54 protein-coding genes (1 of these 54 running past the window's edge) are annotated in these 56546 nt (G+C 69.4%); 41 read left to right on the top strand and 13 right to left on the bottom strand.

Annotation, left to right across the window (positions count from 1 at the left end; translation table 11 throughout):
* On the top strand, positions 1-59 hold the 3' portion of the coding sequence (gene rplQ, locus E3O49_RS13040) for a 50S ribosomal protein L17 (protein ID WP_134365631.1). It extends 478 nt beyond the left edge of the window; 59 of the gene's 537 nt are visible here — the last part of the coding sequence; its start codon lies beyond the left edge, outside the window; its stop codon occupies positions 57-59.
* 105 nt (positions 60-164) lie between these two features.
* Here rplQ and E3O49_RS13035 read toward each other — a convergent pair whose 3' ends face one another.
* A complete protein-coding gene (locus E3O49_RS13035; RefSeq protein WP_244285306.1) occupies positions 165-2078 on the bottom strand; it encodes an acyltransferase family protein in 1914 nt (637 codons plus the stop codon).
* Between the two features lie 194 nt (positions 2079-2272).
* On the opposite strand from E3O49_RS13035, the gene E3O49_RS13030 reads away from it, so the two are divergent.
* The 4 genes from E3O49_RS13030 to glmM all read left to right on the top strand — a co-directional run bounded on the left by E3O49_RS13030 (position 2273) and on the right by glmM (position 5683).
* Positions 2273-3106, top strand: coding sequence for a tRNA pseudouridine synthase A (locus E3O49_RS13030; RefSeq protein WP_134365641.1), 834 nt, complete (start codon positions 2273-2275; stop codon positions 3104-3106).
* Between the two features lie 196 nt (positions 3107-3302).
* A complete protein-coding gene (rplM, locus tag E3O49_RS13025; protein ID WP_104100940.1) occupies positions 3303-3749 on the top strand; it encodes a 50S ribosomal protein L13 in 447 nt (148 codons plus the stop codon).
* A 49-nt stretch (positions 3750-3798) separates the two neighbouring features.
* Positions 3799-4284, top strand: a complete 486-nt coding sequence (gene rpsI, locus E3O49_RS13020) for a 30S ribosomal protein S9 (RefSeq protein ID WP_134365633.1) — start codon at positions 3799-3801, stop codon at positions 4282-4284.
* Positions 4285-4306: 22 nt separating this feature from the next.
* On the top strand, positions 4307-5683 hold the full coding sequence (gene glmM / locus E3O49_RS13015; protein WP_134451742.1) for a phosphoglucosamine mutase: 1377 nt from the start codon (positions 4307-4309) through the stop codon (positions 5681-5683).
* A 154-nt stretch (positions 5684-5837) separates the two neighbouring features.
* On the opposite strand, the gene coaA is transcribed toward glmM, so the two are convergent.
* A complete protein-coding gene (gene coaA / locus E3O49_RS13010) occupies positions 5838-6794 on the bottom strand; it encodes a type I pantothenate kinase (protein ID WP_134365635.1) in 957 nt (318 codons plus the stop codon).
* A gap of 33 nt (positions 6795-6827) precedes the next feature.
* On the opposite strand from coaA, the gene glmS reads away from it, so the two are divergent.
* From glmS to E3O49_RS12955, 10 genes are all read left to right on the top strand, one after another.
* On the top strand, positions 6828-8678 hold the full coding sequence (gene glmS, locus E3O49_RS13005; RefSeq protein ID WP_134365636.1) for a glutamine--fructose-6-phosphate transaminase (isomerizing): 1851 nt from the start codon (positions 6828-6830) through the stop codon (positions 8676-8678).
* A gap of 97 nt (positions 8679-8775) precedes the next feature.
* Positions 8776-9132 carry a holo-ACP synthase gene (locus E3O49_RS13000; RefSeq protein WP_134365637.1) on the top strand — a complete coding sequence of 119 codons (357 nt, stop codon included), beginning with the start codon at positions 8776-8778 and terminating at the stop codon, positions 9130-9132.
* Positions 9129-10328 carry an alanine racemase gene (alr, locus tag E3O49_RS12995; RefSeq protein WP_134451741.1) on the top strand — a complete coding sequence of 400 codons (1200 nt, stop codon included), beginning with the start codon at positions 9129-9131 and terminating at the stop codon, positions 10326-10328. Before E3O49_RS13000 ends, alr begins: the two co-directional genes overlap by 4 nt.
* Before the next feature lie 10 nt (positions 10329-10338).
* A complete protein-coding gene (tsaE, locus tag E3O49_RS12990; RefSeq protein ID WP_134366352.1) occupies positions 10339-10863 on the top strand; it encodes a tRNA (adenosine(37)-N6)-threonylcarbamoyltransferase complex ATPase subunit type 1 TsaE in 525 nt (174 codons plus the stop codon).
* 144 nt (positions 10864-11007) lie between these two features.
* Positions 11008-11640: a tRNA (adenosine(37)-N6)-threonylcarbamoyltransferase complex dimerization subunit type 1 TsaB gene (gene tsaB, locus E3O49_RS12985; protein WP_134366351.1), complete on the top strand. Its 633-nt coding sequence runs from the start codon at positions 11008-11010 to the stop codon at positions 11638-11640.
* 1 nt (position 11641) lies between these two features.
* Entirely contained in the window at positions 11642-12199 is a 558-nt protein-coding gene (gene rimI / locus E3O49_RS12980) for a ribosomal protein S18-alanine N-acetyltransferase (protein ID WP_134451739.1), read from the top strand.
* Positions 12196-13263: a tRNA (adenosine(37)-N6)-threonylcarbamoyltransferase complex transferase subunit TsaD gene (tsaD, locus tag E3O49_RS12975; RefSeq protein ID WP_134451737.1), complete on the top strand. Its 1068-nt coding sequence runs from the start codon at positions 12196-12198 to the stop codon at positions 13261-13263. The genes rimI and tsaD overlap by 4 nt, the downstream gene beginning before the upstream one ends.
* Positions 13264-13454: 191 nt before the next feature.
* Positions 13455-13850, top strand: coding sequence for a DUF4190 domain-containing protein (locus E3O49_RS12970; RefSeq protein WP_198417495.1), 396 nt, complete (start codon positions 13455-13457; stop codon positions 13848-13850).
* 93 nt (positions 13851-13943) lie between these two features.
* Positions 13944-14582: a DUF4190 domain-containing protein gene (locus tag E3O49_RS16620; protein WP_160141114.1), complete on the top strand. Its 639-nt coding sequence runs from the start codon at positions 13944-13946 to the stop codon at positions 14580-14582.
* Positions 14583-14667: 85 nt separating this feature from the next.
* Positions 14668-15081, top strand: a complete 414-nt coding sequence (locus E3O49_RS12955) for a hypothetical protein (RefSeq protein WP_134366347.1) — start codon at positions 14668-14670, stop codon at positions 15079-15081.
* Here E3O49_RS12955 and E3O49_RS12950 read toward each other — a convergent pair.
* Entirely contained in the window at positions 15074-16273 is a 1200-nt protein-coding gene (locus tag E3O49_RS12950) for a class I SAM-dependent methyltransferase (protein ID WP_134366346.1), read from the bottom strand. The genes E3O49_RS12955 and E3O49_RS12950 overlap by 8 nt on opposite strands.
* Positions 16274-16401: 128 nt before the next feature.
* On the opposite strand from E3O49_RS12950, the gene groES reads away from it, so the two are divergent.
* The 3 genes from groES (at position 16402) to E3O49_RS12935 (ending at position 19222) form a co-directional block, all read left to right on the top strand.
* The gene (groES, locus tag E3O49_RS12945; protein ID WP_066597535.1) at positions 16402-16698 is read left to right on the top strand and encodes a co-chaperone GroES; all 297 of its coding nucleotides are present in this window, start codon (positions 16402-16404) and stop codon (positions 16696-16698) included.
* A gap of 74 nt (positions 16699-16772) precedes the next feature.
* Positions 16773-17729 (top strand): EamA family transporter RarD, encoded by a 957-nt coding sequence (rarD, locus tag E3O49_RS12940; protein ID WP_241975876.1) that lies wholly within the window; start codon positions 16773-16775, stop codon positions 17727-17729.
* Positions 17730-17926: 197 nt separating this feature from the next.
* Positions 17927-19222 carry an ABC transporter substrate-binding protein gene (locus E3O49_RS12935; protein ID WP_134366345.1) on the top strand — a complete coding sequence of 432 codons (1296 nt, stop codon included), beginning with the start codon at positions 17927-17929 and terminating at the stop codon, positions 19220-19222.
* A gap of 809 nt (positions 19223-20031) precedes the next feature.
* Here the strand turns inward: E3O49_RS12935 and E3O49_RS12930 are convergent.
* Genes E3O49_RS12930 through E3O49_RS12915 form a run of 4 tightly spaced genes read right to left on the bottom strand, consistent with a single transcriptional unit; the run spans position 20032 to position 23975 of the window.
* A complete protein-coding gene (locus tag E3O49_RS12930) occupies positions 20032-20802 on the bottom strand; it encodes an ABC transporter ATP-binding protein (RefSeq protein ID WP_134366344.1) in 771 nt (256 codons plus the stop codon).
* A complete protein-coding gene (locus tag E3O49_RS12925; protein ID WP_134366343.1) occupies positions 20799-21713 on the bottom strand; it encodes an ABC transporter ATP-binding protein in 915 nt (304 codons plus the stop codon). Before E3O49_RS12925 ends, E3O49_RS12930 begins: the two co-directional genes overlap by 4 nt.
* The gene (locus E3O49_RS12920) at positions 21703-22683 is read right to left on the bottom strand and encodes a branched-chain amino acid ABC transporter permease (protein WP_134366354.1); all 981 of its coding nucleotides are present in this window, start codon (positions 22681-22683) and stop codon (positions 21703-21705) included. The genes E3O49_RS12925 and E3O49_RS12920 overlap by 11 nt, the downstream gene beginning before the upstream one ends.
* A 14-nt stretch (positions 22684-22697) precedes the next feature.
* Positions 22698-23975 (bottom strand): branched-chain amino acid ABC transporter permease, encoded by a 1278-nt coding sequence (locus E3O49_RS12915; protein WP_134366342.1) that lies wholly within the window; start codon positions 23973-23975, stop codon positions 22698-22700.
* A gap of 279 nt (positions 23976-24254) precedes the next feature.
* On the opposite strand from E3O49_RS12915, the gene guaB reads away from it, so the two are divergent.
* Positions 24255-25757 (top strand): IMP dehydrogenase, encoded by a 1503-nt coding sequence (gene guaB, locus E3O49_RS12910; protein ID WP_134366341.1) that lies wholly within the window; start codon positions 24255-24257, stop codon positions 25755-25757.
* Between the two features lie 116 nt (positions 25758-25873).
* On the opposite strand, the gene E3O49_RS12905 is transcribed toward guaB, so the two are convergent.
* Positions 25874-27016 carry a MalY/PatB family protein gene (locus E3O49_RS12905; RefSeq protein WP_134366340.1) on the bottom strand — a complete coding sequence of 381 codons (1143 nt, stop codon included), beginning with the start codon at positions 27014-27016 and terminating at the stop codon, positions 25874-25876.
* 98 nt (positions 27017-27114) lie between these two features.
* Between E3O49_RS12905 and E3O49_RS12900 the strand changes: the two genes are divergently transcribed.
* The 8 genes from E3O49_RS12900 to E3O49_RS12865 all read left to right on the top strand — a co-directional run bounded on the left by E3O49_RS12900 (position 27115) and on the right by E3O49_RS12865 (position 35782).
* Entirely contained in the window at positions 27115-28233 is a 1119-nt protein-coding gene (locus E3O49_RS12900; RefSeq protein WP_134366339.1) for a GuaB3 family IMP dehydrogenase-related protein, read from the top strand.
* 76 nt (positions 28234-28309) lie between these two features.
* Positions 28310-30040, top strand: a complete 1731-nt coding sequence (locus tag E3O49_RS12895) for a glycerol-3-phosphate dehydrogenase/oxidase (RefSeq protein WP_166787183.1) — start codon at positions 28310-28312, stop codon at positions 30038-30040.
* Positions 30041-30305: 265 nt separating this feature from the next.
* A complete protein-coding gene (locus tag E3O49_RS12890; protein ID WP_134366338.1) occupies positions 30306-30833 on the top strand; it encodes a cation:proton antiporter regulatory subunit in 528 nt (175 codons plus the stop codon).
* 3 nt (positions 30834-30836) lie between these two features.
* Positions 30837-32294 carry a cation:proton antiporter gene (locus E3O49_RS12885; protein WP_134451733.1) on the top strand — a complete coding sequence of 486 codons (1458 nt, stop codon included), beginning with the start codon at positions 30837-30839 and terminating at the stop codon, positions 32292-32294.
* Positions 32291-33064 (top strand): SURF1 family protein, encoded by a 774-nt coding sequence (locus E3O49_RS12880; RefSeq protein ID WP_134366336.1) that lies wholly within the window; start codon positions 32291-32293, stop codon positions 33062-33064. The genes E3O49_RS12885 and E3O49_RS12880 overlap by 4 nt, the downstream gene beginning before the upstream one ends.
* A gap of 9 nt (positions 33065-33073) precedes the next feature.
* Positions 33074-33544, top strand: a complete 471-nt coding sequence (locus tag E3O49_RS12875; protein WP_134451732.1) for a DUF3817 domain-containing protein — start codon at positions 33074-33076, stop codon at positions 33542-33544.
* Positions 33541-35130 carry a glutamine-hydrolyzing GMP synthase gene (gene guaA, locus E3O49_RS12870; RefSeq protein WP_134410474.1) on the top strand — a complete coding sequence of 530 codons (1590 nt, stop codon included), beginning with the start codon at positions 33541-33543 and terminating at the stop codon, positions 35128-35130. Before E3O49_RS12875 ends, guaA begins: the two co-directional genes overlap by 4 nt.
* A 343-nt stretch (positions 35131-35473) precedes the next feature.
* Positions 35474-35782 (top strand): 2TM domain-containing protein, encoded by a 309-nt coding sequence (locus E3O49_RS12865; RefSeq protein WP_134451730.1) that lies wholly within the window; start codon positions 35474-35476, stop codon positions 35780-35782.
* An 83-nt stretch (positions 35783-35865) separates the two neighbouring features.
* Here the strand turns inward: E3O49_RS12865 and E3O49_RS12860 are convergent, their stop codons facing one another.
* Both E3O49_RS12860 and E3O49_RS12855 read right to left on the bottom strand, forming a co-directional pair.
* Positions 35866-36678, bottom strand: coding sequence for a Bax inhibitor-1/YccA family protein (locus tag E3O49_RS12860; protein WP_134366214.1), 813 nt, complete (start codon positions 36676-36678; stop codon positions 35866-35868).
* Between the two features lie 73 nt (positions 36679-36751).
* Complete coding sequence (locus E3O49_RS12855) at positions 36752-37336, bottom strand: hypothetical protein (protein ID WP_134366215.1); 585 nt, start codon at positions 37334-37336, stop codon at positions 36752-36754.
* A 38-nt stretch (positions 37337-37374) separates the two neighbouring features.
* Here E3O49_RS12855 and E3O49_RS12850 point away from each other — a divergent pair, with 38 nt between their 5' ends.
* From E3O49_RS12850 to E3O49_RS12820, 7 genes are all read left to right on the top strand, one after another.
* Complete coding sequence (locus E3O49_RS12850; RefSeq protein ID WP_134366216.1) at positions 37375-38394, top strand: glycerophosphodiester phosphodiesterase family protein; 1020 nt, start codon at positions 37375-37377, stop codon at positions 38392-38394.
* A gap of 66 nt (positions 38395-38460) precedes the next feature.
* A complete protein-coding gene (locus E3O49_RS12845; protein ID WP_134402670.1) occupies positions 38461-40932 on the top strand; it encodes an ATP-dependent helicase in 2472 nt (823 codons plus the stop codon).
* Positions 40932-42029, top strand: coding sequence for an FUSC family protein (locus E3O49_RS12840; RefSeq protein ID WP_244285305.1), 1098 nt, complete (start codon positions 40932-40934; stop codon positions 42027-42029). The genes E3O49_RS12845 and E3O49_RS12840 overlap by 1 nt, the downstream gene beginning before the upstream one ends.
* 87 nt (positions 42030-42116) lie before the next feature.
* Positions 42117-43532: a ferredoxin reductase family protein gene (locus tag E3O49_RS12835; RefSeq protein ID WP_134405715.1), complete on the top strand. Its 1416-nt coding sequence runs from the start codon at positions 42117-42119 to the stop codon at positions 43530-43532.
* Positions 43529-44071 carry an FMN-binding protein gene (locus E3O49_RS12830; protein WP_198416004.1) on the top strand — a complete coding sequence of 181 codons (543 nt, stop codon included), beginning with the start codon at positions 43529-43531 and terminating at the stop codon, positions 44069-44071. The genes E3O49_RS12835 and E3O49_RS12830 overlap by 4 nt, the downstream gene beginning before the upstream one ends.
* Positions 44071-44916: an FAD:protein FMN transferase gene (locus E3O49_RS12825; RefSeq protein ID WP_244285304.1), complete on the top strand. Its 846-nt coding sequence runs from the start codon at positions 44071-44073 to the stop codon at positions 44914-44916. Before E3O49_RS12830 ends, E3O49_RS12825 begins: the two co-directional genes overlap by 1 nt.
* A gap of 145 nt (positions 44917-45061) precedes the next feature.
* Complete coding sequence (locus E3O49_RS12820; protein ID WP_134451728.1) at positions 45062-45349, top strand: hypothetical protein; 288 nt, start codon at positions 45062-45064, stop codon at positions 45347-45349.
* 4 nt (positions 45350-45353) lie between these two features.
* On the opposite strand, the gene E3O49_RS12815 is transcribed toward E3O49_RS12820, so the two are convergent.
* The 3 genes from E3O49_RS12815 to E3O49_RS12805 all read right to left on the bottom strand — a co-directional run bounded on the left by E3O49_RS12815 (position 45354) and on the right by E3O49_RS12805 (position 47321).
* Positions 45354-45833: a MarR family winged helix-turn-helix transcriptional regulator gene (locus E3O49_RS12815; protein WP_134366219.1), complete on the bottom strand. Its 480-nt coding sequence runs from the start codon at positions 45831-45833 to the stop codon at positions 45354-45356.
* 260 nt (positions 45834-46093) lie between these two features.
* A complete protein-coding gene (locus E3O49_RS12810; RefSeq protein ID WP_134366220.1) occupies positions 46094-46510 on the bottom strand; it encodes a DUF3054 domain-containing protein in 417 nt (138 codons plus the stop codon).
* A gap of 100 nt (positions 46511-46610) precedes the next feature.
* On the bottom strand, positions 46611-47321 hold the full coding sequence (locus tag E3O49_RS12805; RefSeq protein ID WP_134366221.1) for a VIT1/CCC1 transporter family protein: 711 nt from the start codon (positions 47319-47321) through the stop codon (positions 46611-46613).
* A gap of 238 nt (positions 47322-47559) precedes the next feature.
* On the opposite strand from E3O49_RS12805, the gene sucC reads away from it, so the two are divergent.
* From sucC to E3O49_RS12770, 7 genes are all read left to right on the top strand, one after another.
* Entirely contained in the window at positions 47560-48729 is a 1170-nt protein-coding gene (sucC, locus tag E3O49_RS12800; protein WP_134366222.1) for an ADP-forming succinate--CoA ligase subunit beta, read from the top strand.
* 13 nt (positions 48730-48742) lie between these two features.
* Positions 48743-49630: a succinate--CoA ligase subunit alpha gene (gene sucD / locus E3O49_RS12795; protein ID WP_134366223.1), complete on the top strand. Its 888-nt coding sequence runs from the start codon at positions 48743-48745 to the stop codon at positions 49628-49630.
* A gap of 479 nt (positions 49631-50109) precedes the next feature.
* Positions 50110-51459 carry a cell division protein PerM gene (locus E3O49_RS12790; RefSeq protein WP_241975873.1) on the top strand — a complete coding sequence of 450 codons (1350 nt, stop codon included), beginning with the start codon at positions 50110-50112 and terminating at the stop codon, positions 51457-51459.
* Positions 51460-51551: 92 nt separating this feature from the next.
* Entirely contained in the window at positions 51552-52145 is a 594-nt protein-coding gene (purN, locus tag E3O49_RS12785; RefSeq protein WP_134366224.1) for a phosphoribosylglycinamide formyltransferase, read from the top strand.
* The gene (purH, locus tag E3O49_RS12780; protein WP_134409782.1) at positions 52142-53818 is read left to right on the top strand and encodes a bifunctional phosphoribosylaminoimidazolecarboxamide formyltransferase/IMP cyclohydrolase; all 1677 of its coding nucleotides are present in this window, start codon (positions 52142-52144) and stop codon (positions 53816-53818) included. The genes purN and purH overlap by 4 nt, the downstream gene beginning before the upstream one ends.
* 220 nt (positions 53819-54038) lie before the next feature.
* The gene (locus E3O49_RS12775; RefSeq protein ID WP_241975872.1) at positions 54039-55235 is read left to right on the top strand and encodes a mechanosensitive ion channel family protein; all 1197 of its coding nucleotides are present in this window, start codon (positions 54039-54041) and stop codon (positions 55233-55235) included.
* Between the two features lie 149 nt (positions 55236-55384).
* Positions 55385-56464, top strand: a complete 1080-nt coding sequence (locus E3O49_RS12770; protein ID WP_134366226.1) for a Glu/Leu/Phe/Val dehydrogenase dimerization domain-containing protein — start codon at positions 55385-55387, stop codon at positions 56462-56464.
* Positions 56465-56546 lie beyond the last annotated feature (82 nt).

Genomic DNA, 56546 nt, shown 5'->3' with positions numbered 1-56546 from the left:
CCGACGCGGCCGACGCGGCCGTCGAGGCCGACGTTGTCGACGAGGCTGACGCCAAGTAGTCACGTTTCACCGTAAAAAGGGGTTCGACTTCGGTCGGGCCCCTTTTTTGCGCACCCGGCCACCCTGTGCTGGACATTTAGGCGGCTCCCCTTCGCCTACGAGCTTCAGTGAGCGGTCGCCTCCGGCAGCAGCGGGGGTAGCGGAGGCGCGTCGGGACCCGTCGGGGTGGGCCGCAGGAAGGCATCCGTTCGCCGTGGCGGTGGCACTCGTCCGAGCCGGTCCAGCGCAGCCCGGATCGCTTCCGTGTAGATTCTGCCGCCGGTCGGTCCCGGGTGGACGTTGTCTTCCGCCAGCACGTCGAGGTGCGGTGCGATCGCGTCGTGCCAGTCGGCGAGTTCGACCTGCCGGTAACGCGTGGAGAAGTCCGCCAGGGCGGCATTGACGCCCTCGGTCCAGGCGCGTTCGGCGTAGGCGTTGACCAGGATCAGCGTGCGACCGGGCCCGATCACGGCGCGGATGTCGGCCAGGTCGTCCCGGTCGATCGGGCCGTTGGTGCCGAGTCCGACCACGACCACCCGCCGGAGAGTGCCGGCGCGGGCCTGGTCGGCGAGTAGCTCCGGCGCAGCGCGCATGCCGCGCGAGACCGCGGCGTCGATTGCGATGCCGGGGAAGCCGGCCTGCAGCTCGGGGGCGGAGGCGAGCATGACCGAGTCGCCCACCGCGGTGATCCGGCTGCCGACCGGAGCTAGTGCGGCGGTGATCGCGGCCGACCGGGAGGCGCGGGCCTCGGCTCTGGCGGCCGCTCGGGTGGCGGCGGCCAGCGCCTGCTGGCCGCGTTCGATCTCTGTCTGGGCGCTGGTCTGACTGGGCGCCGTGATCAGCGCCGACATCGTGCCCGCCACCAGCACCAGTCCGGTCACCAGGGTCAGCCCGAGCAGGGCGCGCCGCCGCGGGGGACCCGTCCGGAGCGCAGCCAGCCGACGGATGCCGCCGCGCACCCCCAGCCGGCGGGCGGGCAGTTCGAGCCAGCGGTATGACCCGACGGCGGCCAGCAGCGTCAGCGCGGCTGCCAGCAACCCGGCTGCCGGCATCCCGGCCGGTGATCTCGTGGCCGCGGGCCAGGCCGCCAGGGTCAGCACGAGGACGGGCCAGTGCCAGAGGTAGATGCCGTAGGAGCGTTCCCCGAGGAACCGCAGTACCGGGGTGTCCAGCAGCGGGCCGAAGCGTCCGCCGCGCACCGCGGCCCAGATCGTGACCGCGGACAGCAGGCTCACCAGAAGCAGCCCGCCGCGGTACGTGACGGCGTCGGTGTCCGGCAGCCAGGCCGCGGTGCCGAGGAGGCCCGCGAGCGCCGCCAGGCCGAGCCAGGGCCGGGCCCCGCCCAGTACGGCCCGCACCCGCGGGGCGAGGGGGGAAGCGCCGCTGCGGTGCAGAGCCAGGGCCAGCGCGGCGCCGATGAAGAGGCCGAAACTGTGCGTGTCCGAACCGTAGTACACGCGGGTGGGGTCGGTTCCGGGCTGGTGCAGCAGCCCCATCCACAGCGCCGACGCCAGGGCGAGGCCGCCGACCAGGCCGAGGCGCACGGCGGGGCTGCGAATCAGCAACAGGCCGAGCAGAGCGAACGGCCAGACCAGGTAGAACTGTTCCTCGACCGCCAGCGACCAGAGGTTGCGGAACAGTTCGGGCTGGTCGGTTGCGAAATAGCTGCCCGACGCCGCGATCGACACCCAGTTGTAGCCGAACGTCGCTGCGCCGAGCACCTGCCAGCCGATGCCGACCAGGACGTCCCCGCCGATGGCCCAGGCCGCCGTGGCACAGGCGAGGACCAGGGGAATCAGCGGGGGGAGCAGTCGGCGGGCCCGGCGCTGCCAGAATCGGCCGAGCGAGACCCGGCCGGTTCGCTCGTGCGCGACGACGAGCAGGCCCGTGATCAGGAAACCGCTGATCACGAAGAAGACGTCGACCCCGACGAAGCCGCCGGGCAGCACCGCGGGGAAGAAATGGAAGACCACGACCAGGGCCACGGCGATGCCGCGCAGGCCGTCGAGTCCGGCCAGGCGCCGCGCAGAATCGCTCACGGTTTGCGGGCGGCGGGCAGGTGAGGGCTGGGGTTTGCTGGGTTTCATAACGGCTTCGGAGAACTATCCGGGTTCAACGATAACCCGGGGCGGCCCGTACACTTACCTGCGTGATTCTTCCCCCGGCGCCTGACGAGACCCAACGCCGAGGCACCACCCGGATCAGGCTGGATATCGCCTACGACGGCACCGGGATGTCCGGCTGGGCCACCCAGCCTGGCCTCCGCACGGTCCAGGGGCAGATCGAGGCCGGACTGGCGGGCATCCTGCACAGCCACCCGCCGACCCCGGTACTGACCGTGGCCGGGCGAACGGATGCCGGCGTGCACGCCCTGGGACAGGTCGCCCACTTCGATCTGAACCCCGACCAGGCCGACGGCCTCGTGCGGATCACCCGCGGCAAGGGCCGCCCGCCGACGCCGCTGGCGGTCATGGTGCAGCGGCGGCTCAGCGGAATCCTGGTCACCCAGCCCGAGATCGTGCTGAAATCGAGCATCATCGCCCCGGCCGGGTTCGACGCCCGCTTCTCGGCGCTCTACCGCCGGTACGAATACCGGATCGCGGACTCGGTCGCCGGGCACGACCCGCTGCAGCGGTTCCGCACCACCTGGCACGGCTTCCGCCTCGACGGGGACGCCATGCACGCGGCCGCCGCCACGCTGATCGGCCTGCACGACTTCGCCACCTACTGCAAGCCGCGCCCCGGCGCGACGACGATCCGCACGCTGCAGGAGTTCAGCTGGCGGCGCGACCCCGATGGCGTTCTCGTCGCCTCGGTGCAGGCCGACGCGTTCTGCCACAGCATGGTTCGCGCCCTCGTCGGCGCGTGCGTGGCCGTGGGGGAGGGGCGCCTGTCCGGGGACCGCCTGGTCGACCTCCGGATCGAACGGGCCCGTACCAGCGAATTCAAGGTCATGCCCGCCCAGGGGCTCACGCTGCTGAAGGTCGGCTACCCGGCCGACGAGTTGCTGGCGCTGCGTGCGCTGGAGACCCGGGCCCGGCGCGAACTCATCGACGACACGGAGTAGCTCGCCTCCGCATCCGTCGGCTTCACGCCCGGAATTGCGCTCGGGCGCCCACGGCGGTAGCGTTGACCTCTGGTGTCTGTGCGTTGCAGCCAGGCACACGAACGTGAGCCCTCCATCGATCGTGTTCCCCCTCTGGGAACACACCCGGAGCGGGATTCACGAACACCTCCGTTCGAAACAAGAAAGCAGCACAATAGTGACGCGCACTTATACCCCCAAAGCAAGCGAAGTCCAGCACGACTGGGTCGTCATCGACGCCACAGACATCGTGCTCGGTCGTCTTGCCAGCCACGCCGCCATTCTCCTTCGCGGGAAGCACAAGGCAACGTTCTCTCCCCACATGGACATGGGAGATTTCGTCATCATCATCAACGCCGAGAAGATTGCCCTCACCGGCAAGAAGCTCGACCTGAAGATGGCGTACCGCCACTCCGGTTACCCGGGCGGCCTCACGGCCACCAACTATTCGGAGATGCTCGAAAAGCACCCGACCCGTGCGGTCGAGAAGGCCATCCGCGGCATGCTTCCGAAGAACACCCTCGGTCGCGCCCAGCTGGCCAAGCTCAAGGTCTACGCCGGCCCCGAGCACCCGCACGCCGCGCAGCAGCCGAAGCCGTACACCCTCGCCCAGGTCGCTCAGTAGCGCCGGCCTCCAGACTTTTCGATTCTAAGAAAAAAGGATTCACACCATCGTGGCGAAAATCGCAGATCAGATTGACCAGGCTCCGGAGAGCTACTCGACCGAGACCCCGGCCGAGACCGTAACCAAGGCGCCCCGCGCCATCCTCAACGTTCCCGGCGCAGCCGTCGGCCGTCGCAAGCAGGCCATCGCCCGCGTGCGCATCGTCCCCGGCTCCGGCACCATCACGGTGAACGGCCGCGAATTCGGGGACTACTTCCCGAACAAGCTGCACCAGCAGCTCATCAACGACCCGTTCAAGGTGCTCGACCTCATCGGCAGCTACGACGTCATCGCACGCATCACCGGCGGTGGCCCCTCCGGCCAGGCCGGCGCCCTGCGTCTCGGCATCGCACGTTCGCTGAACCAGATCGACGAAGAGAACAACCGCGCCATCCTGAAGAAGAACGGCTTCCTCAACCGCGACGCTCGCGTCAAGGAGCGCAAGAAGGCCGGACTCAAGAAGGCCCGTAAGGCTCCTCAGTTCTCCAAGCGCTAACAAGTCGGGAAGCACTGTAACAATGCCTCGACTATTCGGCACGGACGGCGTCCGGGGTCTGGCCAACCGTGATCTCACGGCTGGCCTGGCCCTGGGCCTCGCCCAGGCCAGCGCGGCGGTCCTCACTCAGGGCCGCCGCGCGGAGTTGCGCCTGGCAGAGGGTCGCAGACCCGTTGCGGTGCTCGCCCGGGATCCCCGGATCTCCGGTGAATTCATTTCTGCAGCGGTCGCGGCCGGGCTGGCCAGCTCGGGTGTCGATGTCCTCGACGCCGGCGTCATCCCCACCCCCGCCACCGCGTTCCTGATCGCCGACATCGGCGCCGACTTCGGCGTGATGATTTCCGCCTCGCACAACCCCGCCCCGGACAACGGCATCAAGCTGTTCGCCTTCGGCGGCACCAAACTTCCCGACGACGTCGAGAACCGCATCGAAGAGCACCTCACGATGGACGTGCTGATGCCCATCGGCGGCGACGTCGGTCGCATCCGCCGGTTCGCCGACGCCGAGGACCGCTATGTCGTGCACCTGCTCGGCACCCTGCCCAACCGCCTCGACGGCATCCACGTCGTGCTCGACTGCGCGCATGGCGCCGCCGCCGGCGTATCCCCGCAGGTCTTCACGGATGCCGGTGCCACACTGACCGTCATCGGGGCCGACCCCGACGGCATCAACATCAACGACGGGGTCGGGTCCACCCACCTCGACAACCTCGCCCGGGCCGTGCTCGAGGCCGGGGCCGACGTCGGAATCGCGCACGACGGAGATGCTGACCGCTGCCTTGCCGTCGACCGGGACGGCAACGTTATCGACGGTGACCAGATCATGGCGATCCTCGCGGTGTCCATGGCCGAGCGCGGCGTGTTGAAAGACCGAACCCTCGTCGCCACCGTGATGAGCAACCTCGGGCTGCGCAAGGCGATGGCCGCCAACGACATCCGCATGATCGAGACCAAGGTGGGCGACCGCTACGTGCTCGAGGAACTCAACGCCAACGGGCTCTCGCTCGGCGGGGAACAGTCCGGCCATGTGATCATGACGAAATATGCGACCACTGGCGACGGCATCCTGACCGGCCTGCACCTCGTCGCCGAGATGGCCCGCACCGGCAAGACCCTCGCCGAACTCGCCGCCGTGATGACCGTGTTCCCGCAGATCCTGGTCAACGTTCGGGGCGTCGACCACCACGCCCTGAAATCGGACGAGGTCATCGCCGAGGCCGTGCGCGTCGCGGAAGCAGAGCTGGGCGACACCGGCCGCGTGCTGCTGCGCCCGTCGGGCACCGAGCCCATGGTGCGGGTCATGGTCGAAGCGGCCGACCAGGCCACCGCCGACCGTCTGGCGCACCAGCTGGCAGACATCGTGCGGGAACAGCTCGCGCTGGCCCCGACGGCCATCTAGCCCCACGCGCCCGGCCTCAGCCACCCGGCCCCCGCCGGCGGGCGGTCCACCTGGCCCCGCCGCGCCCGTTCCGCTGCCCGAGTGTGCCCGTTCCGGTCGAGAGTGCCCGGCACACCGGTCACTCTCGACCGGAACGGGCACTTTGGCGCCGGTGTCACACCTTGCGCAGCAGCACCTTGGACACGGCGTGGTTGGAGTCCTTGCGCAGCACCAGGGTCGCGCGTGACCGGGTTGGTCGGATGTTGCGCACCAGGTTGGGCTCGTTGATCTCGGTCCAGATTTCCCGTGACCGGCTCCGGGCCTCGGACTCGGTCATGGACGCGTAGCGGTGGAAGTACGACTTGGGGTTGCTGAATGCGCCCCGCTGCAACTTCAGGAACCGATCTTCGTACCACCTTGCGATGTCCTGGGTGCGGGCGTCGACGTAGAGAGTGAAGTCGAACAGGTCGCTGACGGCCAGCCCGTGGCCGGGCCCGGGGGGCTGCAGCACGTTCAGACCCTCGACGATGAGGATGTCGGGCTGACGCACCACGATCTGGGCGTCCGGCACGATGTCGTAGCTCAGGTGCGAATAGAAGGGCGACCGCACTTCGGCCGCGCCGCTCTTGACCGCGGCCACGAACCGCAGCAGGGCCCGCCGGTCGTAGGACTCCGGGAAGCCCTTCCGATCCATCAGACCGCGCCGGGTGAGTTCCGCGTTGGGCAGCAGGAACCCGTCGGTGGTCACCAGTTCGACGCGGGGGGTGTCCTCCCAGCGGGCCAGGAGCTCCCGCAGCAGTCGCGCGATGGTGGACTTGCCGACCGCGACCGAACCGGCCACGCCGATGACGAACGGCGTGCGCTGGGCGCGTTCGCCCAGGAAATCGCTCGTGGCCCGGTGCAGCTGGCGGGCACCGGCCGCGTACAGGTTCAGCAGCCGGCTGAGCGGAAGGTAGACATCCGTGACCTCGCCGAGGTCCAGCGGCTCACCCAGGCCCCGCAACTGCACGATTTCCGTTTCCCGGAGGGGAAGCCGGGTGGTCGGGGCGAGAGCGGCCCAATCGGCCCGGGACAGTTCCACGAAGGGGGTGCTGTGGTCGTTGTTCCAGGGACTCGCAACCGCATCGGACATTCCACACAGCTTACTCGGACTAATATCGCAGTCATGTGTGGAATCGTGGGTTACGTCGGAGACAACAAGAGCGTCCAGGTTTTGATGGGCGGTTTGCGTCGGCTGGAGTACCGCGGATATGACTCCGCCGGGATCGCGATCATCGACGCCGGCGGCGCCCTGAACACGGCGAAGAAGGCCGGCAAGCTCGGCGCCCTGGCCGCGGAACTCGAAGCCAACCCGATCAACAACGGGAACACCGGCATCGGCCACACCCGCTGGGCCACCCACGGCGGCCCGAATGACTCCAACGCGCACCCGCACCTGGGAGACAACGGCAAGCTCGCCCTGATTCACAACGGCATCATCGAGAATTTCTCCGTGCTCAAGGACGAGCTCCTCGCCGAGGGCTTCAGCTTCGAGAGCGAGACCGACACCGAGGTCGCCGCCATTCTGCTCGGCCGCGAATACCAGCGCGTCGGTGACCTGGCCGAGGCCTTCCGCGCGGTCGTTTCCCGGCTCGACGGCGCGTTCACCCTCCTCGCCGTGCACCAGGACCAGCCCGGCATCGTCGTCGGAGCCCGCCGCAACTCCCCGCTCGTGATCGGCCTCGGCGAGGGGGAGAACTTCCTCGGCTCCGACGTCGCCGCCTTCGTCGAATACACCCGCCGGGCCGTCGCCATCGGGCAGGACCAGATCGTGACGATCACGCCCGACCTCGTCACCGTCACCGACTTCGACGGCCACCCGGTCGAAACGGAGGAATTCGACATCGCCTGGGACGCCTCCGCGTCGGACAAGGGCGGCTGGTCCAGCTTCATGGCCAAGGAAGTCTCCGAGCAGCCGGACGCCGTCGCGAACACTCTGCGCGGCCGGATCGCGGGCACAACAGTGGTTGTGCCGGAGTTGGCCGCGTTCGGCGACGATGCGCTGCGGGACATCCGCCGAATCGTCATCGTCGCCTGTGGAACGGCGTCGTACGCCGGCCAGGTCGGAAAGTACGCGATCGAGAAGTGGACCCGTATCCCCGTGGACGTCGAGCTCAGCCATGAGTTCCGTTACCGCGACCCGGTGCTCACCGCGGACACCCTGGTGATCTCGATCAGCCAGTCCGGCGAAACCATGGACACCCTGATGGCCGTCAAGTACGCCAGGGAAGCCGGTGCCAGGGCCATCTCGATCTGCAACACCCAGGGCGCGACCATCCCGCGCGAGTCCGACGCCGTGATCTACACGCACGCCGGCCCGGAGGTGGCCGTGGCGTCGACCAAGGCTTTCGTCGCCCAGATCACCGCCCTGTATCTGTTCGCGCTCCACCTGGCACGAGTGCGGGGGAGCCTGAGCGAAGCCGAGCAGGCGGAACAGGTCGCCGAGCTGCAGGGCATCCCGGAGAAGATCGCGACCACCCTGCTCCAGGAACCGACGGTTCGCGAACTGGCCAACTGGATGAGCGACACCCGGGCCGTGCTCTTCCTCGGCCGGCACGTCGGCTTCCCGATCGCCCTCGAGGGCGCGCTCAAGCTCAAGGAACTCGCCTACATCCACGCCGAGGGCTTCGCCGCCGGCGAACTCAAGCACGGGCCGATCGCGCTGATCGAACCCGGCCAGCCGGTCTTCGTCGTCGTGCCGAGCCCCCGCGGCTCCGCGCACCTGCACCCCAAGGTCGTCTCGAATATTCAGGAGATCCGTGCCCGCGGTGCCCGCATCATCGCGATCGCCGAAGAGGGCGACGTGGCCGTGCTGCCGTTCGCGGACACCGTCATCCGCATCCCGCTGGCCGCGCCGCTGTTCGAACCGCTCCTCGCCGTGGTCCCGCTGCAGATCTTCGCGATGGCGCTGGCCACCGCGAAGGGACTGGATGTCGACCAGCCGCGCAACCTGGCGAAGTCCGTCACCGTCGAATAACAGCCGCGTCGAATTAGAGCCGCCACCGCAGAAGGACAGCCGCCACCGCAGGGTGGGCACCGGCAGGGCCGCAGCCGCCGGTGGAGAGGGGAGCCGCATGATCCGGGGAATCGGGGTCGACATCGTTGACCTCGCACGCTTCGAACGGCAGGTCCTGCGCACCCCCGGGCTGATACCCCGGCTCTTCACCGAAGCCGAACGCGCCCTCCCGGTGCACTCCCTCGCCGCGCGGTTCGCGGCCAAGGAGGCCCTGATCAAGGCCCTCGGCGACAGCACCGGTGTCAGCTGGCAGGAGATGGGCGTCATCACCGACACCCACGGCAACCCCGCTTTCGCGCTGCACGGCGCCGCCCAGGCCGCGGTGACGGCGCGCGGCGTGACATCCGTGCACCTCACCATGACCCACGACGCCGGGGTGGCCTGCGCGTTCGTGGTCATCGAGGGTGACGCATGAGCGGCTTCCGGGAAGCGGTCATCGACCTCGGCGCGGTCTTCGCCAACGTCGCGCACCTCAAGAGCGTAATCGGCACCCCCCACCTGATGGCGGTCGTCAAGGCGAACGCCTACGGCCACGGGGCCGTGCCGGTGGCCCGCACCGCCCTCGCCGCCGGAGCCGACTGGCTCGGGGTCGCGGACATCGACGAGGCCCTCGAGCTGCGTGCCGCGGGCATCGACGCGCCCCTGCTGGCCTGGCTGCACGATCCGGATGCCGACTTCGGCGCCGCCCTCGCGCGGAATGTCGACCTCGGGGTGTCCTCGGCGCGGCAACTGCGACAGATCACGGATGCCGCGGCGGCCCTCAGCGTCGTCGCCGGAGTGCAGATCAAACTGGAAACCGGCCTCAACCGAAACGGCGTGCACGAGCCGGACTGGGCCGAGGTCTTCGCTCTCGCCGCCGAGTTCGAGCGGGCCGGCCTGCTCACCGTCACCGGCATCTTCAGTCACCTCTCGAACGCGTCCGCCGCCGACGACGCCGAGGCGATCGAGCGCTTCGAACGTGGACTCAGCCTGGCCGCTGCGGCCGGACTGACCCCTACCCTGATCCACCTGGCCTCCACGGCCGCGGCCCTGCGGGTGCCGGCGGCGCGGTACACGATGGTGCGCGTGGGCATCGGAATGTACGGGCTGTCCCCGTTCGACGACCAGACGCCGCGCGACCTGGGGCTCACCCCGGCGATGACGCTGCGCGGGCGGGTCGCCGCCGTGCGCCGGGTCGCCGCCGGCGCCGGAGTCTCCTACGACTACCTCTGGCGCGCGCCCGTCGACGGTTTCCTGGCCCTCGTGCCGCTCGGTTACGCGGACGGGGTGCCGCGGCAAGCCTCCGGCACTGCGCGCGTCACCGTCGGCGCCGCCACGCATCCCATCGTCGGGCGCATCGCGATGGACCAGTTCGTTGTCAGCGTCGGCGACGAGGCCGTGGAAGTCGGCGACCCGGTGGTGCTGTTCGGCGACCCCGAGGCGGGCGTTCCCGGCGCCACCGAGTGGGCCGAGGCCGCCGGCACGATCAACTACGAGATCGTCACCCGGATCGGGCATCGCGTGCCGCGCACCTACCTGAACCCGGACCCGGCTGACACGCCGCCGGCCTCCACGCAGCCCGCCACGCCGCCGGCCGCCACGCCGCGCGCCGCCGACCGTACCGCACGCTGAGGGTCCCGACATGCGCAGAACAATCCCGGACGCCGACAGCATGCACGATTTCGGTGCCGAGGTCGCCGCGCTGCTCCGCGCCGGCGACCTGGTCGTGCTGACCGGGCCGCTCGGGGCAGGCAAGACCACGTTCACCCGCGGCCTCGGCGAGGGACTGCACGTGCGCGGCTCGGTCACCAGCCCCACCTTCGTGCTGGCCCGCACCCATCCGAGCACGGTCGGCGGGCCGCCGTTGGTGCACGTCGACGCCTACCGGCTGTCCAGCGCCGTCGAACTCGACGACCTCGACATCGACTTCGCGCATTCCATCGTGGTGGTCGAGTGGGGCCGCGGCATGCTCGACGGCATCACCGAGTCCTGGCTGGACATCGAGATCGAACGGCCGGTCGGCGCCTCGCAGGCCCCGGCATCCGTCACCGGCGACCCCGCCGAGGTGCTCGACCTCGACGAGCCCCGCACGGTCACCCTCACGCCCCACGGCCCCCGCTGGGCTCCCAACGAATTCGACGGAGATTCTGCTCTAAAAAGCCTCTAAGCGGCACAACTCGGCCCAAAACCCCAAAATCTCCGTCGAATTCGCTCGGGCGGGCGTGAGCAGGCAGGGCAGGCAGAGCAGGGCAGGGCGGGCGCGGGGGCGGGCGGTGAGATGGCGGGGAGGCGCAGCGAATAGGCTGGGGAGGTGCTTCTCGCCATCGATACCTCCGCCGGCACGAGCGTCGCCCTCGTCGACCTCGACCGCGGCGTCATCGCCCACCACGAAACCGGCGACACCATGCGCCACGCCGAGGTGATCGGCCGGCTCATCGCCGCCTGCCTGTCCGAGGCCGATCTGCCGGTCGCCGCCCTCTCCGGAGTGGTCGGCGGAATGGGCCCGGGCCCGTTTACCGGGCTGCGCGTCGGCATCGCCGCCGCCCGCGTATTCGCCCTGGGGGCGGGGGTGCCGTTCGTACCCGTCGTCAGCCACGACGCCGTCGCCTTCGGTCGGTACCGCGACGGCCATATCGGCGGGCTCGTCGTCGTCACGGATGCGCGCCGCCGCGAGGTCAACTGGTCGGTGTACAGCGGGGCGGATGCCGCGGGCCTGCCGATCCGCGTCGCCGGGCCGGGTGTGGCCAAACCCGCCGTGCTGCTGGAGGACGACTGGGACCACGCCGGGGTGCCCCGCCACGACGCGGCCACCGTCTCCGCGGCGGACCTGGGCCTGGTGGCCGAACTGATGTGGGCGCACGGGCATCCGTTCGCCGGTGACGAAGCGATCTACCTGCGCTCTCCCGACGTCACCTTGTCCAACGGCCCGAAACGGGTGAGCTGAGATGACCTGGCAGCTGCGCCGGCCCGGCGCCGCCGATGTGGACGCGATCATGGCGCTCGAGAGCCGGATTTTCGCGACCGACGCCTGGTCCGCCGAGGCGATGGCGCGCGACGTCGCCGACCCGAACTGCTACTACCTGGTCGCCTTCCCACCCGACTCGCCCGACCGGATCGAGGCCTACGCCGGCCTGCTGGCCCCTCGCGGCGCCCGGGAAGGCGACGTCCAGACCATCGCGGTCACCGAGCACGCCCGCGGCCACGGGCTCGGCCGCACCCTGATGCTCAGCCTGATCGCGGAGGCACGGAAGCGGGGCGTCCGCGAGGTCTTCCTCGAGGTGCGCGCCGACAACCCCTCCGCCCAGGAGCTGTACCGGCGGCTCGGTTTCGAGGAAATCGGAGTGCGCCGCGGCTACTACCAGCCAGACAACGTCGACGCGATCGTAATGCGACTCGACGTGCCTCTGCCCGTCTCGTCCCTGACACCGGAGCCCCTGACACCGGAGCCCCTGACACCGGAGCCCCTGACGTCGGAAACCCTCGCGCCGGAGGCCGCCGAATGAACCGCTCCAATCCGCTCGTCCTCGGCATCGAGACCTCGTGCGACGAGACCGGGATCGGGATCGTGCGCGGCACCACCCTGCTCTCGAACACGATCGCGTCATCGATGGACGAGCACGCCCGCTACGGCGGAGTCGTGCCGGAGGTGGCCGCGCGCGCGCACCTCGAGGAGCTCGTGCCCGCGATCCGGGCGGCAACGCTGGAGGCCGGCATCCGCCTGGACGAGATCGACGCCGTGGCCGTCACCAGCGGCCCCGGGCTGGCCGGAGCGCTCATGGTCGGGGTCGCCGCCGCCAAGGCCCTCGCCCTGTCGCTCGGCAAGCCGATCTACGCGGTCAACCACCTTGTCGGCCACGTCGGGGCGGACGTGCTCCGGATGGGGGCCACCGACACCGCCGAACCCCTCGAATACCCGACCATCGCGCTCCTCGTCTCCGGCGGGCACACCTCTCTGCTGCTGGTGCGCGACCTGGTCTCCGACGTCGAACTCCTCGGCGAGACCATCGACGATGCCGCCGGCGAGGCGTTCGACAAGGTGGCGCGGGTGCTCGGCCTGCCCTACCCCGGCGGGCCCCAGATCGACCGGGCGGCGCTGGAGGGCGACCCTTCCGCCATCCGTTTCCCCCGTGGTCTGAGCCAGACCAAGGACATGGCCAAACACCGCTACGATTTCTCCTTCTCCGGGCTCAAGACCTCGGTCGCCCGCTGGGTCGAACAGAAGCGCGACGCGGGCGAAACCGTGCCCGTCGCAGACGTCGCGGCCAGTTTCCGGGAGGCGGTCGTGGACATCCTGCTCACCAAAGCCGTCGCGGCCTGCGTCGACCTCGAGGTGCCGCGGCTCCTGCTCGGCGGCGGGGTGATCGCGAACGCCCGGCTGCGTCTGGTGGCCGAGCAACGCACGGATGCCGCCGGCATCGCCCTGCGCATCCCGCCGTTGTCGCTCTGCACCGACAACGGCGCCATGATCGCCGCGCTCGGCGCCCAACTGATCATGGCCGGGCTCGAGCCCTCGTCAATGGAGTTCGGCGCGGATTCGACCCTTCCGGTCTCGGAGATCCAGGTCTAAGTCCCGGCCAGAGCGGTGTTTACGCTCCGACCGGGTATTCTGGCTTGCACGGGCGCCGTTCGTCTGGTCCGTTGACACCCCATCTGGCGGGGTGCCACTATGGCACCGCCAGATGTTCACTTGCCCAGATGTTCACTTGCCCAGATGTTCACTTGCCCAGATGTTCAGTTCTGTCCAGAAGGAGCTTCGCCATGACCGACCCCAACCTGACGCCGGGTACCCCGCCGATGTTCCAGCCGCCCGCGGCCCCCGCGAACCCGGCGCCCGGCACGCCCCAGGTTCAGGCTGCACCGGCCTACGGGCAGAACGCGGCGTACCCGCAGCCGTACGCTGCGCAGGGCTCGTCCGAGAAGTACAATGTGCTGGCGATCATCTCGCTGGTGACCGCGGTGCTCTCGATTTCTCTGGCCGCCATCATCACCGGCCACATCGCCCTGAGCCAGATCGGCAAGACCGGCGAGAAGGGCCGCGGCCTCGCGATTGCCGGCCTGATCATCGGTTACGCGAGCCTGGTTCTCTCGGTCATCATCGGGGGGCTGCTCGTCCTCGCGATCGCCAGCGACCCGACCATCCTCAACAACATGTGAACGAAAACCGGAATCTCGACACCAGGATTCCGGCACAGCTGACGCACTGGAACCCGATCACGGCAGACGCCGTGCGGAAAGGAAGCAACTCAGATGAGTGATTCGAATACCCCCGGCCCCGGCGTCCCGCAGGTCCCCGACGTCCCCCAGGTGCCGGACGTGCCCCAGGTCCCCGACATTCCCCAGTCCGCGGATGTGCCGCCCGCCGCCCAGCCCGTGCGGCCGGCCCAGCCCGTGCCGCCCACCGCCCAGCCCGTGCCGTCGTTCTCCGGCGGCCAGACGCCCCCACCCGGGTACGGACCCCCGACGCCGCCCCCGGCCGGGCCGACCCCGCCTCCGACCCCGCCGTCGGCCGGACCGACCCAGCCACCCGCCTACTACGGCGCTCCGACGACCCCGCCTCCCGCCTACGGCGCCCCGTCCTCGGATCCCTACGGGGGCGCGCCGGCGGCCAAGCAGTCGATTTTCAGCATCCTCTCGCTCGTGGCCGGCGTGATCGGAATCCTCGGGTTCCCGATCGTCTTCATCCCGATCGCGGGCGGCATCCTCGGGCTGTTCGTTCCGGCCGCGGCCGTCGTGCTGGGGTTCCTCGGCCGGTCGAAGGAACCGCAGGCCCGGGGCTTCTGGCTGACCGGCATCATCACCGGGTTCGTCGGCGTCGCCCTGGCGTTGGCGAGTATCCTGATCTGGGCCGTTATCTTCGCCAGCATGCCCAACAGCTACTCGTACTGAGTTTCACCGCGGGTGCCTGACCGGCGCACCGTTCGGGCGCACGGATGCGGCGGCGCCCGTTTACAGCATGTCGGAGGCAGCAGGAATGGTTGGGGAGTACCGGGACCCGTCGGACGACGTCGACGACTTCCGGCTCGACCTCACCCGACCGCCGGCTTCGGTCGAGGGCGAACTGGACTATGAGTCGACGGTGACGGCTCCCACCGAGTGGGTGCCGTATGTCTACACGGACACCGAGCTGCGTGCCCACGCCGAGCGTCACGGCCTGTCCGTCGCCGCGCTCGTCTTCGGCCTGCTGGGACTGCTGGTCGCCATCTTCGGCGTCTGGGGTGCCGCCCTGTCGCTGGCCGCGATCGTCCTGGCGATCATGGCCCGCGCCACGGAGCACCGGTCGGGCGCGCTCTGGGTCTACGGCCTGGTCACCGGTCTCGCGGGCCTGCTCATCGCCGCCGGGTGGGTGCTGGTCATCACCCTCGTGCTGATGTCCGCCGTCAGCTGAGCGCCGACACCCGCTCGACCAGCAGGGCCACCCGGTGTCCGGCGGCCCGCGTCAGGACGAGCGTTCCTGACTCCGGCCCCTTCAGCCGCAGCCGGGTGCGCAGGGTGGCCGGGTCCACGTCCACGCCGCGCTTCTTGATCTCCAGGGTGCCGATCCGGCGTTCCTGCAGCGCGAGGCGCAGCTTCTTCTCGTCGACCGGCAGGGTCTCGAGCACCCGGAACGCGGTGGCGAACGGCGTGCGCACCAGGCTGGCGGAGGTCAGGTAGGCGATGGACTCGCTCAGCATCAGCGCGTCCAGCGAGCGGGCCAGGTCGCCGATCAGGCGGGCACGGATGATCGCACCGTCCGGCTCATAGAGGTAGTCGCCCAGCACCCCCACCGGGGCGTCCTCGCTGTCGGCCGGGGCGTTCAGCTCATGGCTCCCGTCCCGACCCAGCAGCAGGGCGGACCGGCGGATCCCGGTGCGGGCCAGGCTGCCGAACCAGAGCGCCATCTCGACGAGCTTGCCGTCCACGGACACCCACTGCGCTTCAGCGTCGACCGGGATCTGCTCCCGGTCGTGCCCGGGGCCGAGCTTGACGCCGATGGGCATCCGTTCGCGGAGGCCGAAGACGAAGTCGAGGCTGGGGGAGTAGTCCTCCGGCCGGGTCAGGCGGGAGGTGTTGGTGTGCCCGGCCGTGCGGCGGGCGGGGTCCAGCCAGGCGGCGTCGAAACCGGTGAGGTCGACGCTCTCGGCGTCGGCGTTCAGCACGGTCGCGTTCTCGAACGGGGCCAGGTTGAAGCTGGCGACGGTGGCCGTCACCTCGTCGGCGTCGACCGCGGTCACCTCGAGGTCCATCGCCGCCAAGGCCATTGCGTCACCGCCGATCCCGCAGCCGAGGTCGACGACGCGGTTCAGCGAGGCGCCCGCGAAGCGGCCCGCGTGGAGGGCCGCGACGCGCAGCCGGGTGGCCTGTTCGAGGCCGGTCTCGGTGAACAGCATGCGGCCGGCGAACTCGCCGAACTTGGGCACGGCCCTGGCGCGCAGCCGGGACTGGCCCAGAACCGCGGCCACCAGCCCGGGGGCGTGGCCGGCCTTGCGCAGATCACTCACCACCCGCACCACGTTGGCGGCCGATTCGTACGGCGGCAGCGAGTCCAGCAGGCGCAAACCCTCCGGAGATAACAGCTCAACGAGCTCAGAGCGTTCCATCCCGCAAACCTATCAACTCGGCCGGGTCTGGCACTCACGTTGCGTGAGTGCCAGAAGCGCCCTAAACTCGACTTAGCACTCTCGCTGTGAGTCTGCTAACTAAGTCTTAGCTAAGAAAGAGGTCAACCGTGTCGGTCTCCATCAAGCCGCTCGAGGATCGCATCGTCATCAAGCAGGTCGACGCAGAGCAGACCACCGCTTCAGGTCTGGTCATTCCTGACACCGCCAAGGAAAAGCCCCAGGAGGGTGAAGTTGTCGCCGTCGGTCCCGGCCGGATCGACGACAACGGAAACCGCATCCCGCTCGACGTCGCCGTCGGCGACAAGGTGATCTACTCCAAGTACGGCGGAACCGAGGTCAAGTTCGGTGGTGAGGACCTCCTCGTCCTGTCGGCTCGCGACGTGCTCGCAGTCGTCGTTCGCTAGTCACACACACTGATCGATAGAATCCCGGATGGCCCTGGCCATCCGGGATTCTTCGTTTTGAGAGAGGCACGAACGTGCAGGACACGCCCCTTCCGCCTTCCCGGGGTGCCGCGCGCCCGGCGCGCTCGGAGCAGAGCACGGGCCTGATCTATGCGGTTCTGGCGTACACGCTCTGGGGCATGCTGCCCCTCTACTTCCTGTTGCTCGCACCGACCGGGGCCTTCGAGATCGTGCCCTGGCGGGTGCTGTTCTCCCTGGTCTTCTGCGCCCTGTTGATCACGGTCACCCGCAAGTGGCGGTCGTTCCTGGGCCTGCTGCGCAAACGCCGGATCGTCTTCACCATGGGGCTGGCCGGGCTCCTGATCTTCATCAACTGGCAGACCTACGTGTTCGCGGCGCTGAGCGGCCATGTGGTCGAGGCGGCGCTGGGCTACTTCATCAACCCGATCGTGACCGTGTTCCTGGGCGTGCTGCTGCTGCGGGAGAAGCTCCGTCTGCTGCAGTGGGTGGCCGTAGGCATCAGCCTCGGGGCGGTCGTCGTGCTCACCGTCGGGTACGGGGCGCTTCCGTGGGTGTCGCTCGTTCTCGCCTTCTCTTTCGGCTTCTACGGTCTGATCAAGAAGCGGGTCGGCCGGGACGTCGATGCCGTCGCCGGTCTCACGCTCGAAACCGTCTGGCTCGCGCCCCTGGCCGTGGTCCAGCTGATCGTGGTGGGCGCCGTCTCCGGCCTGACCATCGGCACGGTCTCGCCGTGGCACACCGTGCTGCTGCTCCTGGCCGGCGTCATCACGGCCGTTCCGTTGTTGTTCTTCGCCGCCGCGGCCCGTCGCCTGCCGCTGACCTACCTCGGCCTGATCCAGTATTTCGCACCGATCCTGCAGTTCCTCGTCGGCGTCTTCGTGCTGCACGAGCCCATGCCGCCCGAGCGGTGGGCCGGATTCGGCCTGGTCTGGCTGGCCCTGGTCGTGCTTACCGCCGACATGGTCCTGACCGGGCGGGCGCCCCGCCGTTCGTCGCTCGAGCCGGCCTGAGGCCGGATCCGTGCGGCGGCGACACCTCACGCGCAACAGATCGCCGGTGCGAGCGTCATCGGCCGCCGATAACGATTTGGTCCGCGTTACACGGATGTAACACGGTTGCCTTGTTTCGTGCGTTCCCTGTCAATAATGTGACAGAACGGCAGTCATTCGACCGCCGGCATTTCTCATTCCTAGTCCCAAGGAGCAACATGAGCGTATTCGCGAAGGCCTCGGCCTCCCGCTCAGTCCGGGCCGTCGTCACTGGAGTCGCCATGGTCGGCGTCAGTGCACTTCTGCTCACCGGCTGCAGCAGCAATGCTGCTGAACCCGCTGCGTCGGAGTCGCCCGCGGCGAGCGGTGACGCCCAGACCATCAAAGCCGGTGACCGCAATCTCACCCTGAAGATCGGCACCGTCCTTCCTCAGAGTGGCGCCCTCGCCTTCCTGGGCCCGCCCGAAGAGGCCGGTGTCGCGCTGGCCGTCAAGGACATCAACGACGCCGACCTAGGCATGAAGATCGAGCCCGTCTACCGGGACTCGGGTGACACCACCACGGACACCGCGACCGTGTCGGTGACCGACCTTCTTTCCCAGGACGTCTCCGCCATCATCGGTGCGGCATCCTCGGGCGTCTCCAAGACCGTGATCGACCAGATCACCGGTGCCGGCGTCGTGCAGTTCTCGCCGGCCAACACCTCGGCCGACTTCACGAAGTACGCCGACAAGGACCTCTACTGGCGCACCGCCCCCTCCGACCTGCTGCAGGGCGAAGTCCTGGGCAACCAGATCGCCGAGGACGGCAACAGCACCCTGGGCCTGATCGTGCTGAACGACTCCTACGGCACCGGCCTGGCCGACTCCACCACCGCGGCGTTCGAAGCCGCCGGCGGCAAGGTCGTCGCCAAGTCGCTGTTCAACGAGGGTGACTCCAACTTCGCCGCTCAGATCTCCGAAGTGACCGCGGCCAACCCGGATGCGATCGCCCTGGTCACGTTCGACCAGGCCAAGGTCATCACCCCCGCGCTAGTCGGATCGGGCTTCCCGGGCGACAAGCTCTACTTCGTGGACGGCAACCTGGCCGACTACAGCAAGGACTTCGCTCCGGGGCTCGTCGCCGGCTCGAAGGGAACCCTGCCCGGCCTGGACGTCGGAACGCTCGGTGACTTCACCGACCGTCTGAAGGCGGTCGACCCGACCCTGACCGACTTCAGCTACGCGGCCGAGTCCTACGACGCCGTCATGCTCGTCGCCCTCGCGGCGTACGCGGCCAACGACGTCAAGGGTACGACCATCTCCAAGTACCTGCGCCAGGTTTCCGGCGGAACCGGCGACGGCACCAAGGTCACCGACTTCAAGGCGGCGGCCAAGGCCCTCGCCGCCGGCGACCAGGTCAACTACGACGGCTTCTCCGGGCCGGTCACGTTCGACGAGTACGGCGACCCGACCGAGGCCACCATCGGTGTCTACGAGTACGCAGCGGACAACACCTACGCACGCATCAACTAGTCACGAACCAGTCACCGACTGATTAGTGATCAGGAGGGGCCCCGACTCCGGTCGGGGCCCTTCTTCGTGCCCGGTCGTCGTGCCCGGGACTCCGGGCGCCATGCTCGTGCGGGGCGGGGCGGGGCGGGGCGGGGCGGGGCGGGGCGGGGCGCCGGCGGTGCGTGGCGGCACGGTCCGGCCCCCGGTGACGCCGTCTCCGGCCACGGATGTCGCGGCGCACGCTCTGCACGCCGGCGCAGGTTAGAACCTGCGCCCCGGGCCACATCGTGCGCCACGAGCCACGAGCCACGAGCCACGAGCCACGAGCCACCGGCTCACGAGCCCGACAGCCACGGCGCGCATCCGTTGTTTGGGCACCTCCGGCGAGTTCGCCACTTCCGATCGAGTTCGACTCGCGCACGTGACGAAGTCGACCGGAAGTGTCGAGCTCGAGCGGCGATGACGCGCCCCCGGACCCGACGGCCGCGAGTCCGCTTCTGTGCACCCGGACCCCGGCCACGGTGTCGGCCGGCCCCGTCCCGGTGAGGCCGTATCCGGCCACGGATGTCGCGGCGCACGCTGTGCACGCCGGCGCAGGTTAGAACCTGCGCCCCGGGCCACATCGTGCGCCGTGCGCCGTGCGCCGTGCGCCGTGCGCCGTGCGCCGTGCGCCGCGAGCCGCGACGGCGCACCGGTACAACGACGGGTAACGCACGGGCACCCAGGAGCCGCCCACGGGCACGCAGGAGCCGCGCACCGGGCACACAGAAGCGGCGCCCGAGGATCTCTCGGGCGCCGCTTCTGTGTGCGGGTGGTGCGGGTGTGCCGGGTCAGTCGTCCTGGCCCAGGGTGCCCAGGTACAGGCCGATCACCTTGGGGTCGTTCAGCAGCTCGCGGCCGGTGCCTGTGTACGCGTCGCGGCCCTGGTCGAGCACGTAGCCGCGGTCGCAGATCTGCAGGCAGCGGCGCGCGTTCTGCTCCACCATGATCGTGGTCACGCCGGCCTTGTTGATCTCCTTGACCCGCAGGAACGCCTCGTCCTGGCGCACGGGGGACAGGCCGGCGCTGGGCTCGTCGAGCAGCAGCACGTGCGGGCCCATCATCAGGGCCCGCGACATCGCCACCATCTGGCGTTCGCCGCCCGAGAGCGAACCCGCCCGCTGCTGCAGCCGCTTCTTCAGCTCCGGGAAGATCTCGGTGACGAACTCGAGCCGCTCGTGCAGGCCCTTCGGCTTCAGGAACATCCCCATCTCCAGGTTCTCCTGGATGCTGAGGGTCGGGAAGACGTTGTTCGTCTGCGGGACGAAGCCGACGCCCTTGGCCACGAGCTTGTTCGCCTTCAGGTTGGTGATGTTCTCACCGCGCAGCAGGATCTCGCCCTCGCGCACCTTGACCTGGCCGAAGATCGACTTGAGCAGCGTCGACTTGCCGGCGCCGTTCGGGCCGATGATGCCGATCAGTTCACCGTCGTAGGCGGTCAGCGAACACGCGTTCAGGATGTTCACGCCCGGCAGGTAGCCGGCCGTGACCGTTTTGACCTCGACGACGGGTTCCCCGGTGGGGACGTAGACCGGCGGGGCGGTCGGGCTGGAGTTCGTCAATCGAGCAGCTCCTTAATGGCTTCGACATGTTCGGTTTCGGCCGCAGGATCCTCGCCGAGGTCTTCGTCGTGGTGCTGGCCCAGGTAGGCGTCGATCACGGCGGGGTTGCGCATGACCTCGTGCGGGTCGCCCTCTGCGACGACCTTGCCCTCGGCCATGACGATGACCCAGTCCGCGATGTGGCGCACCATGTGCATGTCGTGTTCGACGAACAGAACGGTCATGCCCTGCGTCTTCAGGTTCAGGATGTGGTCCAGCAGCGACTGGGTCAGCGCCGGGTTCACCCCGGCCATCGGCTCGTCGAGCATCACCAGGGTCGGTTCGCTCATCAGGGCCCGCGCCATTTCGAGTAGCTTGCGCTGCCCGCCGGACAGGCTCGCGGCGTAGTCGTCCTTCTTGGTGTCCAGTTTGAAGCGCTCGAGGATGTCGATGGCGCGCGCCCGGTTGTCTTCTTCCTGCTTGCGCCAGAAGAAGGGGAAGATCGCCCGGAACAGGTTCTCCCCGGTCTGGCCCTTCGCGCCCAGCAGCATGTTGTCCATCACGGTCAGCAGGCCCAGCGCCTTCGTGAGCTGGAACGTGCGCACCTGGCCCATCCTGGCCACCTTGAACGCCGGCATGCCGGAGAGGGACCGACCCTCGAAGGTCCAGGAACCGGTGTCGGGCTTGTCGAAGCCGGTGAGCAGGTTGAAGAGGGTGGTCTTGCCGGCGCCGTTGGGCCCGATGAGCGCCGTGATGGCACCGCGGGGGATCTCCACATGGTCGACGTCGACGGCTTTGAGGCCGCCGAAGGTGCGGCTCACGCCATCCGCCACCAGGATCGGGTCTCTCTTCTTGCAGCCGGGTGCGGCCTCGCCGATGTGCAGATCCGTGGACTTGATCGGCTTGTTGCTCGGAACGGTGTTATTTGACAAAGGCCAACTCCTTCTTGTTTCCGAAGATGCCCTGCGGTCTGAATATGACGATGAGCATGATTGCGACGCCGACGAGGATGAACCGCAGCTGGCCGGCCTGGATGCTGGTCATGAACGGCAGCCAGCCCGCCTCCACCGCTCGGGCGATGAAGCCGGAGAAGAAAGAGAGCAACACCCAGAAGATCATCGAGCCGATGACCGGGCCGAGAATCGTCGACGCGCCGCCGAGCAGGAGGATCGCGTAGATGAAGAACGTCAGCGAGGTCTGGTAGTTCGAGGGCACCACGGCTCGGGGGAGCACGAAGATCATGCCCGCGATCGTGCCGAACACGCCACCGAGAATCAGGGACTGCATCTTGTAGGAGTAGACGTTCTTGCCGAGGGCGCGCACGGCATCCTCGTCTTCACGGATGCCCTTGATCACGCGACCCCACGGGCTGCGCATGATCTGCCAGGTTAACAGGCAGGCGAGGACCACGATCGTCCAGGCCACGATGCGCAGCCACCAGTCGTAGGCGTTGTACTCGAACGGCCCGAAGCCGTACGTGCCCTCCGGGATCGGGTTGAGTGAGCTGAAGCCGCCCTTGTACCCGCTCAGCCCGTTCGCCGAGCCGGTGAGCGGCTCGAAGGTGTTCGTCGTGAACAGAAGCCGCACGATCTCGGCCGCGGCGATCGTCACGATCGCCAGGTAGTCCGCCCGCAGACGGAGGGTCGGAATGCCCAGGATCAGGGCGAAGACCACGGATGCGCCGACCCCCACCAGCACGGCACCCCAGACAGGGAAGCCAAAGCTGAGGGTGGAGATGGCGAAGCCGTAGGCGCCGAGGGCCATGAAGCCGGCCTGGCCGAAGTTCAGGAGGCCGGTGTAGCCGAAGTGGATCGCCAGCCCGAGCGCCGCGAGGGCGTAGGCGGCGGTGGTCGGGCTGATCAGCTCGACGGCTGCGTTGCTAAAGATTGCTCCCCAGTCGATCATCGGATGCCCTTCTAGCCAATTCTCTCTTTGCGACCCAGGATGCCTTGCGGCCGAAGCAGCAGCACCAGGATCAACACGACAAGTGCGCCGACGTATTTAAGGTCGGAGGGAAGCCACAGCGTCGACAGTTCGACGAACAGGCCGACGATGATCGAACCGATCAGGGCACCGAAGGCGGTGCCGAGACCGCCGAGGGTGGTCGCCGCGAAGACGAGCAGCAGGATCTGGAAGCCCATGTCCCAGCTGACGCCCGGCCGGAAGTAGGCCCACAGGATGCCGCTGAGCCCGGCGAGACCGCCGCCGACCACCCAGACGATCCGGATGACGCCGTCGACGTCGATCCCGCTGGCCGAGGCCAGGCTGGGGTTGTCGGAGACGGCGCGGGTCGCCTTGCCGATGCGGGTGCGCAGCAGGAAGAAGGAGACCGCCAGCAGCACCACGATGCTGATGCCCATGCTGGCGAGGTCGATCACGGAGAGCCGGATCGGACCGAGCTTCATGTCGGCCAGTCCGGAGCCCGGCAGCTGGCTCGTGCCGCCGCCGACGAAGAACTGGAAGACGTAGCGCAGGGCGAGGGAGAGGCCGATGCTCACGATCATGAGCGGGATCAGGCCGACGCCCTTGCGCCGCAGCGGTTTCCAGATCACCGCGTCGAGACTCCAGCCGAGCCCGGCGCTGAGCAGGATGGCGATGATGATCGCCGCCCAGACCGGCACGTGCAGGGTGACGGAGAAGAGCAGCGTCATCAGGGCGCCGAAGGTGATCATCTCGGCGTGGGCGAAGTTGCTCAGGCCCGTGGTGCCGAAGATCAACGACAGCCCGATCGCCGCCAGGGCGAGGAGAAGGCCGAAGTTGAGCCCGTTCACGAATCGGTTCACGAACTGGTCGAAGAAGCTCACCGTGGAGCGCTTGCCCTCGCCGAGGAAGAAGTTGACCGATTTGACCTTGGTCAGGCCGAACTCCGCCTTGATGACGCTGCCGCCCTTGGCGACGATGACGCCCTTGGGCAGGGTGTCCTCGTCCAGCGCCACGGAGTAGGTGGCCTTCTCGGGCACGCCCACCTTCCATTTGCCGTCGACGCCCGTCTTCACGGATGCCTCGTAGCCGGAGCCCTTGACGGTGATCAGCACGCCGTCGAGCGGTTTCTGGTTGAACTGGACGTTGCCGGCGAGCACGTAGTCGTACTTGTCCGTTCCGACCTCGTCGGCGTGAGCCGGCGCGGCGGAGAGCGTGGCGAACGTGGACATCGTCAAGGCTGCAAAGAGCAGACCGAGAAAGATCACCAGCATTCTGGGTGAGAATCTGCGAACAGCTTCAGTGGAATTCACTGCACCTCCATGGCGGCACCGTTGGGTTTGTGACCGAGCGTGCCCCGGGTCTCACCTGCCAACATCTTTGTTGACAGTAAATGAAGAATATGTCGCCGATGTTACGACGTGGGTCAACACTCCCTAGATCTTCGTACGCGGAATGCGGGGAGCGCAATGTCGCTTAACATTGATGAACCGGTTGGGTCCCTCGGATTCCCGGATTTTTTCCTATCTTTCCGCGTATGAAAAAGGGGTTACATGGATCAGCCAGATCCGTTCGGTTTCACCGGGCTCACCTACGACGACGTGCTGCTTCTGCCGGGGCACACCGACGTCATTCCCAGTGAAGCCGAGACTATGTCTCGGCTGACGCGTCGGATCAGCGTGGCCACACCGCTGCTTTCCAGCGCGATGGACACCGTCACGGAGACCCGGATGGCCATCGCCATGGCCCGCGAAGGCGGCCTCGGCGTGCTGCACCGCAACCTGTCCATTTCGGACCAGGCCGAGCAGGTGGACCTCGTCAAACGCAGCGAATCCGGCATGATTACCAATCCGGTAACAACTTCGCCCGACGCCACCGTGGCCGAGGTCGACGCCCTGTGCGGGCAGTACCGCATCAGCGGCCTCCCGGTCGTCGACTCCGACGGCGTGCTCGTCGGAATCATCACCAACCGGGACATGCGCTTCGTCTCCAGCACGAAGAAGCACACCACGCTCGTGCGCGAGGTGATGACGAAGGCGCCGCTGATCACCGGCAAGGTCGGCATGGCGCCGATGGACGCCGTCGCCATCTTCGCCACCCACAAGATCGAGAAGCTTCCCCTCGTCGACGACGCCGGCCGGCTCACGGGCCTGATCACCGTCAAGGACTTCGACAAGAGCGAGGAATACCCCTTCGCGACGAAGGACGACGCGGGTCGCCTGCGCGTCGGCGCAGCCATCGGCTTCTTCGGTGACGCCTGGCAGCGAGCCACCGCGCTGCTCGACGCGGGCGTGGACGTGCTCGTCGTCGACACCGCCAACGGCGACAGCGCCGGCGTGCTCGACATCATCCGCCGTTTGAAGACCGACCCGGCCTTCGCCGCGGTCGACGTCATCGGCGGCAACGTGGCGACCCGCTCCGGCGCCCAGGCGCTCATCGACGCCGGTGCGGACGCGATCAAGGTCGGGGTCGGCCCCGGCTCCATCTGCACCACCCGCATCGTCGCCGGCGTCGGCGTTCCGCAGATCACCGCCGTCTACCAGGCGTCGCTCGCGGCCCGGGAGACCGGCATCCCGGTCATCGCCGACGGCGGGTTGCAGTACTCCGGCGACATCGCGAAGGCCCTCGTGGCCGGAGCGGACACCGTCATGCTCGGTTCCCTCCTCGCCGGCTGTGACGAGAGCCCCGGCGAGCTCGTCTTCGTCAACGGCAAGCAGTTCAAGACGTACCGCGGCATGGGTTCGCTGGGCGCGCTGCAGAGCCGCGGCACGAAGACCTCCTACTCCAAGGACCGCTACTTCCAGTCGGATGTCCCCTCCGACGACAAGCTCATCCCGGAAGGCATCGAGGGCCAGGTGCCGTACCGCGGCCCCGTGTCCGCCGTGGCCTACCAGCTCATCGGCGGCCTGCGCCAGTCCATGTTCTACGTGGGCGCTCGCACGATCGACGAGCTCAAGCAGAAGGGCAAGTTCGTGCGGATCACCGCCGCCGGGCTGAAGGAGTCGCACCCGCACGACGTGCAGATCGTGGTCGAGGCACCCAACTACCGCCGCTGACCTTCCTCGCCGAGCCGTGAGTTTCGCCCCCGTTTCTTGAATTTTTGGGGGCGTTGCTCACTGTTCGGCGGGTCTCGGCAGGCTCGAGCACCGGCGCGCCTGGGGCTCGGGATCGGTCAGACGGATGCGGCGAGGCGGGAGACCGCTTCGCCGAGAACCTCGGGAGAACAACCGAAATTGAGGCGCGCGTAGCCCAGGCCCGGCAGGCCGAACTTCGGGCCGGGGCTCAGCGCCACCCGGCCCCGCTCGAGCGCCACCAGGGCGGGGTCGTCGCCCCAGCCCAGGCTCCGCAGGTCCAGCCAGGCCAGGTAGCCCGCTCCCGGCTGCCGGTAGCCCACGCCCGGAAGTTGCGCGTCGAGCAGACCGGCCAGCAGCAGCCGGTTGGCCTGCAGCGCGGTGATCACCCCGCCCAGCCACGGCTCACCGTGCTGCCAGGCGGCGATGCCCGCGATCAGCCCGAACTGGCTCGTGCGCCAGCCGACTTCCACCGGCAGGGCGGAGACGAGTCCGCGCATCCGTTCTGAGCCGGTCACGATCACCGCGCACTTGAGCCCGGCCAGATTCCAGGCCTTGCTCGCGCTGGTCACGCAGATGCCGTGCTCCGCCGCCTCCGCCGACACGCACAGGTAGGGGGTGAAGACGGCGTCGCCGTAGGTGAGGGGGGCGTGCACCTCGTCGCTGATCACCGTGACGCCGTAGCGCGCGGCCAGTTCGGCCAGCGCCACGAGGTCCTCCACCGTGTGCGGATGCCCGACCGGGTTGTGCGGGTTGCAGAGCAGGACGCACCGCGCCCCGTCGATGAACGCCCGTTCCAGCCCGTCCAGGTCGAGGTTCCAGCCGGCCTGCCCCGAGAGGAGCGGCACGGCGACCACCCGCCCGCCGGCCTCGGGGACCAGGTCGAAGAACGGCGGGTAGACCGGGGGAGTGATCACGACCGCGTCGCCCGGCCGGATCCGGAGCCGCAGGGTCTCGACGATCGCGACGCTGACATCCGTGGTGCTGGTCACCTGCTCCGGGTCCACCCGCCAGCCCCAGCGGCGGCCGGCGAACCCGGAGAAGGCCGCACCGAGTCCGTTGGCCGGGGCGATGTAGCCGGTGTCGCTGCGCCGCACCGCCGCCACCAGGGCGTCCTGGATCGGCTCGGCGAGAGGGAAGTCCATTTCAGCGACGAACAGCGGCAGCACGTCCGGGGGGTAACTGCGCCATTTCATGCTCGTGCGTTCGCGGAGAAAGGACAACGGATCGGCGGCGACATCCATGACGTCAGGATGCCCCAACTCCCGTTCGGCGTCGAGGTCGCGTGCCCCGCCTGCCCGGCGTTCGCCCCGAGGCAGTCGGCGGCACCTAAACTGGGAACATGGAAATCGAGATCGGCCGTTCCAAGCGCGCTCGCCGCGTGTATGCCTTCGACGACATCGCGATTGTGCCCAGTCGGCGCACCCGCGACCCGGAGGACGTGTCGGTCAGCTGGACCATCGACGCGTACCAGTTCGCGATCCCGTTCCTCGCGGCGCCGATGGACTCCGTGGTGTCGCCGAAGACGGCCATCATGATGGGCCAGCTCGGCGGCGTCGGCGTGCTCGACCTCGAGGGCCTCTGGACCCGCTACGACGACCCGGAACCCCTCCTCGCCGAGATCCGAGAACTGCCCGCCGACCTGGCCACCGCGCGCATGCAGCAGATGTACTCCGAGCCGATCAAGCCGAGCCTGGTCACCGAGCGTCTCGCCGAGATCCGCGCGGCCGGCGTGACCGTGGCCGGCGCCCTGTCGCCGCAGCGCACCCAGGAGCTGTACGAGACCGTCGTCGCAGCCGGCGTCGACCTGTTCGTGATCCGCGGCACCACGGTTTCCGCCGAGCACGTGTCGCAGAACCAGGAACCCCTCAACCTCAAGAAGTTCATCTACGAGCTCGACGTGCCCGTGATCGTGGGCGGCGCGGCCACCTACACCGCTGCCCTGCACCTCATGCGCACCGGCGCGGCCGGGGTGCTCGTCGGCTTCGGCGGCGGTGCGGCCTCGACCACCCGCGCCTCTCTCGGCATCCACGCCCCGATGGCCACGGCCGTCGCCGACGTGGCCGGCGCCCGCCGGGACTACATGGACGAGTCCGGCGGACGCTACGTGCACGTCATCGCAGACGGAGGCCTCAACACCTCCGGCGACATCGTCAAGGCCATCGCCTGCGGCGCGGACGCCGTCATGCTCGGCACCGCACTGGCCCGGGCGACGGATGCCCCCGGCGGCGGTTTCCACTGGGGCGCCGAGGTGCACCACTCGCAGCTGCCCCGCGGCAAGCGCGTCGAGGTGGGCGCCCTCGCCCCGCTCGAGACCATCCTCTACGGCCCCACCCCGATCGCCGACGGCACCGCGAACCTCGTCGGCGCGCTGCGCCGTTCGATGGCCACGACCGGCTACTCCGACCTGAAGGAATTCCAGCGGGTCGAGGTCGTCGTCGCGCCGTACCGCGGGAACTAGGCACCGGTAGTTGTCGCGCCGTACCGAGTGAACTAGCGTCAGGGTAAGCACCACACCATTCGATGGGAGTGAGCACATGGCAACAGGCAACTCGGTGTCCCGGTCCAGGAAACTGGGCCCGGACGAGCGCGCGGCGGCACTGGAGCGGCTGAAGGGGAAAGAGCTCGACATCCTCGTCGTCGGCGGTGGCATCGTCGGTTCCGGTGCGGCCCTGGACGCCGTGACCCGGGGCCTGAGCGTCGGCATCCTCGAGGCCAGGGACTGGGCGTCGGGCACGTCGAGCCGGTCGTCGAAGCTGGTGCACGGCGGCATCCGTTACCTGGAACAGCTGGACTTCAGGCTGGTGCGGGAGGCCCTGATCGAGCGCGGCCTTCTGCTGCAGCGCATCGCGCCGCACCTGGTGAAGCCGGTGCGCTTCCTCTACCCGCTCACGACCCGGTTCAAGGAACGCTTCTACGTGGGCGCCGGCATGCTGCTCTACGACCTGTTCTCCTACACCGGCGGGCGTCCGCCCGGGGTGCCGCATCACCGCCACCTGTCCAAGCGGCAGGTGCGGGGACTCGTGCCCAGCCTCCGGGACGACGCGATGCACGGCGGCATCGCGTACTACGACGCCCAGGTCGACGACGCGCTCTACGTGGCCTCGCTCGTGCGCACGGCATCGTTCTACGGCGCGCACGCGGCCAGCCGGGTGCGCGTCGAGGGGTTCATCAAGGTCGGCGAGCGGGTGGTGGGCGTGCACGCGCACGACCTGCAGACCGGCGAGCGGTTCGAGGTGCGGGCCAAGCAGGTCGTGAACGCGACCGGGGTCTGGACCGACGACACCCAGCGCATGGTCGGCGAACGCGGCACGTTCAAGGTTCGGGCCTCGAAGGGCATCCACCTGGTCGTGCCCCGGGACCGGTTCCAATCGGCGATGGGCATGCTGCTGCGCACCGAGAAGAGCGTGCTGTTCGTGATCCCCTGGGGCCGGCACTGGCTGATCGGCACGACCGACACCGACTGGCACCTGGACAAGGCGCACCCGGCGGCCACGGCCGCGGACATCGACTACCTGCTCGAAACCGTCAACACGGTGATGCGGGTGCCGCTGACCAGGGAAGACGTCGAGGGGGTCTACGCGGGACTCCGGCCCCTGCTGGCCGGGGAATCGGAGAGCACGTCGAAGCTGTCCAGGGAGCACCTCGTCGGCCATTCCGTGCCGGGACTGGTCGTGATCGCGGGCGGCAAGTGGACCACCTACCGGGTGATGGCGAAGGATGCGATCGACGCGGCCGTCGCTGCCCTCGACGGCCGGATTCCGGCATCGACCACGCACGACATCCCGCTGCTCGGGGCCGAGGGTTACCAGGCTGCGTGGAACAAGCGCAGCCGGATCGCCAGGGCCTTCGGCCTGCACACGGTGCGGATCGAGCACCTGCTGAACCGCTACGGCACCCTGACCGACGAACTGCTCGACCTCATCCGCGAGACACCGTCGCTGGCCGACCCGCTGCCGGGGGCCGACGACTACATCGAGGCGGAGGTCGTCTATGCGGCCTCGCACCTGGGCGCCCTGCACCTCGAGGACGTGCTCGCCCGGCGCACCCGCATCTCGATCGAGGCCTGGGATCGCGGCGTGTCCGCGGCTCCCGTGGCGGCCCGCCTGCTCGCCGGGGTGCTCGGCTGGGACGAGGCCCGGGAACAGCGCGAAGTGGGCCACTACCTCAAGCGGGTCGCGGCCGAACGGGCGTCGCAGAAGCAGCCGGACGACGAGTCCGCCGACCGGGTGCGCCTCGAGGCCCCCGACATCGTCGCCACGAAGTAGGCCGGGGCCAGCGGATGCGGCGCGCTCGCCGCATCCGCTGGTCGTTCCCGCGTCGTTCCCGCCAGCCCGCCCGCGCCTGAACCAATTCGACGGAGATTTTGCCGATTTCGGGCCGGAATGCGCCCCACGGCGCTTTTTAGAGTAAGAGCTCCGTCGAATTGGTTAGGGCAGAGCGGTGCGGGGCGGGGCGGCCGGCGTCCGGCGAGCGTGGGAGTGCACTCCGGTAGACTGGCCCGACTGCCCTCAAGTCTCAGGAGTCGTAACCATGGTTGACGTTAGGCGGGTCAAACTTCCCGGCGTGGGAGTGCTCCACACCTTCATCACGGATGACGGCGGCAAGGTCGGCGTGATCGCCCACCGCTCGGGGCACAGCGACCTCATCACGTTCGCGGACGACGAGGGCGGGCCCGACGCCGCCAAGGTGTCCCTGCGCCTGAACGAGGACGAGGCGCACACCCTGGCCGAGTTGCTCGGCGGCACCCAGATCACCGAGTCGCTCACCGCGCTCGACCAGATCCCCGGCCTCAGCATCGACTGGTTCACCGTCGACTACGAAGACCACATCGCCGGCCAGACGCTGGGGAACCCGGCCGACCGCGGCATCGCGGGCCTCACCGTGGTCGCCGTCGTGCGGGGGGAGTCCGCCAACCCGGCGCCCGCCCACGACTTCCGGGTGTTCCCCGGCGACACGCTCGTCGTCGCCGGCTCGCCGGAGAAGGTCGCGAAGGCTTTCGCGTTCTTCCGCACCGGCGAGGTCAGGGCCAAGACCGTCGATGCGCCGCCCGGGGGCTAACCGATGAACCTCGGCGAAGACCTCATCACTCTTGGCATCCTGCTCGTCGTCGCGTACGTTCTGGGCCGCGCCGGAAAACTGATCGGGCTGCCGTCCATCCCGATCTACATGATCGTGGGGCTCCTGGCGAGCCCGAACAGCGGCTGGTTCCCGCTCAACTTCCACTCGGCGGATATCGAACTGATCGCCATTTTCGGCCTGATCCTGCTCCTGTTCAGCCTGGGACTCGAATTCGACCAGGAGGCATTCTTCGGCGACGCCGGAAAACTCCTGATCTCCGGCGGATCCTACGTGCTGATCAACATGGGCGTCGGCTTCGGGTTCGGCCTCATGGTCGGCTGGGGCACCCGGGAGGCCCTCGTCATCGCGGGGATGACCGGCACCAGCTCGAGCGCCATCATCACCAAGCTGCTGATCGAACTGCGCCGGCTGGCGAACAAGGAAACGCCGATGATCCTCGGCGTCACCGTCGTCGGGGATATCTTCATCGCGATCTACCTGGCGATCGTCTCCGTCGTGCTCAGCGGCAAGACCGAGATCTGGCCGATCGTGCTGCAGCTGAGCATCGCGTTCCTCTTCCTCGTCGTCATGTTCTCCGTCGCCCGCTGGGGGGCGAAGGTGGTGTCCCGGCTGATGCGTACCAAGGACGACGAGCTGTTCACCATCCTTTTCTTCGGGCTCGCCGTGCTCTTCGCCGGGATCGGGGAAATCATCGGGGTGACGGATGCGATCGGCGCCTTCCTGATCGGGGTGGTGCTCGGCGCGAGCACCTACCGCGGCCGGATCGAGCGCGTGGCGGTTCCGCTGCGTGACGTGTTCGGGGCCTTCTTCTTCCTCAACTTCGGCCTCGCCCTCAACGTGGCCGAATTCGGGTCGGTCATCACCATCGTGCTGCTCGCCGTCGCGATGACCTTCGTGTTGAGCCTGGTATCCGGGATGCTGATGGCCAGGCTGCACGGCATGGGTGCCCGGGAGGGCCTGAATACCGCGGCGATCTTCGTGAATCGCGGCGAATTCACGCTGATCCTCGCGACCCTCTCGGTCAGCGCTGGCCTCGACCAGCGCCTGCAGCCGTTCGCCGGTCTGTACGTGCTCACCATGGCCATCCTCGGGCCGCTGTTCGCCGCGAACTCGGAGAAGATCGGGGCCGCCCTCCGGCGCCGCGGGAACGCGGTTCCGGTGCCCAGGCGCCCCGTCGACGCGATGCTGGCCGAGGAAATCGCGCTGGTCGAAGCCGTCACCGCCGACACCGGCGCCACGCCCGGCCCAGAGACCCAGCGGGCCGCCGAGCGGGTCGCCGCCCGCGCCCGTCCGGGCTCGGAGCCCGGCGCGCAAGACGAACCGAGCGCCTCCGACTCCATGCTCGATTTCGTCACCGACCGTTTCACCAGCGACGCCGGCCCGGCCGAGAAGCCGCCGCGCGACTCCGGTCGCGGCGCCGGAACAGGGGACTACTCATGACCAAGACCATGCTCCGCCCACGCTGGATCCTCGCCCTGCTCCTGGCTCTGCTGGTCGCGGCGGCCTTCGCTCTCCTCGGCCGGTGGCAGCTCGAGCGCGCCATCGCCTCCGGCGAGGTCGTGGAGCGCACCACCGAGACCGTGCAGCCTCTCGCCGAGGCCGTGCCGCCGGACGGCCCGCCGCGCGAGGCGGCCACGGGCCAGCTGGTCACCGTGGACGGGTCGTTCCTGCCCGGCGACGAGCAACTGATCAGCGACCGCTTCAACGGCGGCGCCAGCGGATTCTGGGTGGTCAGCCGATTCATCACGGCGGACGACGCCGCGAACATCGCCGTGGCGCGCGGCTGGGCGCCGACCGAGCGGGCGGCCGCCGCGGCCATCGACGAGTTCGCCGCCGCGCCGGCCGGTCAGGCGCAGACGTTGACCGGGCGGTTCGTGCCCTCCGAGGCCCCCGTCGTGCCTGACGAGACGCGCGACCCGCACACCCAGACCACCGTCTCGACCGCCGCCCTGATCAACGAGTGGAGGGATTTCACCGACCAGTCTGTCTACGCCGGGTACATCGTCGACACGGATGCCGCCGCCGGCCTGGCCAGGATCGACTCGCCCGCGCCGGTGAGCGATGCCTCCATCAACTGGCTCAACATCTTCTACGCCCTCGAGTGGGCCGTCTTCGCCGGTTTCGCCGTGTTCCTCTGGTACCGGCTCGCGCGCGATGCCTGGGAGCGCGAGCAGGAGCAGGCCGCCATCGCCGCGGCGGAGGCCGTCTAGAATTGGCGCATGCCTCTTGAACCAAAGCCCGCCGACATCCCGAAAATCTCCGGTGCGCTCCGGCTCTACCGGGTGTCCTCGATCATCACCGGTGTTTTCCTGCTGTTGCTCTGCGTCGAAGTCTTCCTGAAGTTCGTCCTTCAGCTGGAGCTCGAGGTGAATGGTCCGAACGGATTCCTCGCCCTCGTGGACCGGGGTACGGTGACCGCGTTCAACCTGAGCACGGGCATCCTGATCGTGCACGGCTGGCTGTACGTGCTGTACCTGTTCAGCGACTTCCAGCTGTGGAGCCTGATGCGCTGGTCGTTCCCGCGCTTCCTGCTGATCGCGCTCGGCGGCATCATCCCGACCCTGTCGTTCTTCCTCGAGGTGCGCGTCGACCGTGAGGTCACCGCCTTCCTGGCGAGCCGTGAGGCCGCCGGCACCGGCACCGGCACCGGCACCGGTGCCGCCGCCGCGACCGAGCAGGCCCGTTCATGAGCGCCGTGGCCGCCCAGACCGGAGCCCGCCCCGTCCTGGTGGTGGACTTCGGCGCCCAGTACGCGCAGCTGATCGCCCGCCGGGTGCGGGAGGCATCCGTGTATTCAGAGATCGTCGCGCACTCGATCACCGCGGCCGAGGTCGCCGAGAAGAACCCGCTCGGCATCGTGCTCAGCGGCGGACCCTCGAGCGTCTACGCCGAGGGTGCCCCCACCTTCGACCCCGCCATCTTCGACCTGGGCATCCCGATCCTGGGCATCTGCTACGGCTTCCAGGTGATGGCGACGACCCTCGGCGGCGAGGTCGCCCGCACCGGACAGAGCGAGTACGGCGCGACCCCGGTCAGAGTCACCGACAGCAGCAACGCGCTGCTGGCCGGGCAGCCGGCCGAGCAGACCGCGTGGATGAGCCACGGCGACTCCGTGTCGAAGGCCCCCGCCGGCTTCTCGGTGCTCGCCTCCACCGCGTCGACCCCGGTCGCCGCCTTCGCGAATGACGAGCGCCGGCTCTACGGCGTGCAGTGGCACCCCGAGGTCAAGCACTCCGAGTTCGGCCAGAACGTGCTCGAGAACTTCCTGCACCGCGCCGCCGGCATCCCCGGCGACTGGAACAGCGGCAACGTGATCGCCGAACAGGTGGCCCGCATCCAGGCCCAGGTCGGCACCGGCAAGGTCATCTGCGGGCTCTCCGGCGGCGTGGACTCCGCCGTGGCCGCCGCCCTCGTGCACAAGGCCATCGGTGACCAGCTCGTCTGCGTGTTCGTGGACCACGGCCTGCTGCGGCAGGACGAACGCCGCCAGGTCGAGGAAGACTACGTCAAGGCCACCGGCGTGCGCCTGGTCACCGTCGACGTGCGGGAGCAGTTCCTGACCGCGCTCGAGGGCGTCAGCGACCCGGAGACCAAGCGCAAGATCATCGGCCGCGAGTTCATCCGCACCTTCGAGCAGGCCCAGGCCGAGCTGATCCGGGAAGCGGCCGAAACGGATGGCGACCCGATCCGCTTCCTCGTTCAGGGCACCCTCTACCCGGACGTCGTCGAGTCCGGCGGCGGCAGTGGCACGGCCAACATCAAGAGCCACCACAACGTGGGCGGCCTGCCGGAGGACCTGCAGTTCGAGCTGATCGAACCGCTGCGCACGCTGTTCAAGGACGAGGTGCGAGCGATCGGCGCCGAGCTGGGACTGCCGGCCGAGATCGTGCAGCGCCAGCCGTTCCCCGGACCCGGCCTGGGCATCCGGATCGTGGGTGCGATCACCCAGGACCGGCTCGACCTGCTGCGCCACGCGGATGCGATCGTGCGCGCCGAGCTGACGGCCGCGGGCCTCGACCGTGAGATCTGGCAGTGCCCGGTGGTGCTGCTCGCCGACGTGCGCTCCGTCGGGGTGCAGGGCGACGGACGCACCTACGGTCACCCGATCGTGCTGCGCCCAGTGTCGTCGGAGGACGCGATGACGGCCGACTGGACCCGCCTGCCGTACGACCTGCTGGCGCGGATCTCCAACCGGATCACGAACGAGGTGTCGGGAGTCAACCGCGTCGTGCTCGACGTCACGTCCAAGCCGCCGGGGACCATCGAATGGGAGTAGGGGCGGCTGCCTGAACTTCCCGCCGTCAAGAAAACACCCTCGTGCTTGTGAACGAGGGTGTTTTTTTGCCTCGCGCGCGAGTGTTCCCGTTCCGGTCGAGAGTGACCGGCGCAGCGGGCACTCTCGACCGGAGCGGGAACTGTCAGAGCGGGAACTGTCAGAGCGGGAACTGTCAGAGCGGGGGAGAGCAGAGCGGGGGAGAGCAGAGCGGGGGAGAGCAGAGCGGGGGACGGCGGGCGGGGGACGGCGGGCGGGGGACGGCGTGGGAGAGCGGGGCGGGGCGGGGGCGGGTATCTTTCCGGGTGGTGGAGAACGACCAACGGAAAGCGCGGGAGGTGGCGTCATGGCAGAAAAACCTGATGAGTCCGGAGGGCAGTTCAGCCCTGACTATTACGGTCGGGCGGTGACGGATCGCGACCTCGCGCGCCGGCGGTTGGAGAGGAAGCGCAAGCTGACGGGGGACCTGGTCGCCTATGTGGTGGTCAACGCGTTCCTGGTCGGAGTCTGGTTCTTCGTGGGTGGAGGTTATTTCTGGCCCGGCTGGGTGCTGGCCGGCTGGGGTGTGGCGCTCCTGCTGGACGCGTGGAACACCCTCTACCGGCGGCCGATCACCGAGGCGGACATCGACCGGGAGATGCGCAGCGGGAGTTGAGGGAAGTTGATGACGCGGCAGGTGGCCGGAACGACGGAAGGGCCGCCCCTCGGGGCGGCCCTTCCGGGTGAAGCGGTGCGGTGCTAGTTGCGCGAGATGGCGAAGAGGCGCAGCAGTTCCACGTAGAGCCAGACGACGGTCACCATGATGCCGAAGGCGCCGGTCCAGCCGTACTTGCGGGGAGCACGGTTGTTGACGCCGCGCTGGATGTAGTCGAAGTCGAGCACCAGCGAGTAGGCGGCCATCACGACGGCGAGGAGGCCGATGATGACGCCGAACGGGATTCCGGTGCCCATGAAGTCGGCGCTGCGCAGGCCGAACGCGTTCGTGTTCGCGCCGAAGGCCATCAGGCCGAAGTTGATCAGGGAGAAGACCCCGTAGCCGATCATGGCGATCATGAAGACCTTGGTGGCCCGCTTGGAGGCGCGCACCTTGCCGCTGGCGAAGAGGGCGAGGGTGACGCCGACGACCACGAGGGTGGCGAGCACGGCCTGCGTGACGACGCCGCCGTACATCTGCTCGAAGACGACCGAGATGCCACCGACGAACAGGCCCTCGGCGGCCGCGTAGGCCAGGATCAGGGCGGGCGACGGCTCTTTCTTGAAGGCGTTGACGAAGCCGAGGACCAGGCCGACGACCGCGCCGAGGATCAGCGGGATCATCGTGACCGGGGTGATGACCCAGCCGAGGGCCGCGGCCGCGAGCAGGATCACGAAGCTGAGCACCGTCTTGCGGATGGTGTCGTCGTAGGTCATCCGGTCGGTCTCCTGCGAGCCGGCGGAGGGGGCGTTGAACATGCCCTGGAGGTCGCTGTCGGAGAGCACCTTGCCCGCTGCAACGGCGCCAGGAGCGCCGAAAGCGGCGTTTCGGGAGAATGCGGGGTTGGAGGATGCCATGGTTTCCGGGCTCACAATCGAGTGGGTTCAGGGACCAGGGCCGGACGGCACTGGAGGTTACCCCGAAGTCTATTCAGATCTGCTGAGGATCCGCCGAGATATCTGCGGCCTCAGCGGTATCCGTCTGGTCCGCGGCATCCGGCTGGCCGGCACGAGGCCTGGGCGCCCGGCGGGGGCGGCGACCGGCCGCCCAGCCGTGCAGCCACCAGGCGAGCCAGGCCGAGGCCACCGCGGTGACCGTGCCCGCGAGGTAGCCGATCCAGTTCTGGTCGTAGCTGCTCAGCGCGTCCTTGAGGATGAAGCTGACCGCGATCGGCGCGAGCAGGGCCGGGTAGCTGAGGAGGGGGCGGTGCCGCACGAACAGCCAGCAGGCCAGGAGCACGGCAAAGGCGCCGGTGAAGTCGGCGCCGCCGAGCAGAATCAGCCCGGCCAGCAGCGCGGGGATCAGCACGAGGAGCCGACGCCACAGCGCCCCCGGCAGCACGAGCCAGCCGATCACGTGCAGGGAGGGGCCGATCAGGACGAAGAGAAGGCTGTAGGTGCTGGTGAAATTCGTGGCGGCCACCCCGAGCGCGACCAGGGTCAGGCCCGCAAAATAGCGCGCGCGCGAGGAGCCCCACCGGTACAGGCGGGTCGGGGGGACGGTCCAGGGTGTCATCGCCTCGATTCTGGCAGTTCCCCGCGTAGGGTTGGAAGATGCAACCGATTGTGATCGGCCACCGCGGGGCGAGCGGTTACCGACCCGAGCACACCCGGTCCGCCTACGAACTGGCCGTTGCCCTCGGGGCGGACGCGGTCGAACCCGACATCGTGGCCACCCGCGATGGCGTTCTCGTGGTGCGCCACGAGAACGAGATCTCCGGCACGACGGATGTCGCCTCCCACCCCAAATTCCATTCTCGCCGGGTGACCAAGGAAATCGACGGCATCGAGCTCACCGGCTGGTTCACCGAGGACTTCACCTGGGCCGAGCTGCGCACCCTGCGCGCACGGGAGCGACTGCCCGAGGTGCGCAAGGCCAGTGCCACGTTCGACGACCGCTTCCCGCTGCTGCGCCTGCGGGACGCGTTCAAGCTCATCGACCGGGTCGCCGGGCGGGCGAGGCGGCCGATCGGGATCGTCGCCGAGATCAAGCACGCCACCTACTTCGACTCGATCGGGCTCCCGCTCGACGAGCTGTTCGCGGCCGAGGTGAACACCGCCGGCTGGAACGCCGGCGACGGCCGCCTCACGATCGAGAGCTTCGAACGCAGCCTCCTCGGCAAGATCTACGCGCGCGGCATCTACGGCAAGCGGATCTTCCTGCTCGAGGCGCGCGGCAAGCCGTTCGACGAGGTGGCCCGGCTCGGCCTGAAGAACGCGCCCCGGTACGCCGACTACCTCACCGACGCCGGGCTCTACGGGCTGAGCGGGCGGATCGACGGCATCAGCGTGCCCAAATCGCTGATCCTCGAGACGGATGCCGACGGGCAGGTCACCGGGGCCACCGACCTGGTCGACGCCGCACACGCCGCCCGGCTGGAGATCTACTGCTGGACCCTGCGCCCCGAGAACCGTTTTCTCGCGAAGACGTTCCGCCGCGGACGCCTGCGGGCCGACTACGGGGACTGGCAGTCCGAGTTCCGCACTATCCTGGGCACCGGCATCGACGGGGTCTTCGCCGACCATCCCGACCTGGCCGTCACCGTGCGCGACGAACTGGCGGCCGAGGACTGACCCCGCGGGCCGAACCCCCGGCTGAACGGGGCCCTGTCAGACGCACCACCTAGAATTGTGATCGATATGACGACGCTCTTCGACCCGGATCACACGCCCACCCGCGAGGTCCCTTCCGCGGCGCCCATCATTCTCGACGGGGCCGGTCACGGCCGCTCCGACGACAGCGGCTACGAGAGCCCCCTGCTGGAGGGGCTCAACCGTCAGCAGAGAGAAGCCGTCCTGTACCGCGGCCCGGCCCTGCTGATCATCGCCGGAGCCGGCTCCGGCAAGACCAGCGTGCTCACCCGCCGCATCGCCAGCCTGCTGGAGACCCGCGAGGCCTGGCCGAGCCAGATCCTCGCCATCACCTTCACGAACAAGGCCGCCGCCGAGATGCGCGAGCGGGTCAAGGTCATCCTCGGCCAGGGTGCCGACGGAATGTGGATCTCCACCTTCCACTCCTCCTGCGTGCGCATCCTGCGCCGCGAGGCCGAGAACGCGGGCCTATCGCCCACCTTCAGCATCTACGACTCGGCCGACAGCAAGGTCACCCTCAAGCGCATCATCAAGGCCCTCGACGCCGACACCCTCGGGTTCACCCCCGGCAATGCCTCCGCGAAGATCTCCAAGCTCAAGAACGAGCTCGCCGACGCCGACTCCTACGCCCGCAATGCGAACATGAGCGACCCGCAGGAGGTCATGTTCGTCGAGATCTTCCGGCAGTACACCAGCCGGCTGCGCGCCGCGAACGCCCTCGACTTCGACGACCTGATCGGGGAGACGGTCTACCTGTTCCGGGCCTTCCCGAAGATCGCGGCCCTCTACCGGCGCCGGTTTCGCCACATCCTGGTCGACGAATACCAGGACACCAACCACGCCCAGTACTCGCTCGTGCGGGAGCTGACACGCCCGGTCGAGCCCGCTCTGGCCGAGGAGATGGAGGCGCAGGGCGTGCACGTGCGCAACCTGCGCGACGCCACCGGCGGCATCCCCGGGGCCTCGCTCACCGTGGTCGGCGACTCCGACCAGTCCATTTACGCGTTCCGTGGCGCGGACACCCGCAACATCAGCGAGTTCGAGCGCGACTTCCCGGGCACGAAGGTGATCCTGCTGGAGCAGAACTACCGCTCGACCCAGAACATCCTCTCGGCCGCGAACGCCGTGATCGGCCACAACTTCGACCGCAAAGACAAGAGGCTGTGGAGCGCGGGCGGCGACGGCGAGAAGATCGTCGGCTACACGGCGTACTCCGGCCACGACGAGGCCCAGTTCGTGTCCGACGAGATCGAGGTGCTGCACCAGGCCGGCATGGCCTACCGCGACATGGCCGTGTTCTACCGCACCAACGCGCAGACCCGTGCGCTGGAAGAGATCCTGGTGCGCTCCGCGGTGCCCTACCGCGTCGTCGGCGGCACCAAGTTCTATGAGCGCGCCGAGATCAAGGATGCTCTGGCGTACCTGATCGCGGTCGCCAACCCGACCGACGAGCTGGCCCTGCGCCGCATCCTGAACACCCCCAAGCGCGGGATCGGGCCGGCCACCGAGACGGCGCTGGCCAGTTTCGCCGAGGCGAACCAGATCAGCTTCCGGCAGGCCATGCGCGACTCCTCGTCGCTGGGCCTCGGCCCCAAGGTGACCGGGGCCATCCTGAAGCTCGCCACCCTGCTCGACGAAGCGGCGGGCAAGCTCGACCCGGAGAACCCGGCCGGCACGGCCAACGTGTCCGAGCTGCTCACCTTCCTGCTCGACGGCAGCGGACTGCTCACCCTGCTCCGGAACAGCCGCGACCCACAAGACGAGGCGCGCGCCGAGAACATCGAGGAACTCGTCGCCCAGACCAAGGACTTCAACAAAGAGAACCCCGACTCGGGGCTGGTCGACTTCCTCACCCAGGTCTCCCTGGTGGCCGCCGCCGACGACCTCGACGACGCCTCCGGCACGGTGTCGCTGATGACCCTGCACACGGCCAAGGGGCTCGAATACGAGGCCGTGTTCCTCACCGGCGTCGAGGAGGGGCTGCTGCCGCACCAGATGTCGGCCAACGAGCCCGGCGGGCCCGCCGAGGAACGGCGCCTCTTCTACGTGGGCATCACCCGGGCCCGCCAGCGCCTCTACCTGTCCCTGGCGATGACCCGGGCCCAGTTCGGCGATATCAACGTGGCGATGCCCAGTCGTTACCTGCAGGAGATCCCGGTCGCCCTGATCGACTGGAAGCAGTCCCCGGGCATGGCCAATTCCCGCGGGGGCACCCAGCCCCGGGCGCTGAACGCGAGGCGGGACGGATTCGGCGGCGGCTTCGCCAAGCGCGGCGAGCCGCAGGCCCTGCCGCCAGCACCGAAACCGAAGACCGAGTGGGCCAACCGGGTGCCGAGCCAGGTGCGCGACAACGGTGACCTCACCCTGGCAGCGGGCGACCGCATCCGTCACGTCGATTTCGGCGAGGGCCGCGTCAACCAGGTCACCGGCGAGGGCACCAAACGGATCGCGCACGTGCAGTTCGACACGGCGGGCGCAAAGAAGCTCCTGATCAAGATCGCGCCGATCGAGAAGATCTAGTGGCGGGGCCGCGCGCCGCGGAGCCCGGCGCACCGGAAGGTAAGCCCGAGTCCCTGCTCGAGCGGGTGAAATCCCTCCCCGCCCTCGACCTCGAGGTGGCCTCCCGGGCCAGCATGGCCGTCGTGGCGCCCCTGATCGTGCTGGTGGCCATCGGTCGGATCGACTGGGCGGCCTATGCGTCGTTCGGGGCGATGACCTCGCTGTACGGTCGGAGCGAACCGTACCGGCTCCGGGCGCGCACGGTCAGCGTCGCGGCGGCCTGCATGCTCGTCAGCCTCGCGCTCGGGCTCTCGATGGCCGTGACCGGGGCGGCCCTGCCCGTGCTGGTGCTCGGCCTGCTGGGCGTGATCACGGCGGGGATCCTGGTGGCGTCGACGTACGGATTGTTCCCCGGAACGCCCATCTTCTTCGTTTTCGCCTACCTGGTCTGCGCCCAGATCCCGACGCCGGCGGCGGAGGTCGTTCCCCGGCTGCTCGTGGGCGTCGCAGCGGCGGCCTTCGCCTGGCTGCTGACCATGTCGGGCTGGTGGTTCCGGCGCCTGGCCGGCGACCGTTCCACCGACCTGTTCAAGCTCCTGCCCCGCGAGCCGCTCCTGCGCCCGGCCGCCGTCCGCGACCCGCAGGTGTGGTTCACCATCGCCCAGAACGCGGCCGGGGTGCTCCTGGCCGGCGCCCTCGCGATGCTGGCCGGCATCGGGCACCCCTACTGGGCCGTCGTCAGCGTGGTGGCGGTGCTTCCGCCGCCGCGGGCCGCGCACTCGATCTCCCGCGCCGTGCACCGCATCGTCGGCACCGTGCTCGGCGTCGCGGTGACCGGACTCGTGTTGCTGCCGGGGCCATCCGTCTGGGTGCTGATCGCGGTGATCGCGGTCGGCCAGTTCGGCGCGGAGATTCTGATCGGCCGCCACTACGGCGCAGCCCTGCTCTTCGTCACCCCCCTGGCGCTGACCGTCGCCCACCTGGCCGGCCCCACCGCGGTCCCGGCGCTGCTGGTCGACCGCGTGGTCGAGACCGCGCTCGGCGGCGCGGTCGCGATCCTGATCGTGCTTGCGGCGCGGGCCGTGGCCCGGCACGGCCCGCGGCACCCGGCCGCCTGAGCAGTCCGCCCCCGCGCATCGGAAGCGCACAGGTTGTTCACAGGTCGTCGATAGCGTCCCGATTGGTTGTCTCGAGAAGCTTCACTCATGAGCTTCGACACCCGCGTCACCCAACGGCCCCTCAGGGTGGCCCCGACCCCGCGCATCCGGCCCGAATACAAGCGACGGATGCGGCTGGCCGACACCTTGCAGGTGCTCTGCTTCGTCTCCGTGGCCGTCTCGATCGCACTGTTCCTCGGCGACGGCGGGGCCGCCCGGTTCTCCACTCCCGCTGACGCGATCACCTCCCTCGGCGTGCTGACCGGGCTCGTCGGCACCGACCTGCTGCTCGTGATGATGCTCCTGGCCGCCCGGCTGCCCGCGATCGACCGGGCCTTCGGCCACGACAGCGCCATGGCGCTGCACCAGTCGCTGGGCAAGCCCGCCCTGTACCTGATCCTCGCGCACGTCGTGCTCCTGATCACCGGCTACTCGCTCGCCGGCAAGGTCACCATCTTCGCCGAGGCGTGGAGCATGATCACCCAGCTGCCGGACATGCTCCTGGCCCTGGCCGGCCTCGGTCTCCTGATCCTCGTCGTCGTCACCTCCCTCGTGATCGTGCGGCACCGCCTGCCCTACGAGGTGTGGCACATCGTGCACCTGCTCTCCTACGCCGCGGTCCTGGCCGCGCTCCCGCACCAGCTGACCTCCGGCAGCCTGTTGATCGCGGGATCGGCCCAGTGGTACTACTGGCTGGCCCTGTACACCGGGGTGGCCGGGTCGATCCTGGTCTTCCGGTTCATCCTGCCGGTCGTGCGTTCACTGCGGGCCCGGCTCGTGGTGGAGGGCGTCGACGAGGTCGGCGACGGAGTCGTCTCGATCCGCCTGTCCGGGCGCCGGCTGCGCCGGCTCAAGGCCAGCTCCGGCCAGTTCTTCATCTGGCGCTTCTGGACGCCGGGACTCTGGTGGCAGGCGCACCCGTTCTCCCTCTCCGCCGCCCCCACCGGCAACTCGCTGCGGATCACCGTGCGTGCCCTCGGCGACGCCTCCGCGGCCCTGCCCGGCCTGCGCCGCGGCACCCGGGTGAGCTTCGAGGGGCCCTACGGCCTCTTCACCGACCGGGCCAGGACCTCCCCGCGGCTCGTGCTCGTGGCCGCCGGCATCGGCGTCGCCCCGATCCGCTCGCTGCTGGAAACGGCGACGTTCCTGCCGGGGCACGCCACGGTCATCCTGCGCGCCCACACGGCCGAAGACAGCTACCTGGCCGACGAACTGGCCGCCCTCTGCCAGGCCCGTGGCGCCGAACTGCGCATCATCGCCGGCAAGCGCCCCGCCGGGCTGAACACGTGGCTCCCTGCCAAAGCGGTGTCGGCCCGGGTCAGCCTGAAGACCCTGGTGCCGCAGCTCCGCGAGTCGGATGTCTACATCTGCGGCCCGCGCCGCTGGACCGACGAGGTCGTGCGGGACGCCCGCTCGGCCGGCCTGCCCACACGACAAATCCATTTTGAAAGGTTCGACTGGTGAGAATACGAGCAGCGGCCTCGGCCGCCCTGGCCTCCGTTTCGGTGTTGGCGATCGGCTGGATGGTCGGCGCGCCGGCCGCGGAATCCCTGCAGGCCACCCTGGCCAGTGCGACCACGGCAACGACCACCCCGGCCGCGTCGACGACGCCAGCCGCGACGTCCGCAACGACACCGTCAGCAACCACGCCGACCGCGGGAACGGGGGAGGCGGCCCAGGCGCCGGCGGCAGCGACCGCGCCGGTCGCGGCCACCCCCGCCGGGGTCACCGGGACCTTCGACGGGTCGGTCGTGCAGACCCGCTTCGGCAACGTGCAGGTGTCGGTGACCATCGACAACGGCACGATCACCGAGGTGAGCGCCCTGCACCTGACCGACCACGACCCGAGATCGGTGGCAATCAGCAACCAGGCCGCGCCGATCCTGCGGTCCGAGGTGCTCACCGCGCAGTCAGCCCAGGTGCAGAACGTCAGCGGCGCGACCTACACGACCGCCGGTTACCTGCAATCGATGCAGGCGGCCCTCGACGCCGCCCAGTTCTGATGCGGCATAACAGTCTTCTGACGCCGCCGTCGCCCGTGCTGCCGGGCGGCTCCGGTGTGGCGGCGCTGCTGGTCGAGACCATGGGGACCGTCGTCAGCATCCGTCTGGGTGCGACCGCCGGTGACGCCGCAGCACTCGACGGCGGCGCGCAACCCCGCATCCCCGCGCTGGAGACCCGGGCCACGGTCGAGGGCGTGTTCCGGCGCTGGGACGAGCAGTTCAGCCTGTACCGGCCGGACTCGGAACTGAGCCGGGTCAACCGCGGGCAGGTTCGCCTCACCCAGGCCAGCGACACCCTCCGGGTCTGTTACGCCCTCGCCCTGGACTGGCGCGACCGCACCGACGGGGTCTTCACCCCGCACCGGGCGGACGGCGCCATCGACCTGTCCGGAGTGGTCAAGAGCCTGGCCATCCAGGAGGCGGGCGACCTGCTCGCCGCCCGGGGTGCCGGCGACTGGTCCCTGAACGCGGGCGGGGACATCCTCGTCAGCGGTCACCAGGCGCCGGGGCAGGACTGGCTGGCCGCGATCGTCGACCCGGCGGACCGGCAGGCCCTGCTCGCCTCCGTGCCTCTGGCCAGGCCGCTGCGCGCCGTGGCCAGCTCGGGCAGTGCGGAGCGGGGGGAGCACATTTGGACGACGGTCGACGGCGGGGTGTCCCCGTACCGCCAGGTCAGCGTGTTCGGCCGAGACATCGTGACCGCGGACGTGCTGGCCACGACCATCATCGCCGGCGGCGAGGACGCACTGAACCGCAGCACCGAGAACTTCGAGATCGAGGTGCTCGCCGTGCTGAGGGACGGTTCGCTGCTCGCCACACCGGGGCTGCGGGCGGGCCCCGCCTGAGCCGGGCCGAGGTGGCCGGGCACCCCGCGGGCTGCCCCCGCCGGCAGCCTTGTCGGCAGCCTTGTCGCTTCGGTTCCGGGAGCGTACCGTTGCCCGGGCGGGGGCGCCTTCGGGGTGGCCGCCGTCGAACCAGGAGGTGGTGACCATGGCAACTGACCCGGACGGGCTCTGGCCGCGGCGAGCGGATGCCGCGAGCGAGGGAGTCGACGAGGAGCGCGAAATCGACGACATCGACCGCACCCTCGAAGAGGACCTTCTCCCCGAGGAGGAAGAGGAAGGCGAGGCGGAGTGGATGGCCGACGCCGACCAGCGCCCGGTCGGCCTCGACGATGAGGAGGACCGCGCGGAGGACCGCGCGGAGGACCGCGCGGTCGACGAGGACCGCATCGAGGACCGCACGTTCGAGGCCGGCGAGGACGAACTCGAGCGCTAGCCGCTCAGCCGAGCCCGAGCAGCCGGTGGTGCGGGTCGAGCGTGGCCAGCATGCGGCCGCAGATGTCGCTGAGTTGGGACACCTGCCGGGCGCTGAGCGCGTCGAAGACGACCGATCGCACCTCTTCGACGTGGCCGGGGGCGCTGGCGAGCACCTTGGCCCAGCCGGCATCCGTCAGCGTCGCGATCGAGGCGCGCCCGTCCCTCGGCGAGGCGGCGCGGGTCAGGAGGCCTTGTGCTTCCAGCCGGGCGATCACATGGGAGAGTCGGGACAGCGAGGAATTGGTGCGGGAGGCCAGCTCGGTCAGTGCCAGCGACCGGTCGGCGCACTCCGAGATCATCGCGAGCACGTAGTACTCGAAGTGGCTCAGGCCGGCATCCCGTTTCAACTGCTGCTCGAGGCGGTTCGGCAGCAGCATCGTCACGGCCATCAGCCGCAGCCACGCTTCTCGTTCGTCGTCGGTCAGCCAGCGCGGTTCGGTCATGGCCCGATTCTACCGCTAACTTGACGTTTCAACTAAAACCGCCCGCTCTGCCGGCCTCGCCGAACCGTGAGTTGCGCTCCCTTCCCGGGCTCGAAGAGGGTCGCTTCTCACGGTTCGGCGAGGGGTCGTCGGGCTGCTCGCCGAACGGATGCCCGACCCGTCAGTCTCCCCTTCCCCGGGCTGCTCGCCGAGCGGACGCCCGCCCCCTTTCGCCGAGCCGTGAGTTCGGCCCCTCGATCACGTCGGGAGAGGAGACTTGCTCACCGTTCGGCGCGAGCGAGAGGGTGGATGCGGGCGCCGCGCCGCGCCTGGGCCCGGCGCAGAAGGGCTGCGAGCCCGCGCCAGCCGAGCAGGAACACCCCGAGCACGATCGTCGTGACGATGACGAAACTCAGCTGCACGCCCTGGCCGCTCACCAGGCGCAGCAGCATTCCGCCGGCGACGGCGGCCAGCCAGATACCGACGCCGGTCCAGACGATCCGCTGCGGGCTGCGCCAGGCGCGCAGGGCAACCCAGCCGATGGCCAGCCCGCCGAGGAACGGCCACCACGTGCTGAGCGCGCCGAGCAGCCCCTCGCTGTGACTGGCCCGGCCGATCAGGACGAAGACCAGGACCAGCGCGGCGTCGAGGCCCGCCGAGACAAGGACGGTGGACGCGCGGACTCGCTGGTTTACCATGCCTCCAGCCTACGGCGGCCGTGGATCGGGCCGCGGGGCCGGCCAGGGCGTCGGTCAGGCCGCGGTGCCGGCCTGGGAGTCGAACAGACCGAGGTGCCGGTCAGACCGAGGTGCCGATCAGGGAGCCGATCGCCCAGGTGACGCCGAGCGCGAGCAGGCCGCCGACGAGCACCCGGGAAATGGCGCGGGACTTCGGGCTCCCGCCGAGGTACGCGCTCAGCCAGCCGGTGATGACCAGGGCGACCGCGACGGCGAGGAAGGTGGCCGGCAGACGCCATTCCGGCGGCGGCAGCAGCACCGCCAGCAGTGGCAGGACCGCACCGACCGTGAACGCGATCGCGGAGGCGTACGCGGCGTGCCAGGGGTTGGACAACTCCTCGGCCGAGATGTGCAGTTCCACCTCGAGGTGCGCCGCCAGAGCGTCGTGCGAGGTCAGCTCGAGTGCCACCAGCCGGGCCGTATCCGTGCTGAGACCCTTCGCCTGGTACAGGCCCGCCAGCTCGGCGAGCTCCTGATCCGGCATGTGCTCGAGTTCCCAGGTCTCCTTGGCGATCAGGGCCCGCTCGGTGTCGCGCTGGCTGCTCACGGAGACGTACTCGCCCAGGGCCATCGAGATCGCGCCGGCGAGCAGGGCGGCGACGCCCGCGATCAGGATCGCCGCGGCATCCGTGGTCGCCGCCGCGACGCCGACCACCAGGGCCGCCACCGACACGATGCCGTCGTTGGCGCCGAGCACCCCGGCCCGCAGCCAATTCAGGCGCGAGGCATGGTCGGCGGAGTGGGGTTCGGTGCCGTGCTCCGGTTCAGTCATGTCTGCATCCAACCAGTCGGATGCCCGGAGCGCCAGCACGAACCGGCGGGCTTTTTGAGCCTTCGCGCGGTCTGCGGCCCGCGCGGCCAGCCGGGCGGTGTTCGCGATGCCCGTGTGGGACGCTAGAGTTTGAAACGGTACGTATGTCTTGATGTCGAGCTATTTGCGGCGCGGGCATCCGTGCCCATTGCCCCTCAAGACCTTGCAGGAACGCTTCGACGCGGATTGGAAGAGCAGCGTGGATCTTTACGAATATCAGGCACGAGACCTGTTTGAACAGTATGGAGTCCCGGTTCTTCCGGGCATCATCGCGGACACTCCGGAGGAGGTGCGTGCTGCAGCCGAGAAGCTGGGCGGCGTTGTCGTCGTCAAGGCCCAGGTGAAGGTCGGCGGCCGCGGCAAAGCCGGCGGAGTGAAGGTCGCGAAGACCCCCGACGACGCAGAGGCCGCCGGTCGCGCGATCCTTGGCCTGGACATCAAGGGCCACACCGTCAACCGGGTCATGGTTGCCGGCGGAGCGCGCATCGCACAGGAGTTCTACTTCTCCGTGCTGCTGGACCGCACCAACCGTTCCTACCTCTCCCTCGCCAGCTACGAGGGTGGCGTGGAGATCGAGGTCCTCGCGGTCGAGAAGCCCGAGGCGCTCGCCTACACCGCCATCGACCCGATCGCCGGCATCGACCTGGCCACGGCCCGCGAGATCGCTATTGCGGCGAAGTTCCCGGACGAGCTGGTCGACAAGGTCGCACCGGTCTTCGTGCAGCTCTACACCGTGTTCAAGGGTGAGGACGCGACCCTGGTCGAGGTCAACCCGCTCGTGCTGACCGAAGAGGGCGAAATCATCGCGCTCGACGGCAAGGTCACGATCGATGAGAACGCCGGCTTCCGCCACCCGAAGCACGCCCTCCTCGAGGACGCGGCCGCTGCGGACCCGCTCGAAGCGAAGGCCAAAGAGAACGACCTCAACTACGTCAAGCTCGACGGCGAAGTCGGCATCATCGGCAACGGCGCCGGGCTCGTCATGAGCACCCTGGACGTCGTCGCCTATGCGGGCGAAAACCACGGCGGCGTCAAGCCGGCCAACTTCCTCGACATCGGAGGCGGAGCATCCGCTGAGGTCATGGCGGCCGGACTGGACGTCATCCTCGGCGACCCGCAGGTCAAGGCCGTCTTCGTCAACGTCTTCGGCGGCATCACCGCCTGTGACGCCGTCGCCAAGGGCATCGTGGGCGCGCTCGCCGAACTCGGCAGCGCCGCCAACAAGCCGCTCGTCGTGCGCCTCGACGGCAACAACGTCGAGGAGGGCCGCCGCATCCTCGCCGAGGCCAACCATCCGCTCGTCACACTGGCCGCAACCATGGACGAGGGCGCCGACAAGGCCGCCGAACTCGCCCACGCCGCGAAGTAAGGGATTTTCGAACATGTCAATCTTCCTCAACAAGGACTCCAAGGTCATCGTGCAGGGCATCACGGGCGGTGAGGGCACCAAGCACACCGCCCTCATGCTCAAGGCCGGCACCCAGGTCGTCGGCGGCGTCAACGCCCGCAAGGCCGGCACCACGGTCGTGCACGGCGACGTCGAACTGCCCGTGTTCGGCACGGTCGCCGAGGCCATGGAGAAGACGGGCGCGGATGTCTCCATCGCGTTCGTTCCGCCGGCCTTCACCAAGGACGCCGTGATCGAAGCCATCGACGCCGGCATCCCGCTGCTCGTCATCATCACCGAGGGCGTCCCCGTGCAGGACTCCGCCGAGTTCTGGGCGTACAACGTCGCCAAGGGCAACAAGACCCGCATCATCGGTCCGAACTGCCCCGGCATCATCACCCCGGGCGAAGCGCTCGTCGGCATCACGCCGGCGAACATCACCGGCAAGGGCCCGGTCGGCCTCGTCTCCAAGTCGGGCACCCTGACCTACCAGATGATGTACGAACTGCGCGACCTGGGCTTCTCCACCGCGATCGGCATCGGCGGGGACCCGATCATCGGGACCACCCACATCGACGCGCTCGAAGCGTTCGAGGCTGACCCGGAGACCCTCGCCATCGTCATGATCGGCGAGATCGGCGGCGACGCCGAGGAGAAGGCGGCCGAGTACATCAAGGCCCATGTCACCAAGCCGGTGATCGGCTACGTCGCCGGCTTCACCGCCCCCGAGGGCAAGACCATGGGCCACGCCGGCGCCATCGTCTCCAACGGAGCCGGAACCGCCCAGGGCAAGAAGGAGGCCCTCGAGGCCGCCGGGGTCAAGGTCGGCAAGACGCCGAGCGAGACCGCCACCCTGCTGCGCGAGGTGCTCGCAGCGCTGTAGCACCGGTGCCGGTTCCCACCGGAATCCGTTGATCGGGCCCGCCTTCCAGGCGGGCCCTTTCTCGTCTCCCCGGCTCGTGCGCTTGCTCCTGCCCGTGCTGCAGCTCCTGCCCCGGTGCCCTGACGAATTCGACGGAGATTTTGCCGAAATCGGGCCGAAACCGCGCCCAGGCGGCTGTGGGGAGCAAAATCTCCGTCGAATTGGTGAGTGCGCGGTTCCCGCCCCGGTTCCCGCCCCGGTTCCCGTGGCGGCGGGCGCGCGTGTCGGAGGCTCGCGTCGTCGTCGTCGCCGTCGTCGCCGCCGGCTCGCGTGTTGGAGCCAGATCTGCCCCGGAGGCCTGATGAATTCGACGGAGATTTTGCCCGAAACCGGGCCAAAACCGCTTCCGGGCGCCTGTGGGAGCAAAATTTCCGTCGAATTGGTGAGTGCGCGGCGGGGGCTGGAAAGCCGGTGCGGGGGAAAGGGTAGGCTCCGACCGGATGAAACGCTTAACGACAGCCCTGCTTGCCGCACTCGAGGCGCTCATTGTCGTAGCCATCGGGTTGGGCATCTCGGCCGTCCCGCTGACCGTGCTGTGGGCCACGCAGTTCGGCCTCACCGTGGACGGGCTCGTGTTCTGGCGCGCCGCCGTCGACGTCTGGCTCCTCGGCAACGGGGTGGACCTGGCCGTGCAACTCGACCCGGCCCTCGTGGCCGCCCTCGGCCTGCCCGGGGCGGACGCCCCGTTCCCGATCACCATCGCCCTGCTCGGGTTCGCGCTGCTGGCCGCGTCGTTCGGCCTCCGCACCGGCCGGCGGGCCGCGGAGACGCCCTTCCGGTGGGTCGGTGCCACGGCGGCCGTGCTCACCTACGCGCTGTTCACGATCCTGCTCGCGGCCACCGCCGGCACGGATGCCCTCCGCCCCGCCCTGCTGCAGGGGATCCTCCTGCCCACGGCGATCTACGCTGCCGGGGTGCTCCTCGGCGCAGACCCTGGGCTCCCCGGCCGCGTCCTCGGCCGCTTCGTCGACGCGCTGCCCGGACTGCTGCCGACCCGGGTGCCGGCCGCCCAGCGGGCCACCCTGCCGGACACGGTGCGCACGGTCGCCGGGGCAGCGCTGCGGGGCGGGACCGCCGCCGCCGCCGGGGTCGTCGGCGTGGCATCCGTCGTCGTGTGCGTGTTGATCCTTGGAAACTTCGCGACCATCATCGGCCTCTACGAGACGGTGCAGGCCGGCATCCTGGGCGGCATCGTGCTCACCCTGGCCCAGCTGGCCCTGATTCCGAACCTGGTGATCTGGGCGGCCTCCTGGCTGGTCGGACCCGGCATCGCCGTGGGCGCGGGCAGCAGCGTGTCCCCGATCGGCACCTCACTCGGAGCCGTACCGGGGCTGCCGATCTTCGGCGCATTGCCGCACGGCAGCCTGGCGTTCGGGTTCCTCGGTCTGCTCGCGCCGGTTGTGTTCGGTTTCCTGGCCGCGGTCATCATCCGCCAGCGCACGCCTCACCGCGGGGCCGCCGCGCCCCACCTCGCCCAGCGGCTGCTCACGGGCCTCGGCACCGGTCTCGTCGCCGGCGTCCTGCTCGGGCTGCTGGCCTGGTGGTCAGGTGGCGCCCTCGGACCCGGCCGGCTCGTGGAGGTCGGCCCTAATCCGCTCCTGGTCGCCGTTTTTGCCGCCCTGGAGGTCGGGATCGCGGCCTGCGCCGGGCTGCTGACCCCCGAGCCCCGTGCGCTGGTGCGCAGCCGGTCGACGGGTGCCGCGACGGGTGCCTCGACGAGCCGCGTGAACGAGGCGACCAGCGCCGGCCGTCTGCTCGGTCGACTCCGGGACCTCCGCCCGCCCCGCTAGCTCCACAGCCACAGGCCCAGGCCCAGCCGCCGCCGCTAACTGGCCCGCCCCGGCACGCCCCGGCCGGCCCCGTCAAACGGTAGGCTCGTCCCGTGCTGTCATTGGTCGTGTTGATCTCAGGCGGGGGATCCAACCTTCGCTCCCTGCTCGAGGCGTGCCAGGACGCCGACTTCCCCGCGCGGGTGGTGGCCATCGGCGCCGACCGCGACGCGGACGGACTGGAACTCGGTGAAGAGTTCGGCATCTCCTCCTTCACGGTCCCGTTCACCTCGCATCCGTCCCGGGACGCCTGGGGCGACGAGCTCCTCGCGCAGATCAGGCAGTGGACGCCGGACGTGGTCGTGCTCAGCGGCTTCATGCGCCTGCTGCCGCCTCGGGTGGTGGCGGCCCTGTCCCCGAACCTGCTCAACACGCATCCGGCGTACCTGCCCGAGTTCCCCGGGGCCCACGGCGTGCGCGACGCCCTCGCCGCCGGGGTCGCCGAAACCGGCGCCAGTCTCATCGTGGTCGACACCGGAGTCGACGACGGACCGATCATCGCGCAGGAACGGGTGCCGGTGCTGCCGGGCGACACCGAGGCATCCCTGCACGACCGAATCAAAATCGTCGAGCGTCGCCTGCTGGTGCAGGCGGTGCGCGATATCGCCACCGGACACGTCGACCTCAAGGAGCATTCCCACATATGAGCGGTCCCACCAACGCCCAGAGCCTGTACCGCGACCGGGATGTCGTGCCCGTGCGGCGCGCCCTCATCTCGGTGAGCGACAAGACCGGGCTGGTGGAGCTGGCGGCCGCCCTCGCGGCGACCGGCGTCGAGATCGTGTCGACCGGTTCGACCGCGGCGACGATCCGCGCGGCCGGCCACGACGTGACGGATGTCTCCAGCGTCACCGGATTCCCCGAATCCCTCGACGGCCGGGTGAAGACCCTGCACCCGGGTGTGCATGCCGGCATCCTCGCCGACCTGCGCCTGGAATCGCATGAGGCGCAGCTCGCCGACCTCGGCATCGCCGTGTTCGAACTCGTCGTGGTGAACCTTTACCCGTTCGTGGAAACGGTGGAGTCCGGGGCGTCCCCGGCCGACGTGATCGAGCAGATCGACATCGGCGGCCCGGCCCTCGTGCGCGCCGCCGCGAAGAACCACGCGAACGTCGCCATCGTGGTGGACCCCGACAACTACGACGAGATCATCGCCGCGGTCGCTGCGGGCGGCACCGCGCTGAAACTGCGCCAGAAACTGGCCTCGCTCGCGTTCGAGCACACGGCGGGCTACGACCTCAGCGTCTCCGCCTGGTTCACCGAAAACGTCTACGACCAGTGGCAGGACGACAGCGCGGCCCAGGGCGAGGAGATCCTCGAGGAGTTCGACGCCGTCATCGGCGACGCCCTCGACGCGGAGATGCCGTTCCCGGACACCCTCCTGATCGAGGCGACCCGCAGCGCCGTGCTGCGGTACGGCGAGAACTCGCACCAGGCCGCCGCCCTCTACGTCGGCGACGGCGGCCAGGGCATCGCCCAGGCCGTGCAGCGCCACGGCAAGGAGATGTCGTACAACAACTACGTCGACGCGGACGCCGCCGTGCGTGCCGCCTTCGACTTCGCCGAACCGGCCGTGGCCATCATCAAGCACGCCAACCCCTGCGGCATCGCCGTCGCCAGCCCGAAGACGCCGGACTCGATCGCCTCCGCCCACAAGCGCGCCCACGACTGCGACCCGATCTCCGCGTTCGGCGGGGTCATCGCCGCCAACCGCACGGTCACGCTCGCCATGGCCGAGACGGTCAGCCAGATCTTCACCGAGGTGCTCGTGGCCCCCGGGTTCGAGCCGGCCGCGTTCGAACTGCTCAGCGCCAAGAAGAACATCCGTCTGCTCGAACTGCCCGCCGACTACCAGCGTTCCTCGCTCGAGCTGCGCCAGATCTCCGGCGGCCTGCTCGTGCAGGAGACGGACTCCTTCGAGAACCTCGACTCCGGGACGTGGACCCTCGCCGCCGGCGACGAGGCCGACGCCGCCACCCGCGCGGACCTCGAGTTCGCCTGGAAGGCCTGCCGCTCGGTGAAGTCGAACGCCATCCTGCTGGCCCGCGGCGGGGCATCCGTCGGCGTCGGAATGGGGCAGGTCAACCGGGTCGACTCCTGCCACCTCGCCGTGCTGCGCGCCGGCGACCGGGCGGCCGGTTCGGTCGCGGCCTCCGACGCGTTCTTCCCGTTCGCCGACGGCCTGCAGGTGCTGCTCGAGGCCGGGGTCACCGCGGTCGTGCAGCCCGGCGGCTCGGTGCGCGACGAGGAAGTCATCGCCGCGGCGACGGCGGCCGGCGTCTCGATGTACTTCACCGGGGAGCGCCACTTCTTCCACTGAACGGAGAGGGCTGCCCGCCGGCTGTGGGCGCCGAGTGTCGGGTTCATCTGGTGCCGGTGCGGCTGATTCAGGAGATCCGCGGATGCCGCCGGTCGACTGCCCGGAATCCCGGGCGGTCGATCGCGCGGCATCCGTTCGTTCCTGAATTGGCCACACGGCGGACTCTGGCACCATTGAAGGGTCCGTGGCCGCAGCCGACGTCACGGCAGGAAGGACGGCCGTGTCAGATCTCGAGGGGTTCATCCAACCGGATTACCTGATCGCCCTGGCGGTCGCGATCGTCGGGGCCGTCGTGGTCACGGGGATCACGGCCCTCGCGTTCCGGGTCGCGGCCCGCCGCAAGACCTGGGCCCGCACGTTGGTCGGGCTCGTGCGGGTGCCGTTCCGCCTGACGCTGCTCGTGGGTGCGATCTGGTCGGTCAACACGCTGTTCCTGCAGACCACGACCGACATCGAGCGGCTGGTCGACTTCATCTTCCGCGCCCTGTTCATCGCCGCGTCGGCCTGGCTGGTCTGCGCGCTGCTCTACTTCTTCGAGGAGCTCTCGGCTTCCCGGTACCGCGTGGACGTGCGGGACAACCGCGTCGCCCGGCGCGTGCGCACCCAGCTGCGGATGCTGCGCCGTATCGGCGTCGTCGTGATCGTGATCTGCGCGATCGGGGCCGTGCTGCTCAGCATCCCCGGCGCCGCCACCCTGGGGGCGAGCCTGTTCGCATCCGCGGGCCTGCTCAGCGTCGTCGCCGGCCTTGCGGCGCAGTCCACCCTCGCGAACGTGTTCGCCGGCATCCAGCTGGCCTTCAACAACGCCCTGCGCGTCGACGACGTGGTCATTGTGGAGACCGAGTGGGGCAAGATCGAGGAGATCACGCTCACCTACGTGGTCGTGCACATCTGGGACGACCGCCGGATGGTGCTGCCGTCGACCTATTTCACGACGAACCCCTTCCAGAACTGGACCCGCCACAACAGCGAGCTGCTCGGCGCGGTCGAGTTCGACCTCGACTGGCGCGTGGACCCCGCCGGGATGCGCGAGGAACTCGACCGCATCGTCGCGCAGACCGAACTCTGGGACGGCCGCGTGGTCGTGCTCCAGGTGACGGATGCCGTGGGCGGCTTCGTGCGGGTCCGCGTGCTGGTCTCCGCCGCCGACGCCCCCACCCTGTTCGACCTCCGCTGCCTCGTGCGCGAGAACCTGATCGACTGGATCAACACGCACAACCCCGAGGCGCTGCCCGTGGGCCGGATGGAGCTCCGGCGGGAGCCCGCGCGTGACCAGGCCGTGGCCCGCGCGCCGAAATCGCCCCACCCCGTCACCGCTCCGATCGGCCTGTTCTCCGGCGACGAGAGCGCCAAGGCGCGGGCGGCGGAGTTCACGGCGGCCATTCCCGTGCAGAAGGGTGCGTCGGAGGAGCACTGAGGCGGCTTCGGAGGGCGGCCGCAGGCAGCCGGGCTCGCGGCGCAGGAGGCGTGCACCGGGCGGGCGGCGCGGCTATTCTGGTGCAGTCGACGCGCCACGATCGCGCCGGCGCAGCCAGCCCACAAGGCCGACCAGCAAGGAGAACCACCATGACTCTCACGCACCCCAACCCCTCGCTGGACGCGCTGATCGGCATCCCGTTCACGCACGAACGCGTGCTGATCACCACCGGCATCCGCTCGGGCCTCGTCATCACCGTGGCCGTGCACTCCACCCGCCTGGGCCAGGCCCTTGGCGGCGCCCGCATGTGGCAATACGAGAACTGGACGGATGCCGTCGCCGACGCCCTGCGCCTCTCGGCCGCGATGACGCTGAAGAACGCGGCCGCCGGGCTGCACCTCGGGGGCGGGAAGTCCGTCATCCACCTGCCGCTGGACACGGAACTCACCGACGCCGAGCGGCGTGACGCCATGCTCGACCTCGGCGACGCGATCGAGAGCCTGCACGGCGCCTACATGACGGCCGAGGATGTCGGCACGAACGCCGAGCTGATGGCCGTCGTCAAGGAGCGCACCGACCACGTCTGCGGCCTGCCGGTCGCCAGCGGCGGCGTCGGCGAGCCGGCCGAGGCGACCGCGGCCGGCGTGTACGCGAGCATTGTCGCCACCCTCGAGGCGCTGTTTGGCAGCCGGGAGGTCGCCGGCCGGCACCTCGTCATCGCCGGGCTGGGCCAGGTGGGCGGACGCCTCGCCACCCGACTCGCGGCCGCCGGCGCCCGGCTCACGGTCAGCGACGTCAACCTCGCCCGGCAGGACTTCGCCGCCGAACTCGGCGCGACCTGGGTGCCCGTGGACGGGGTACACCACGTTCCGGCCGACCTGTTCGTGCCCTGCGGCCTGGGCGGCGTGCTCAACGCCCGCGTGATCGGCGAACTCAACGTGCTCGGGGTCGTCGGCGCCGCCAACAACCAGCTCGCCCAGCCCGAGGGGGCGGCCCAGCTCGACGCCCGGGGCATCCTCTGGGCGCCCGACTTCGTCGTCAACGCCGGCGGGGTCATCTACCTCGCGCTGGCGAGCGAGCCGAACGCCGACCTCGACGCGGTCGCCGCCCGGGTCGAGGCGATCGGCGACGTGGTCACGCAGATCTTCACGGATGCCCGGGGCCTGGGCATCACGACCCTCGCCGCCGCCGAGCGTCTGGCGGCCGCGCGCCTCGACGCCGCCCGGTAGCTGGGAGCCGCCGCGGGCCCGCGTGTCGCCGGCCGTCCGCGTGTCGCCGGCCGTCCGCGTGTCGCCGGCCGTCCGCGTGCCG

Source organism: Cryobacterium shii (genome assembly GCF_004402595.1).
GTDB lineage: Bacteria > Actinomycetota > Actinomycetes > Actinomycetales > Microbacteriaceae > Cryobacterium > Cryobacterium shii.
This window is presented reverse-complemented; position numbering and strand designations above follow the sequence as displayed.

Bases quoted from the DNA above. Each gene is read 5' to 3' on its own strand.
- E3O49_RS13030 (WP_134365641.1), top strand. From the start codon at position 2,273: ATGTCCGGCTGGGCCACCCAGCCTGGCCTCCGCACGGTCCAGGGGCAG.
- glmM (WP_134451742.1), top strand. From the start codon at position 4,307: ATGCCTCGACTATTCGGCACGGACGGCGTCCGGGGTCTGGCCAACCGT.
- coaA (WP_134365635.1), bottom strand. From the start codon at position 6,794: ATGTCCGATGCGGTTGCGAGTCCCTGGAACAACGACCACAGCACCCCC.
- glmS (WP_134365636.1), top strand. From the start codon at position 6,828: ATGTGTGGAATCGTGGGTTACGTCGGAGACAACAAGAGCGTCCAGGTT.
- E3O49_RS13000 (WP_134365637.1), top strand. From the start codon at position 8,776: ATGATCCGGGGAATCGGGGTCGACATCGTTGACCTCGCACGCTTCGAA.
- alr (WP_134451741.1), top strand. From the start codon at position 9,129: ATGAGCGGCTTCCGGGAAGCGGTCATCGACCTCGGCGCGGTCTTCGCC.
- tsaE (WP_134366352.1), top strand. From the start codon at position 10,339: ATGCGCAGAACAATCCCGGACGCCGACAGCATGCACGATTTCGGTGCC.
- rimI (WP_134451739.1), top strand. From the start codon at position 11,642: ATGACCTGGCAGCTGCGCCGGCCCGGCGCCGCCGATGTGGACGCGATC.
- tsaD (WP_134451737.1), top strand. From the start codon at position 12,196: ATGAACCGCTCCAATCCGCTCGTCCTCGGCATCGAGACCTCGTGCGAC.
- E3O49_RS12970 (WP_198417495.1), top strand. From the start codon at position 13,455: ATGACCGACCCCAACCTGACGCCGGGTACCCCGCCGATGTTCCAGCCG.
- E3O49_RS16620 (WP_160141114.1), top strand. From the start codon at position 13,944: ATGAGTGATTCGAATACCCCCGGCCCCGGCGTCCCGCAGGTCCCCGAC.
- E3O49_RS12955 (WP_134366347.1), top strand. From the start codon at position 14,668: ATGGTTGGGGAGTACCGGGACCCGTCGGACGACGTCGACGACTTCCGG.
- E3O49_RS12950 (WP_134366346.1), bottom strand. From the start codon at position 16,273: ATGGAACGCTCTGAGCTCGTTGAGCTGTTATCTCCGGAGGGTTTGCGC.
- E3O49_RS12935 (WP_134366345.1), top strand. From the start codon at position 17,927: ATGAGCGTATTCGCGAAGGCCTCGGCCTCCCGCTCAGTCCGGGCCGTC.
- E3O49_RS12915 (WP_134366342.1), bottom strand. From the start codon at position 23,975: ATGCTGGTGATCTTTCTCGGTCTGCTCTTTGCAGCCTTGACGATGTCC.
- guaB (WP_134366341.1), top strand. From the start codon at position 24,255: ATGGATCAGCCAGATCCGTTCGGTTTCACCGGGCTCACCTACGACGAC.
- E3O49_RS12905 (WP_134366340.1), bottom strand. From the start codon at position 27,016: ATGGATGTCGCCGCCGATCCGTTGTCCTTTCTCCGCGAACGCACGAGC.
- E3O49_RS12900 (WP_134366339.1), top strand. From the start codon at position 27,115: ATGGAAATCGAGATCGGCCGTTCCAAGCGCGCTCGCCGCGTGTATGCC.
- E3O49_RS12895 (WP_166787183.1), top strand. From the start codon at position 28,310: ATGGCAACAGGCAACTCGGTGTCCCGGTCCAGGAAACTGGGCCCGGAC.
- E3O49_RS12890 (WP_134366338.1), top strand. From the start codon at position 30,306: ATGGTTGACGTTAGGCGGGTCAAACTTCCCGGCGTGGGAGTGCTCCAC.
- E3O49_RS12885 (WP_134451733.1), top strand. From the start codon at position 30,837: ATGAACCTCGGCGAAGACCTCATCACTCTTGGCATCCTGCTCGTCGTC.
- E3O49_RS12880 (WP_134366336.1), top strand. From the start codon at position 32,291: ATGACCAAGACCATGCTCCGCCCACGCTGGATCCTCGCCCTGCTCCTG.
- E3O49_RS12875 (WP_134451732.1), top strand. From the start codon at position 33,074: ATGCCTCTTGAACCAAAGCCCGCCGACATCCCGAAAATCTCCGGTGCG.
- guaA (WP_134410474.1), top strand. From the start codon at position 33,541: ATGAGCGCCGTGGCCGCCCAGACCGGAGCCCGCCCCGTCCTGGTGGTG.
- E3O49_RS12865 (WP_134451730.1), top strand. From the start codon at position 35,474: ATGGCAGAAAAACCTGATGAGTCCGGAGGGCAGTTCAGCCCTGACTAT.
- E3O49_RS12860 (WP_134366214.1), bottom strand. From the start codon at position 36,678: ATGGCATCCTCCAACCCCGCATTCTCCCGAAACGCCGCTTTCGGCGCT.
- E3O49_RS12855 (WP_134366215.1), bottom strand. From the start codon at position 37,336: ATGACACCCTGGACCGTCCCCCCGACCCGCCTGTACCGGTGGGGCTCC.
- E3O49_RS12850 (WP_134366216.1), top strand. From the start codon at position 37,375: ATGCAACCGATTGTGATCGGCCACCGCGGGGCGAGCGGTTACCGACCC.
- E3O49_RS12845 (WP_134402670.1), top strand. From the start codon at position 38,461: ATGACGACGCTCTTCGACCCGGATCACACGCCCACCCGCGAGGTCCCT.
- E3O49_RS12835 (WP_134405715.1), top strand. From the start codon at position 42,117: ATGAGCTTCGACACCCGCGTCACCCAACGGCCCCTCAGGGTGGCCCCG.
- E3O49_RS12825 (WP_244285304.1), top strand. From the start codon at position 44,071: ATGCGGCATAACAGTCTTCTGACGCCGCCGTCGCCCGTGCTGCCGGGC.
- E3O49_RS12820 (WP_134451728.1), top strand. From the start codon at position 45,062: ATGGCAACTGACCCGGACGGGCTCTGGCCGCGGCGAGCGGATGCCGCG.
- E3O49_RS12815 (WP_134366219.1), bottom strand. From the start codon at position 45,833: ATGACCGAACCGCGCTGGCTGACCGACGACGAACGAGAAGCGTGGCTG.
- E3O49_RS12810 (WP_134366220.1), bottom strand. From the start codon at position 46,510: ATGGTAAACCAGCGAGTCCGCGCGTCCACCGTCCTTGTCTCGGCGGGC.
- E3O49_RS12805 (WP_134366221.1), bottom strand. From the start codon at position 47,321: ATGACTGAACCGGAGCACGGCACCGAACCCCACTCCGCCGACCATGCC.
- sucD (WP_134366223.1), top strand. From the start codon at position 48,743: ATGTCAATCTTCCTCAACAAGGACTCCAAGGTCATCGTGCAGGGCATC.
- E3O49_RS12790 (WP_241975873.1), top strand. From the start codon at position 50,110: ATGAAACGCTTAACGACAGCCCTGCTTGCCGCACTCGAGGCGCTCATT.
- purH (WP_134409782.1), top strand. From the start codon at position 52,142: ATGAGCGGTCCCACCAACGCCCAGAGCCTGTACCGCGACCGGGATGTC.
- E3O49_RS12770 (WP_134366226.1), top strand. From the start codon at position 55,385: ATGACTCTCACGCACCCCAACCCCTCGCTGGACGCGCTGATCGGCATC.